This is a genomic window from Mycobacterium sp. 3-98, from assembly GCF_035918355.1.
Taxonomy (GTDB): domain Bacteria; phylum Actinomycetota; class Actinomycetes; order Mycobacteriales; family Mycobacteriaceae; genus Mycobacterium; species Mycobacterium intracellulare.
The window spans coordinates 1303538-1358292 of sequence record NZ_CP142360.1 but is presented as its reverse complement, the minus strand read 5'-3'; the positions used below and the strand labels follow the sequence as shown (position 1 = coordinate 1358292).

The 54755-nt window shown below is 69.2% G+C and carries 62 protein-coding genes and 1 pseudogene (2 of these 63 running past the window's edge); 14 read left to right on the top strand and 49 right to left on the bottom strand.

The features are described 5' to 3' along the window. The 3 genes in view from QGN30_RS06660 to mmsB are tightly spaced (at most 12 nt apart) and all read left to right on the top strand, a layout consistent with a single transcriptional unit that may run on beyond the window. Positions 1-469, top strand: the 3' end of a protein-coding gene (locus QGN30_RS06660) for a CoA-acylating methylmalonate-semialdehyde dehydrogenase (protein WP_095562914.1). Its footprint begins 1052 nt before the window's first position; only the last 469 of its 1521 coding nucleotides appear in the window; its start codon lies off the left edge, out of view; its stop codon occupies positions 467-469. 8 nt (positions 470-477) lie between these two features. After that, the gene (locus QGN30_RS06655) at positions 478-1647 is read left to right on the top strand and encodes an acyl-CoA dehydrogenase family protein (protein ID WP_014381094.1); all 1170 of its coding nucleotides are present in this window, start codon (positions 478-480) and stop codon (positions 1645-1647) included. 12 nt (positions 1648-1659) lie between these two features. Then, positions 1660-2538: a 3-hydroxyisobutyrate dehydrogenase gene (gene mmsB / locus QGN30_RS06650; RefSeq protein ID WP_009956591.1), complete on the top strand. Its 879-nt coding sequence runs from the start codon at positions 1660-1662 to the stop codon at positions 2536-2538. A gap of 83 nt (positions 2539-2621) precedes the next feature. Here the strand turns inward: mmsB and QGN30_RS06645 are convergent, their stop codons facing one another. The 5 genes from QGN30_RS06645 to QGN30_RS06625 are packed head-to-tail and all read right to left on the bottom strand — an operon-like array spanning position 2622 to position 7622. Continuing rightward, positions 2622-3128, bottom strand: coding sequence for a MarR family transcriptional regulator (locus QGN30_RS06645; protein WP_008260522.1), 507 nt, complete (start codon positions 3126-3128; stop codon positions 2622-2624). An 8-nt stretch (positions 3129-3136) separates the two neighbouring features. Continuing rightward, positions 3137-4192 (bottom strand): pyridoxal phosphate-dependent aminotransferase, encoded by a 1056-nt coding sequence (locus QGN30_RS06640; RefSeq protein WP_009956590.1) that lies wholly within the window; start codon positions 4190-4192, stop codon positions 3137-3139. After that, the gene (locus QGN30_RS06635; RefSeq protein ID WP_201368172.1) at positions 4192-5211 is read right to left on the bottom strand and encodes a 3-oxoacyl-ACP synthase III family protein; all 1020 of its coding nucleotides are present in this window, start codon (positions 5209-5211) and stop codon (positions 4192-4194) included. Before QGN30_RS06635 ends, QGN30_RS06640 begins: the two co-directional genes overlap by 1 nt. Positions 5212-5218: 7 nt before the next feature. Continuing rightward, positions 5219-5866 carry a hypothetical protein gene (locus QGN30_RS06630; protein WP_008260527.1) on the bottom strand — a complete coding sequence of 216 codons (648 nt, stop codon included), beginning with the start codon at positions 5864-5866 and terminating at the stop codon, positions 5219-5221. Then, the gene (locus QGN30_RS06625) at positions 5847-7622 is read right to left on the bottom strand and encodes a thiamine pyrophosphate-binding protein (protein ID WP_201368181.1); all 1776 of its coding nucleotides are present in this window, start codon (positions 7620-7622) and stop codon (positions 5847-5849) included. The genes QGN30_RS06630 and QGN30_RS06625 overlap by 20 nt, the downstream gene beginning before the upstream one ends. A gap of 54 nt (positions 7623-7676) precedes the next feature. Between QGN30_RS06625 and QGN30_RS06620 the strand changes: the two genes are divergently transcribed. Both QGN30_RS06620 and QGN30_RS06615 read left to right on the top strand, forming a co-directional pair. Then, the gene (locus QGN30_RS06620; protein WP_201368173.1) at positions 7677-8372 is read left to right on the top strand and encodes an ABC transporter ATP-binding protein; all 696 of its coding nucleotides are present in this window, start codon (positions 7677-7679) and stop codon (positions 8370-8372) included. Then, a complete protein-coding gene (locus QGN30_RS06615) occupies positions 8369-10885 on the top strand; it encodes an ABC transporter permease (protein ID WP_248923236.1) in 2517 nt (838 codons plus the stop codon). The genes QGN30_RS06620 and QGN30_RS06615 overlap by 4 nt, the downstream gene beginning before the upstream one ends. Here QGN30_RS06615 and QGN30_RS06610 read toward each other — a convergent pair. The 8 genes from QGN30_RS06610 to secY all read right to left on the bottom strand — a co-directional run bounded on the left by QGN30_RS06610 (position 10872) and on the right by secY (position 17428). Continuing rightward, on the bottom strand, positions 10872-11495 hold the full coding sequence (locus QGN30_RS06610; RefSeq protein ID WP_036459670.1) for a class I SAM-dependent methyltransferase: 624 nt from the start codon (positions 11493-11495) through the stop codon (positions 10872-10874). The two genes, QGN30_RS06615 and QGN30_RS06610, sit on opposite strands and share 14 nt — an antisense overlap. Further along, positions 11492-12058 carry a DUF4389 domain-containing protein gene (locus QGN30_RS06605; protein ID WP_036459674.1) on the bottom strand — a complete coding sequence of 189 codons (567 nt, stop codon included), beginning with the start codon at positions 12056-12058 and terminating at the stop codon, positions 11492-11494. The genes QGN30_RS06610 and QGN30_RS06605 overlap by 4 nt, the downstream gene beginning before the upstream one ends. Positions 12059-12081: 23 nt before the next feature. Further along, the gene (locus QGN30_RS06600; RefSeq protein WP_248923237.1) at positions 12082-13290 is read right to left on the bottom strand and encodes an FAD-dependent oxidoreductase; all 1209 of its coding nucleotides are present in this window, start codon (positions 13288-13290) and stop codon (positions 12082-12084) included. A gap of 14 nt (positions 13291-13304) precedes the next feature. Further along, entirely contained in the window at positions 13305-14024 is a 720-nt protein-coding gene (locus QGN30_RS06595; RefSeq protein ID WP_036429494.1) for an anti-sigma factor family protein, read from the bottom strand. A gap of 30 nt (positions 14025-14054) precedes the next feature. Continuing rightward, complete coding sequence (locus QGN30_RS06590; RefSeq protein WP_009956581.1) at positions 14055-14546, bottom strand: sigma-70 family RNA polymerase sigma factor; 492 nt, start codon at positions 14544-14546, stop codon at positions 14055-14057. A 208-nt stretch (positions 14547-14754) separates the two neighbouring features. After that, positions 14755-15558 carry a type I methionyl aminopeptidase gene (gene map / locus QGN30_RS06585; RefSeq protein ID WP_009956580.1) on the bottom strand — a complete coding sequence of 268 codons (804 nt, stop codon included), beginning with the start codon at positions 15556-15558 and terminating at the stop codon, positions 14755-14757. Between the two features lie 2 nt (positions 15559-15560). After that, positions 15561-16106 (bottom strand): adenylate kinase, encoded by a 546-nt coding sequence (locus tag QGN30_RS06580; RefSeq protein ID WP_009956578.1) that lies wholly within the window; start codon positions 16104-16106, stop codon positions 15561-15563. After that, positions 16103-17428, bottom strand: coding sequence for a preprotein translocase subunit SecY (secY, locus tag QGN30_RS06575; RefSeq protein WP_008260543.1), 1326 nt, complete (start codon positions 17426-17428; stop codon positions 16103-16105). Before secY ends, QGN30_RS06580 begins: the two co-directional genes overlap by 4 nt. A gap of 246 nt (positions 17429-17674) precedes the next feature. Here secY and QGN30_RS06570 point away from each other — a divergent pair, with 246 nt between their 5' ends. Then, positions 17675-18598 (top strand): class I SAM-dependent methyltransferase, encoded by a 924-nt coding sequence (locus tag QGN30_RS06570; protein ID WP_248923238.1) that lies wholly within the window; start codon positions 17675-17677, stop codon positions 18596-18598. Between the two features lie 19 nt (positions 18599-18617). Here the strand turns inward: QGN30_RS06570 and QGN30_RS06565 are convergent, their stop codons facing one another. Beyond that, positions 18618-19286, bottom strand: coding sequence for a GNAT family N-acetyltransferase (locus QGN30_RS06565; protein ID WP_008260545.1), 669 nt, complete (start codon positions 19284-19286; stop codon positions 18618-18620). Positions 19287-19295: 9 nt separating this feature from the next. Further along, positions 19296-20657 carry a xylulokinase gene (locus tag QGN30_RS06560; protein WP_014381102.1) on the bottom strand — a complete coding sequence of 454 codons (1362 nt, stop codon included), beginning with the start codon at positions 20655-20657 and terminating at the stop codon, positions 19296-19298. A 30-nt stretch (positions 20658-20687) separates the two neighbouring features. On the opposite strand from QGN30_RS06560, the gene QGN30_RS06555 reads away from it, so the two are divergent. Genes QGN30_RS06555 through QGN30_RS06545 form a run of 3 tightly spaced genes read left to right on the top strand, consistent with a single transcriptional unit; the run spans position 20688 to position 23235 of the window. Beyond that, positions 20688-21668 (top strand): NAD(P)-dependent oxidoreductase, encoded by a 981-nt coding sequence (locus QGN30_RS06555; RefSeq protein ID WP_041785209.1) that lies wholly within the window; start codon positions 20688-20690, stop codon positions 21666-21668. Beyond that, on the top strand, positions 21665-22318 hold the full coding sequence (locus tag QGN30_RS06550) for an L-fuculose-phosphate aldolase (RefSeq protein ID WP_064893707.1): 654 nt from the start codon (positions 21665-21667) through the stop codon (positions 22316-22318). Before QGN30_RS06555 ends, QGN30_RS06550 begins: the two co-directional genes overlap by 4 nt. Next, positions 22318-23235: an MBL fold metallo-hydrolase gene (locus QGN30_RS06545; protein ID WP_014381105.1), complete on the top strand. Its 918-nt coding sequence runs from the start codon at positions 22318-22320 to the stop codon at positions 23233-23235. The genes QGN30_RS06550 and QGN30_RS06545 overlap by 1 nt, the downstream gene beginning before the upstream one ends. 9 nt (positions 23236-23244) lie before the next feature. Here the strand turns inward: QGN30_RS06545 and QGN30_RS06540 are convergent, their stop codons facing one another. Then, positions 23245-24477, bottom strand: coding sequence for a zinc-dependent alcohol dehydrogenase (locus tag QGN30_RS06540; protein ID WP_014381106.1), 1233 nt, complete (start codon positions 24475-24477; stop codon positions 23245-23247). Then, a complete protein-coding gene (locus QGN30_RS06535; RefSeq protein ID WP_042913368.1) occupies positions 24474-25238 on the bottom strand; it encodes an SDR family NAD(P)-dependent oxidoreductase in 765 nt (254 codons plus the stop codon). The genes QGN30_RS06540 and QGN30_RS06535 overlap by 4 nt, the downstream gene beginning before the upstream one ends. A gap of 97 nt (positions 25239-25335) precedes the next feature. Between QGN30_RS06535 and QGN30_RS06530 the strand changes: the two genes are divergently transcribed. From QGN30_RS06530 to QGN30_RS06520, 3 genes are read left to right on the top strand one after another with little or no spacing between them, the layout of a single operon-like run. Further along, complete coding sequence (locus QGN30_RS06530) at positions 25336-26280, top strand: class I SAM-dependent methyltransferase (RefSeq protein ID WP_014385798.1); 945 nt, start codon at positions 25336-25338, stop codon at positions 26278-26280. Then, positions 26273-27181, top strand: coding sequence for a class I SAM-dependent methyltransferase (locus QGN30_RS06525; protein WP_029383862.1), 909 nt, complete (start codon positions 26273-26275; stop codon positions 27179-27181). Before QGN30_RS06530 ends, QGN30_RS06525 begins: the two co-directional genes overlap by 8 nt. A 10-nt stretch (positions 27182-27191) precedes the next feature. Beyond that, the gene (locus QGN30_RS06520; protein ID WP_009951877.1) at positions 27192-28106 is read left to right on the top strand and encodes a class I SAM-dependent methyltransferase; all 915 of its coding nucleotides are present in this window, start codon (positions 27192-27194) and stop codon (positions 28104-28106) included. Positions 28107-28113: 7 nt separating this feature from the next. Here QGN30_RS06520 and sppA read toward each other — a convergent pair whose 3' ends face one another. Beyond that, the gene (sppA, locus tag QGN30_RS06515) at positions 28114-29901 is read right to left on the bottom strand and encodes a signal peptide peptidase SppA (protein WP_009951876.1); all 1788 of its coding nucleotides are present in this window, start codon (positions 29899-29901) and stop codon (positions 28114-28116) included. Between the two features lie 38 nt (positions 29902-29939). On the opposite strand from sppA, the gene QGN30_RS06510 reads away from it, so the two are divergent. After that, complete coding sequence (locus QGN30_RS06510; protein WP_014383291.1) at positions 29940-30866, top strand: LLM class flavin-dependent oxidoreductase; 927 nt, start codon at positions 29940-29942, stop codon at positions 30864-30866. Here QGN30_RS06510 and rplO read toward each other — a convergent pair. The 24 genes and pseudogenes from rplO to rpsJ all read right to left on the bottom strand — a co-directional run bounded on the left by rplO (position 30863) and on the right by rpsJ (position 45911). Beyond that, positions 30863-31306 (bottom strand): 50S ribosomal protein L15, encoded by a 444-nt coding sequence (rplO, locus tag QGN30_RS06505; protein WP_008260595.1) that lies wholly within the window; start codon positions 31304-31306, stop codon positions 30863-30865. The two genes, QGN30_RS06510 and rplO, sit on opposite strands and share 4 nt — an antisense overlap. Next, positions 31303-31488 carry a 50S ribosomal protein L30 gene (gene rpmD, locus QGN30_RS06500; RefSeq protein ID WP_009951873.1) on the bottom strand — a complete coding sequence of 62 codons (186 nt, stop codon included), beginning with the start codon at positions 31486-31488 and terminating at the stop codon, positions 31303-31305. Before rpmD ends, rplO begins: the two co-directional genes overlap by 4 nt. Then, positions 31485-32165, bottom strand: a complete 681-nt coding sequence (gene rpsE / locus QGN30_RS06495) for a 30S ribosomal protein S5 (protein WP_008260606.1) — start codon at positions 32163-32165, stop codon at positions 31485-31487. The genes rpmD and rpsE overlap by 4 nt, the downstream gene beginning before the upstream one ends. 37 nt (positions 32166-32202) lie before the next feature. After that, entirely contained in the window at positions 32203-32571 is a 369-nt protein-coding gene (rplR, locus tag QGN30_RS06490; RefSeq protein ID WP_008260609.1) for a 50S ribosomal protein L18, read from the bottom strand. 41 nt (positions 32572-32612) lie between these two features. After that, a complete protein-coding gene (gene rplF, locus QGN30_RS06485; protein WP_008260611.1) occupies positions 32613-33152 on the bottom strand; it encodes a 50S ribosomal protein L6 in 540 nt (179 codons plus the stop codon). 11 nt (positions 33153-33163) lie between these two features. Further along, positions 33164-33562 (bottom strand): 30S ribosomal protein S8, encoded by a 399-nt coding sequence (gene rpsH / locus QGN30_RS06480; protein WP_008260619.1) that lies wholly within the window; start codon positions 33560-33562, stop codon positions 33164-33166. A 191-nt stretch (positions 33563-33753) separates the two neighbouring features. Then, positions 33754-33939, bottom strand: a complete 186-nt coding sequence (locus QGN30_RS06475; protein ID WP_003873499.1) for a type Z 30S ribosomal protein S14 — start codon at positions 33937-33939, stop codon at positions 33754-33756. Positions 33940-33943: 4 nt separating this feature from the next. Further along, entirely contained in the window at positions 33944-34507 is a 564-nt protein-coding gene (gene rplE, locus QGN30_RS06470) for a 50S ribosomal protein L5 (protein WP_008260625.1), read from the bottom strand. A 1-nt stretch (position 34508) separates the two neighbouring features. Then, complete coding sequence (gene rplX, locus QGN30_RS06465) at positions 34509-34826, bottom strand: 50S ribosomal protein L24 (RefSeq protein WP_008260626.1); 318 nt, start codon at positions 34824-34826, stop codon at positions 34509-34511. Then, a complete protein-coding gene (rplN, locus tag QGN30_RS06460) occupies positions 34827-35195 on the bottom strand; it encodes a 50S ribosomal protein L14 (RefSeq protein ID WP_003403649.1) in 369 nt (122 codons plus the stop codon). Positions 35196-35423: 228 nt separating this feature from the next. Further along, positions 35424-36931 (bottom strand): annotated as a pseudogene (locus QGN30_RS06455) (HNH endonuclease signature motif containing protein). A gap of 39 nt (positions 36932-36970) precedes the next feature. Beyond that, positions 36971-37861 (bottom strand): formylglycine-generating enzyme family protein, encoded by an 891-nt coding sequence (locus tag QGN30_RS06450; protein ID WP_009954380.1) that lies wholly within the window; start codon positions 37859-37861, stop codon positions 36971-36973. 68 nt (positions 37862-37929) lie between these two features. Then, positions 37930-40290 carry an arylsulfatase gene (locus tag QGN30_RS06445; protein WP_009954379.1) on the bottom strand — a complete coding sequence of 787 codons (2361 nt, stop codon included), beginning with the start codon at positions 40288-40290 and terminating at the stop codon, positions 37930-37932. Positions 40291-40404: 114 nt separating this feature from the next. Then, positions 40405-40752, bottom strand: coding sequence for a 30S ribosomal protein S17 (gene rpsQ, locus QGN30_RS06440; RefSeq protein WP_008260801.1), 348 nt, complete (start codon positions 40750-40752; stop codon positions 40405-40407). Continuing rightward, entirely contained in the window at positions 40752-40985 is a 234-nt protein-coding gene (gene rpmC / locus QGN30_RS06435) for a 50S ribosomal protein L29 (RefSeq protein ID WP_008260802.1), read from the bottom strand. Before rpmC ends, rpsQ begins: the two co-directional genes overlap by 1 nt. Continuing rightward, a complete protein-coding gene (rplP, locus tag QGN30_RS06430) occupies positions 40985-41401 on the bottom strand; it encodes a 50S ribosomal protein L16 (RefSeq protein ID WP_008260803.1) in 417 nt (138 codons plus the stop codon). Before rplP ends, rpmC begins: the two co-directional genes overlap by 1 nt. A 3-nt stretch (positions 41402-41404) precedes the next feature. Continuing rightward, positions 41405-42229, bottom strand: a complete 825-nt coding sequence (rpsC, locus tag QGN30_RS06425) for a 30S ribosomal protein S3 (RefSeq protein WP_008260804.1) — start codon at positions 42227-42229, stop codon at positions 41405-41407. Beyond that, positions 42229-42786: a 50S ribosomal protein L22 gene (rplV, locus tag QGN30_RS06420; protein WP_009957089.1), complete on the bottom strand. Its 558-nt coding sequence runs from the start codon at positions 42784-42786 to the stop codon at positions 42229-42231. The genes rpsC and rplV overlap by 1 nt, the downstream gene beginning before the upstream one ends. Next, entirely contained in the window at positions 42783-43064 is a 282-nt protein-coding gene (gene rpsS, locus QGN30_RS06415; RefSeq protein WP_009957090.1) for a 30S ribosomal protein S19, read from the bottom strand. The genes rplV and rpsS overlap by 4 nt, the downstream gene beginning before the upstream one ends. 29 nt (positions 43065-43093) lie before the next feature. After that, positions 43094-43936 (bottom strand): 50S ribosomal protein L2, encoded by an 843-nt coding sequence (gene rplB / locus QGN30_RS06410; protein WP_008260807.1) that lies wholly within the window; start codon positions 43934-43936, stop codon positions 43094-43096. Positions 43937-43964: 28 nt separating this feature from the next. Then, positions 43965-44267 carry a 50S ribosomal protein L23 gene (gene rplW / locus QGN30_RS06405; RefSeq protein ID WP_003873516.1) on the bottom strand — a complete coding sequence of 101 codons (303 nt, stop codon included), beginning with the start codon at positions 44265-44267 and terminating at the stop codon, positions 43965-43967. After that, the gene (gene rplD, locus QGN30_RS06400; protein ID WP_036459698.1) at positions 44267-44938 is read right to left on the bottom strand and encodes a 50S ribosomal protein L4; all 672 of its coding nucleotides are present in this window, start codon (positions 44936-44938) and stop codon (positions 44267-44269) included. The genes rplW and rplD overlap by 1 nt, the downstream gene beginning before the upstream one ends. Beyond that, positions 44938-45591, bottom strand: a complete 654-nt coding sequence (rplC, locus tag QGN30_RS06395; RefSeq protein ID WP_008260820.1) for a 50S ribosomal protein L3 — start codon at positions 45589-45591, stop codon at positions 44938-44940. The genes rplD and rplC overlap by 1 nt, the downstream gene beginning before the upstream one ends. A 14-nt stretch (positions 45592-45605) precedes the next feature. Beyond that, positions 45606-45911: a 30S ribosomal protein S10 gene (gene rpsJ, locus QGN30_RS06390; protein ID WP_003873519.1), complete on the bottom strand. Its 306-nt coding sequence runs from the start codon at positions 45909-45911 to the stop codon at positions 45606-45608. Between the two features lie 454 nt (positions 45912-46365). Here rpsJ and QGN30_RS06385 point away from each other — a divergent pair, with 454 nt between their 5' ends. After that, a complete protein-coding gene (locus QGN30_RS06385) occupies positions 46366-47628 on the top strand; it encodes a cytochrome P450 (protein ID WP_009957094.1) in 1263 nt (420 codons plus the stop codon). Here QGN30_RS06385 and QGN30_RS06380 read toward each other — a convergent pair. The 7 genes from QGN30_RS06380 to mftB form a co-directional block, all read right to left on the bottom strand. Next, positions 47594-48148, bottom strand: a complete 555-nt coding sequence (locus tag QGN30_RS06380) for a TetR/AcrR family transcriptional regulator (protein WP_026071194.1) — start codon at positions 48146-48148, stop codon at positions 47594-47596. The genes QGN30_RS06385 and QGN30_RS06380 overlap by 35 nt on opposite strands. 123 nt (positions 48149-48271) lie before the next feature. After that, positions 48272-49717 carry a mycofactocin dehydrogenase MftG gene (gene mftG, locus QGN30_RS06375; protein WP_038537567.1) on the bottom strand — a complete coding sequence of 482 codons (1446 nt, stop codon included), beginning with the start codon at positions 49715-49717 and terminating at the stop codon, positions 48272-48274. Positions 49718-49725: 8 nt separating this feature from the next. Next, on the bottom strand, positions 49726-51144 hold the full coding sequence (mftF, locus tag QGN30_RS06370) for a mycofactocin biosynthesis glycosyltransferase MftF (protein ID WP_248923239.1): 1419 nt from the start codon (positions 51142-51144) through the stop codon (positions 49726-49728). Continuing rightward, positions 51141-51872, bottom strand: coding sequence for a mycofactocin biosynthesis peptidyl-dipeptidase MftE (mftE, locus tag QGN30_RS06365; RefSeq protein WP_036459701.1), 732 nt, complete (start codon positions 51870-51872; stop codon positions 51141-51143). The genes mftF and mftE overlap by 4 nt, the downstream gene beginning before the upstream one ends. Before the next feature lie 163 nt (positions 51873-52035). After that, positions 52036-53223 carry a pre-mycofactocin synthase MftD gene (mftD, locus tag QGN30_RS06360; protein WP_009957097.1) on the bottom strand — a complete coding sequence of 396 codons (1188 nt, stop codon included), beginning with the start codon at positions 53221-53223 and terminating at the stop codon, positions 52036-52038. Between the two features lie 2 nt (positions 53224-53225). Continuing rightward, positions 53226-54437 carry a mycofactocin radical SAM maturase gene (mftC, locus tag QGN30_RS06355; protein ID WP_009957098.1) on the bottom strand — a complete coding sequence of 404 codons (1212 nt, stop codon included), beginning with the start codon at positions 54435-54437 and terminating at the stop codon, positions 53226-53228. After that, positions 54434-54755: the 3' portion of a mycofactocin biosynthesis chaperone MftB gene (gene mftB, locus QGN30_RS06350; RefSeq protein ID WP_009957100.1), read on the bottom strand. 20 nt of this gene lie beyond the right edge of the window; 322 of the gene's 342 nt are visible here — the last part of the coding sequence; the start codon falls outside the window, past its right edge — the gene reads right to left on this strand; its stop codon occupies positions 54434-54436. The genes mftC and mftB overlap by 4 nt, the downstream gene beginning before the upstream one ends.

The window sequence follows — 54755 nt, the reverse complement described above, 5'->3', positions numbered from 1 at the left end:
CGGCCGCGAACGCGCCAGCGACGACCTGACTTTCGGTGACGCCAACCTCGAAGGCGGCTTCTTCATCGGGCCGACCCTGTTCGACCACGTCACCCCGGACATGTCGATCTACACCGACGAGATCTTCGGGCCCGTCCTGTGCATCGTGCGCGCCCACGACTACGAGGAGGCCCTGCGTCTGCCGTCCGAGCACGAGTACGGCAACGGCGTGGCCATCTTCACCCGCGACGGCGACGCCGCCCGCGACTTCGTCTCCCGCGTGCAGGTCGGGATGGTCGGTGTCAACGTGCCGATCCCGGTGCCGGTGGCCTACCACACCTTCGGCGGCTGGAAGCGCTCCGGCTTCGGCGACCTCAACCAGCACGGTCCGTCGTCAATCCTCTTCTACACCAAGACCAAGACGGTGACGTCTCGGTGGCCGTCCGGCATCAAGGACGGCGCCGAATTCGTCATTCCCACAATGGATTAGGGCCGCGCATGTTTACCCTTGACGACGACGAACGGGTGATCACTGAGACGGCCGCCGCGTTCGCCGCCAAGCGCCTGGCCCCGCACGCCCTGGAATGGGATGCGGCCAAGCACTTTCCGACCGACGTGCTGCGTGAGTCGGCGGAGCTCGGCATGGCGGCGATCTACTGCCGCGAGGACGTCGGCGGCAGCGGGCTGCGCCGGCTCGACGGGGTCCGCATCTTCGAGCAGCTGGCGATCGCCGACCCCACCACCGCCGCGTTCCTGTCGATCCACAACATGTGCGCGTGGATGATCGACACCTTCGGCACCGCCGAACAGCGCAAGGACTGGGTCCCGCGCCTGGCGTCGATGGACGTCATCGCCAGCTACTGCCTGACCGAGCCGGGCGCCGGCTCCGACGCCAGCGCGTTGAGCACCCGCGCGGTCAAAGAGGGCGGCGACTATGTGCTCGACGGGGTCAAGCAGTTCATCTCGGGCGCGGGCGCGTCGGACGTCTACGTGGTGATGGCCAGGACCGGCGGCGAGGGCCCGCGCGGCATCTCGGCGTTCATCGTCGAAAAGGACAGTGCGGGGCTGAGTTTCGGCGCGCTGGAGGAGAAGATGGGCTGGCACGCCCAGCCCACCGCCCAGGTGATCCTGGAGGGCGTGCGGGTGCCGGCCGACGCGATGCTGGGTGGCGCGGACGGCGAGGGCGCCGGATTCGGCATCGCGATGAACGGCCTCAACGGCGGCCGGCTCAACATCGCCGCGTGCTCGCTCGGTGGCGCCCAGGCCGCCGCCGACAAGGCGGGAGCCTACGTTCGCGATCGGCAGGCGTTCGGCAAGTCCCTGCTCGACGAACCGACCATCCGGTTCGCCCTGGCCGACATGGCGACCGGCCTCGAGACGTCGCGCATGATGTTGTGGCGCGCGGCCAATGCGTTGGACACCGACGACCCCGACAAGGTCGAGTTGTGCGCGATGGCCAAGCGTTACGTCACCGACACCTGCTTCGAGGTCGCCGACAAGGCCCTGCAGCTGCACGGCGGCTACGGCTACCTGCGCGAGTATGGTCTGGAAAAGATCGTGCGCGACCTGCGGGTGCACCGGATCCTGGAAGGCACCAACGAAATCATGCGAGTGGTCATCGGTCGGGCAGAAGCCGCACGGTTCAGAGCTTCTCCGGCAACCGCATAGAAGGGTCTTCAGATGACCGAGCACGTGACCGTGGCTTTCCTGGGGTTGGGCCACATGGGCGGGCCCATGGCGACGAACCTCGTTGCGGCCAACCATGCGGTGCGCGGATTCGACCCGGTGCCCGCGGCGCTGTCCGCGGCCGCGGCGGCCGGCGTCGCCGCCTTCGACACCGCCGTCGACGCGGTGGCCGGTGCGGACGTGGTCATGACCATGCTGCCCAACGGCGAGTTGGTGAAGCGCTGCTACGCGGAGATTCTGCCCGCGGCGCGGCCCGGTGCTCTGTTCATCGACAGCTCCACGATCTCGGTCGATGACGCCCGCGAGGTGCATGCGCTGGCGGAGTCGCGCGGCATCGCCCAGCTGGACGCGCCCGTCTCGGGCGGGGTGAACGGCGCGGTCGCCGGGACGCTGGCATTCATGGTGGGTGGCGACGACGCCGCCCTGCAACGCGCGCGGCCGGTGCTGGAACCCATGGCGGGCAAGATCATTCACTGCGGCGCGGCAGGGGCGGGCCAGGCCGCCAAGGTGTGCAACAACATGGTGCTGGCGGTGCAGCAGATCGCGATCGGCGAGGCGTTCGTCCTGGCCGAAAAGCTCGGCCTGTCGGCGCAGTCGCTGTTCGACGTGATCACCGGGGCGACCGGAAACTGCTGGGCCGTGCACACCAATTGCCCTGTGCCGGGCCCGGTCCCGACGTCGCCGGCCAACAACGACTTCAAGCCGGGGTTTGCGACCGCGCTGATGAACAAGGACCTTGGACTGGCGATGGATGCGGTGTCCTCCAGCGGTTCGACGGCCCCCCTGGGCCGCCACGCCGCCGAGATCTACGCTGAGTTCGCCGCCGATCACGGTGACAAGGACTTCAGCGCGATCATCGAGACGCTGCGTTGACCGCGCGCCGAACGTCGACTTGTGGCGGGAAATAAGCCGATTCGGCGCAACAACTCCACGTTGGGCGCGCGGGACGAAGAGCTTCAGAAGTCGCCGGCGTTGCGGCGCAACGTCTCGATGGACGACGCGAGGTCCTGCGATTCGGCGTCGGACATCCCGAGATCGGCGAACACCTGCTTGTTGAGCGTGATCGTCGCGTCCTCGACCGTGGAGCGGCCCAGGTCGGTGATCTGGACCAGCGTGGTGCGCCCGTCGGTGGGGTGCGGAACACGCTGCACCAGCCCGTCGGCCTCCAGCCGGCGGATCGCGTGGGTGACGCTGGTGACGTGAACCTGCAGCCGGTCGGAGGCCTTGGTGATGGGTAGCGCGCCGGAGCGGCTGAACGCCAGCAGCCGCAGCAATTCGTACCGGGAGAAGCTGAGGTCGTAGGGCCGCAACGCCGTCTCCACGCGGGCCAGCAGGATCTGGTGCGCACGCATCACCGACGTCACCGCGACCATGCCCGGCGCCACGTCACCCCACCCGGCGCGCTCCCAGTTGGCCCGCGCCGCGGCGATCGGATCACGCTTGTCCGGTCGTGAGTCGGCCACGCCCCTTCTTACCGCACTTGGAGCCCGAGCGTGGCCTTTCCCAACGCCGACAGCACCGCCGTCGTCGATGCGCGGCCGCCCACGGTGATCCGCGCGGCACCGTCCGCGTAATACCGCACGCGTGGAGCGTCGTCGCCGAAAGCCTCACGCCACGACAAGCCCTGTTGAGACGGCAGATACATGAAGTTCGCGTGCGCGTCGGTCGTGTAGATCCCCAGCGCGCTCAGGCGCATCCGGAGATAGCGGCGTTCGGCGGTGATCAGCCGGATCCGGCGCAGCAGTTCACCTTCCGCGGCATACGACGCCGCGACCGCGAGCAGGCCCGTGATCGCGATGCCGAACGGCAGCTGCTGGGTCCACAGCGTCGGCGCCAGCTGGTGGGACGCCACCGCGTAACCGATTCGCAGCCCGGCCAGGCCGTAGGCTTTGGAGAAGGTCCGCACCACCACGACGTTGGGAAAACGGGTGACCAGTGCCGCCACGTCGAAACGGTGCTCGGGAGCGGTGAACTCGATATAGGCCTCGTCGAGCAGCACGACGGTGTCGCGCGGCACCCGGCGCAGGAACCGGAGAACGGCGGCCGCGGGCTCCAGCGTGCCGGTCGGATTGTGCGGCCGGCACACCACCACCACGCGGGCGGCGCCGGCCGCGTCGGCCAGCGCGTCGAGGTCGTGCTGGCCGTGCGCGTCCAGCGGAACGAACGACGAGTTCAATCGTGCCAGTTGCGCGACGATCGGATAGCCATCGAACGTCGGCGACGCCATGGCGATCGTGTCGCCCGGCGCGGTCAGCGCCTGCAGCGCCTGCAACACGACGCCCGTCGCCCCGGCGCCCAGCACCACCCGCTCGGTGGGCACACCGATGTGGCCGGCGACCAAGCCGCGCAACCGCTCCGGCAAGAACTCCGGATACCGGTTCGCCGCGGAAACGGACCGAATCAACGCCGAACGCACCGACGGTAGCGGCGGAAACGGATTCTCGTTGAGCGACAAGGCGAACGGATCCACCGCGTCGGGCAGCGCATCGCAGATCTGGCCGGCAACCGGGGCCGGAACCGCGTGCATCAGTCTCGTCCGCCCCAGCGCACCGCGGCGGCGCCGGCGAAGTCGCCGGCATGCGCGAAGGCCGCCATCATGACCACTTCCCCGGCACCCAGCTGGCCGTCGGCGATCGCGCGGTCCAGATTGATCGGGATCCCGGCACCGAACAGGTTGCCGCACTCGTCAAAGGTGTCCCGATGACGTTGCGGGGGCAACTCGAGCGCGTCACGCCAATTGCGCAGAAACGCCCTGTTGGGCTGGTTGGTGACCAGCAGGTCGATGTCCTTGGCGGCCAACCCGATTCGGTCGCAGACCGCCAGCGCCACTTCCGGAACCTGCCGGTTGCCGCGGGCCAGCACCTTGGTGATCTTGCTCTCCGTGAAACCGATGCTGCCCTCGCCGGGGCCGGCCTGCCACCACTTGCGGGGCGGGTCGTAGGACAGCGTCATTTCGCCCGCATACTCGCCGTAGGTGCGGCACTCGACATCCAGGATGGGCGAGTGTTCGCTCAGCGCGACCAGTCCCACGGCGGCGCCGTCACCGGGCACCGCCGACTGCGCCTTGCGGCGGATGGTCGGCTGATCGAAGAATTGTCCGGCCGCGTTCTGTGCGATCGCGATGAGCGCGGTGCGGCCCTGGCCCGCGGACAACAATGTGCGGGCCACGTTGAGCGCCAACACGAATGCGACGCAGCCGCCGTTGTTCAGGTCGAGCACCCAGGACGGCCGCATGCCCAGCCGATGCGCGATGCCGCCACCCTGGCCGTAGAACGCCATGTCGGGTACCTGGGTGTGGGTGATCAGCACGTCCGCACCTGCGACGACGTCGTGGCCGTGCCGTTCGATCAGGCCCCGGGCCGCACGCTCGATCATGTCGACCGAGCTCTCGTCCGCGCCGACGTGATGGCGAAACTTCGGAGCGCGGAACATCACGTTGTCGCGCAGGTCGTCGGATTCGGCGAATCGGGCGTAGTAGCCGGCGGGAATCGGATCCCCCGGCAGATAGGTGGAAACGTCGATCAGGCTGACGGTCGGCTTAGCCATGGTCTGCTCATCTCATCCACACCGGCGTCACGGGCAGGCCGTTGCGGTGGCGGTACTCGGCGATCGCCTTGAGGTTGCGCAACTCCAGCAGGTGGCCGGCGGCGAACATGTCCCAGAAGTCGCCGACCCACACGGGCCGCTGCGCCGGAGCGGTCTCCGGGTACGGGTTGTGGTCGTAGAAGGGGTGGTGGCAATTCGTCCACAGCACAACCGATCCCGGCTTGTCGAGGACGGTCTGGGCGTCGACGACACGCATCAGGTAGATCATCCACAGATGTTTGCCTTGATCCCAGGCGCAGTGGTAATCCACGGTCCGCGCCTGGGCGTTGGCGACGGTGCGCGTGTAGATCTCGGTTTCCGAGCCGAGCCGGTCGTGCGCCAGCCATAATCCGGGCTCGTCGGTGGGGGTGAACCCGCGCAGGCTGTACGTCCACTCCTCCAGGCTGCGGGTGTCGGCCATGTACTCGTAGAGCTCGTCGGGCGGGCAGTCGACGTAGTCGTTGACGGTGCAGTACTGCCCGAAGACCTGGTCGTGCGGGTACACCGACCGCATCATGTCCATGATGATCGGCGTGGCCTTCTCCCTGGGGCTGGTTTCGATTCGGGTGACCCCGTCGATGAGGTCCGGGATATCCTCAAGCGCTGGCAGCGACATTGGTCAAGTTCTCCTCAGCAAGTGAAATCTGGTCCACCCCGCGGCCTTTAGCGGGCGCGGCGGTGAGAAATGGTGCGAACGGCGGGATCTCGTCGGCGGCGCACTCGACACTGACCACCGCCGGGCCGTCGATGTCGAGCGCCGCGCCCATGGCCGCGGCGAATCCATCGGCGTCGCTGACGTCCACCGCCGCCAGGCCGGGGAACATCGCCGCCAGGCCGGCGCCGAGCCGGCTGGGACGAAACCGGTTGTAGCTGTACAGGTCGTCGTAGAACAGCTGCTCGCGGGTCACGCACATGGCGTGCGCGTTGTTGTTGAACAACACGAACGTCATCGGTAGCCGGTACTGCACGGCCGTGTGCACCTCCATGCCGTGCATGAAGAACGCGCCATCACCGGCGATCACCACGGTGCGGCCGGCCGGGCGGCCAGTGTTGGCTCGCCCCAACGTCATTCCGATCCCGGCGCCGAAGCTGTAGCCCATGCCGCCCATGCCGAGCGCGACGGCGAACCTGCCGCCGCGTCGCACCGGGAGGTAGTGGATGGCCGCGGCGCCGGTGTTGCCGGCGTCGACCACGATGTCGGACCCGTCGGGCACGACATCGTCCAGCACCGCCATGGCCTCGCGGTACCGCACGCCCGGCCCGGTGAAGGGCGGGGGCGTCATTTCGGCGGGCCGGCCCGCGCCGGGGATGCGCGGACCGGCCGGCCGCCCGCGGTGGCGAACCGCATGGGTCAGCGCGCGCAGCGAGCCGCGCAGATCATCGGTATGCACGTGGGTGCAGGGCAGATACGGCGGCGCCGAACCGATCGAGACCGTCCGCACCGCCGCCAGCGCCTCGTCCAGGCCGCCGCGCGCGGTGACCGCCAGCCGGGTGCCGACGATGAGGCACACCGCGCTGGTGGCCACCGCCTCGGCCACGTTGCGGTGACCCATGACGCCGGTCACCCCCAACGCGGCCGGCCCCCCGTCTGCAGCCGCGACATCCTTCGCGTCCGGCACGGTCGCCACCCGCGCGTGCAGCAGCGCGCGTAGCTCTTCGAGTTCGGCGCGGGCGTCATCGCGCGCCACCTGCTCGCCGGCCAGGATGGTGACCCGTCCCTGCACCCGCCGCAGCTCGGCGACGATCGGATGCGGGTTGCCGATCGCGGCCCGCATGCCATCCGCGTCATTGTCGTCACGCCCGGCGTCAAGATGGGCCTGCTGAATGTCCTTGGGCAGCAACAACACCGCCGGTCCGCCGGTGCGCGCCGCGGCGATGGCCCGGGGCAGCAGCGGGACGATGTCGGCCGGCGTCAGCAGCCGCTCGCAGAACACCGATACCGCCGAGAACAATGCCTCGGCGTTCAACGATCCGTTTGCGCCGCTGGTGTCCTGAAAGCTGCCGCGGCCGTCCATCGTGCGGGCGGGCTGGCCGACCAACGCCAGCACCGGAACCCGGCTCGCCAGCGACTCGCCCAGACCCGCAACGAGGTTCAGCGCGCCCCCGCCCGAGGTCGCGGCCACCACGCCCACCCCGGCCCCGCTTCGGCTGTACCCGTCGGCCATGGTGGCCGCGGAGAACTCGTGCTTGGCCAGCACCGCGTCGATGTCGGGGCAAAAGTGCGCGGCGTCGTACACGTCCTCGATGTTGGCGCCGTCCACACCGAAGATGTGATCGACTCCGATCGCCGCGAGGTGCCCGACGATATGGTCGACCACCCGGTGCCTGCCAAGCATGCCTGATGAAACGAGGTAGCGGCCCGGTCGGTTCATCGTCGTCCAGATCCAGTACATGAACCGTTCACCGGCGGCCATCGTGATGTTTGAATGACCGTCGAACTTTGCAACGTCGTGCGCGAATACCGGGTCGGCGGTCAAACGGTGCGGGCGCTCGACGGCGTCAGCCTGCGGCTGGCGGACGAGCAGTTCGTGTCGGTCGTCGGACCGTCCGGGGCGGGCAAGAGCACGCTGTTGCACCTGCTCGGCGCCTTGGATCCCCCCGATTCCGGGTCGATCGCCTTCGATGGCGAGGAAATCGCCCGCCTTAGCGATGAACAGCAGTCGCGGTTCCGCCATCGGCGGGTGGGTTTCATCTTTCAGTTCTTCAACCTGCTGCCGACGCTGTCGGCCTGGGAGAACGTGGCGATTCCCAAGCTGCTCGACGGAGTCCGGTTGGGCAGCGCCAAGCCGGACGCGATCCGCCTGCTGGACCGGGTCGGGCTCGGCAACCGGGCGCAGCACCGGCCGGCGGAACTGTCCGGCGGCCAAATGCAGCGGGTCGCGGTCGCGCGTGCCTTGATGATGAACCCGCCGCTGATCCTCGCCGACGAGCCGACCGGAAACCTGGACTCCGCGACGGGCGCGTCCATTTTGGCGCTGTTGGCGGAGGTGGCGCACGAGGAGGGTGGGGGTCGGCTGGTGGTGATGGTGACCCACAACGCCGACGCGGCCGCGGCCACCGACCGGGTGATCACGCTGCAGGACGGTCGCGTCGGTTCGGACGTGATGGCGGTCGCGGGGTGAGGCCCGGGGCGCGGCGCGGCCTCAAGCTCACGGCCGCGGCGAGCAGGCTGCGCGTGTTCAGCCTGCGCGAGCTGGCCGTGCATCGACGCCGCACGTTTGCGTCGATCGCCGTAATGGCGGTCTCGGCAACGTATTTGGTGGCGATCTTCGGCATCTTCGGGTCGATCACCGGGTCGGTGGGCCGGCTGGCCGACGGGATCGCCGGGGTCGCCGCGCTCGAGGTGTCCGGCATCACCGACGGCGGATTCCCCGACTCGATACTGGCCGACGTGGCCGGCGTTCCCGGCGTAGCCACCGCCGCACCGATGATCCGGGCGTCGGCGTCCACACCGTCGGGGCCGGTGCTGCTGCTGGGCGCCGACGCGAGCACCGCCGCCCTGGGCGGCGCCCTCAAGGACGTGGTGACCCGGCCGGTGCAGGCGCTGTCCTCGACGCCGTCCGGCGTTCAGGCCGGACCCCGCGTCGGCTATGCGAAAGGCCAGGCGTTTCAACTGGGTTCGGCGTCGGTCACGGTGACCGATGTGCTCGCGGGCAAGCGATACGAGGACCTCAACGGCGGGCACTACGTGCTTGCGCCACTTGCCTTGGCGCAGAACGCCACCGGCCGCACCGGTCAACTCGACTCGATACTCATCACCACGAAGCGGGGCGCCGACCCCGGCGCCGTCCGCGCCGCGGTCACCGCCGCCGTGCACGGCCGTGCGATCGTCGCGGCCCCGAGCTTTCGGGCGGCCCGCGCCGGCGACGGCGTCAAGCTGATGAACTACATGGCCCTGCTGGGCGCCGCGGTCGCGTTGGTGGTCGGCGCGTTTTTGATCTACACCACGATGACGATGGCGATCACCGCGCGCCGGCCGGTCATCTCGATGCTGCGGGCTATCGGCGGCCTGCGCGCCAGCATCGTCGGCGACATGCTGGCGGAGGCGGCGGTGCTCGGCCTGATCGGCGGGGCAATCGGGTCCGGCATGGGAATTGTGGCGGGCCACATCGCGATTGGGCGCTTGCCCCCGGCGATGACGCAACGGCTCGAAGCCCGCGTGCAGTATTGGCTGCCCGGTTATGCGATACCGCTGGCGCTCGCGGCGACGGCGCTGACCAGCGTGGCGGCCTCGGCGATGGCGGCGCGGCAGGTGTACAAGGTCTCGCCGATCGAGGCGCTCGCGCCGGTCGGGGCCTCGGCGGCCGACACGGTGCCGCGGTGGCTGCGCATCGCCGGCGGGGTTGGTGCGGTGGCGGTGTTCGCGGTGTCGACGCCGGTCGTCACCGGCCAGCGCGGCAGCTACGCCGTCGTGGCGATGGCCGCGGTGCTGGGCGCCGAGATCGCCCTGGGCTTCGCGCTCACCGCGCCCATCGTCCACGCCACGGCGGCGATGGCGCGCACGTTCGGGTCGTTCGGGGCGTTGGCCGCGGCGACGATCCAGCGTGCGCCGCGCCGGGTGTGGGCGACCGTGATGACCGTGCTCATCGGGGTACTCACCACCGTCGTGATCACCGGCACGAACGCCGACATGATTCGGTCCGCGCGGGACATCTTCGCACCGGTCACCGATACCGACGTGTGGGTGAGCGCGGACCCGCCCGACAGCTACCCCACCGACGTTCTGCCACAGGGGCTTTCCGCGAAGGTCGCCGCGCTTCCCGGCGTGGCGCGCGTGACCGAGGGAGCGTTCGGTTTCGCCGTGGTCGGCGGTACCCGCGTCCTGCTCGACGGGTTTTCCGCCGGCAGCAACGATGCGCTCTTCCGGGCGCTGGACGAACGGGTGCGCACCGAGGTGCTCACCGGCCGCGGTGTGGTGCTCACGCGGAATCTCGGCACCACTCTGCGCGTCCGGGCCGGCGACCAACTGCGGCTCCAAACGCCGCACGGCCCGCGGTCGGTGACCGTGCTGGCCCTGGTGCCGTTCTTCTCGACCGTGATCGGTACCGTCGGAATCGACGTCGACCAGATGCGGGCCTGGTTCGATCGCCCGGCGGCGACGACACTGCAAATCGCCGCGGCCCCGGGGGTGAATCGGCAGCGGCTGCTGGCCGGCGTCCGCGAGGCGGCGCCGGCCCCGAACCACGTGTACGACGGCCCCACCGCGCTGGCGGGGCTGCAGGCCCCGCTGCGTCAGAGCATGTTCATCGCCAACGCGGTGTGGGTCATCGTCGTGGCGGTGGCCGCGGTCGCACTACTGAACACGCTGACGCTCTCGGTGAACGAACGCCGCCGCGAAATCGGCGTGCTGCGCGCCATGGGATCCAGCCGGCGGTTCACCTTGCGGATGGTGCTGGCGGAGGCGGCCGGAATCGGTGTCGTCGGCGGCGTTTTGGGGCTGGCGCTCGGTCTGACCGACCAGTGGTTGTTCAGCCGCATCAGCGACGACATCATGAATTTCGAAGTCGGCTTCCACCCGAACCCCCTGGCGCTTGCCTTCACGCTCGGGGCGGTGGCGATCAGCCTGCTCGGCTCGGTGCCACCGGCACGGCGCGCGGCGCGCCTGTCCATCATCGAGGCGGTCAGCGTCGAGTGACGGTGGCGAATCCCTGCAGATGGGGTTTGCACGGGAAGGGCACCGGCGTTCGGATGCTGCGCACCGCGGCGGTGTCGAATCCGGCGGCGGCGATGGCCTCGAGGGTGCGCCGGTTCGGCTCGCAGCCACCGGCCAGCCACGACCACGGCTTGGCGATCAGATCCTGGAACCGGCCGGTCGCGCCGTCACCGCGCACGTGCTCGAGGACCACGAGCCTACCGCCGGGCACCAGCACCCGCCGGATCTCGCCGAGGGTTGCGGCCACGTCGCCAACCGAGCACAACACCAGCCCGGCGTGGACGGATTCGAAAGAGTTGTCCGGGAAGGGAATCGACTCGCCCGTTCCCTCGACGAGGTCGACCGCGATGCCGCGGCGCCGGGCGAGCCTCGCGGCCATCCGCCGGAACGGCGCCGCGGGCTCCACGGCGGCGACCGACGTCACCGTGTCGGGCAGAAACATCAAGTCGGTTCCCGGCCCCAGCCCGAGCATCAGCAGCCGGCCGGTCGCGTTACTCAGCGCCGCCCGTCGGTAGCGGTGGTAAAAGAGCCGGTCGAAAAGCGGCTGGCCGAATCGGTACACGTAGGGGAACGCCAGGCTTCGCAGGGTCATCGTGCGCCCAAATCCATTCGGAACGGCGGGTATTCGTCGCGCATCAACGACACGTACACCGCCACCCGGTATCGCCAGCGGACCATGCCCATAAGCAGATCGAACGCGCCCGGTGGGATCGTCCCGGTGAACAACAGCGCCAGCGCGGCGATGACACACAGCACCTGCAGCGGCGCCTCCATCGACCAGCACAGCAGAACCTGGGGGATGGCCAGCAGCCACTTCACCAGCACCGCCCAGTTTTTCAGCCGCTCGGGATAGTCGACCGCGAGATCGCCGGGGTAGTCGGGCCGAGACGCCAGCGTGAAAGGCGGGTACCTGTCGGTGCTGTTCATCGGGAAGCGGTAGTTCATCAGCCGCCACGACCAGCGCAGCACGCCGACGTTGAATACGAACAGCGGCCGCGGATATCGCCCGGTGCACAGGATGGCCACTCCGGCCGCCACGGTCGAGAACGGATAGATCAGGTAGAGCAGTATCAGTATCGGGTAGTGCGGCACGGCCAGCACGCACCACTTCACCAGCCAGAGCCAGCGCGAGGGCGAGTCGAAATCGCCTCGCACTCTTACGGAATCGGCCGGGCTGTTCACGGGCTTGACGGGACCGTCGCCGCTACCCCCAAGTTTCGGCTGATTTCGGCGGACATCCGGCGGTGACTCGTAAGGCGCAGAAACGTCGTCAGCGCGCCGGCCTGCAGCCGGTCGGAGATCAGCGCGGCCGGTCGCAGCACGAACTCACCGTGCGACACCGGAAGTGACGCCACCCAGGACACGGCCATGACTTTGCGTCGACGGGTCCTCTCATACCACCGCAGGGCGGCCGAGACATCGGCGCCGCCGTTGGTCCCACCGCGAAAATCCCTCAGCGCCTTGCACAAAACCATCGTGTCGAGCAGCGCCTGGTTGGTCCCCTGCGCCAGGGTGGGCGGCATCGCGTGCGCGGCATCGCCGAGCAACGTGACGGGGCCGTGCCCCGGGCCCGGAATCGGATGGCGAAAATGCGGGAATGGCGAGCCGGCCAGGTCGTCGTCGCTCAGCGTCGCGAGCACCCGGTCGACAGAGTCGGACCATCCGGCGAAGTGGGACCGGATCATCTCGATCGGGTGCTGCGGTCGGACGAAGCCATGCGACCACGGCAGGTCGAACCACCACTGCACCTCCGACCCGCCGGCGGGCCACAGGCCGAGGTTTCCGCGCGCACCGATGATCATCAGCGCGGCATCGGAATCGGCGATCTCCGGGACAGTCGCAAGCCCTTGCCAACTGCACCAGCCGGTCGGCTTGGCGGCTTGCGCGCCAACGCAATTGCGCACCATCGAGTGCAGACCGTCGGCACCGATCACCACGTCCGCATCAGCCACGGTGCCGTCGCCGAACTCCACGCAGACACCGACGTCCGTACGGTTCACCGCGATCACCGGGGAGCCGCACCGGATGCGCTCGGCGTCGAACCCGTCGAGAAGGCGTTCCAGCAATACTCGGCGCGGAACCATCCGCACGGGTGCGCCCAGCCGCCGCACCATCGCGGTGACGTCCAGCGTGGCCAGCGGCCGGCCGCGGGACGTCACGGCCCGCACGGTGGCCAGCAGGCGGCCGGCGCCGCCCATGTCGACACCCAGCTGGTTCAGCACCGTCTCACCGTTGGACCAGATCGTCACCGCACCGCCGGGCGCCTGTACGTCGGGCCGGCGCTCGAAGACGGTGACGTCATGTCCGTCCCTCACCAAGCCGCGGGCGACGGAGATGCCGGCCACGCCGGCGCCCACCACCAGCACCCGAAGCGGACGCCCGAACACGCTGGCTCCGATCTCTACAGCGAACGCTGCAACAACACCTTGCCGCTGTCGGCGGCGACCACTTGCACGGCGGCGATCTGGTCGACCGGGGTCGAGATCGCGCCCACGGGTGTCGCGGTGTGACCGGGCACGGCCACCCAGGTCGCCAGCCGGGTTTGGCTGCCGTCGCGACCCACCACGACCATCGCCAGCGTGTCATGGTGCGCGTTCAGCGGGGCCAGGCACACGCACCGAAGCGCGATGGATGTGCCCCAGTGCTGGCCGGTGACCTGGACGCTGGAGGTCAGCAGCGAGGTGCCCACCTGCGCCATCGGCTCGGCCGACGCGGTCACCTGCTGGGCGGGAGTCGACGACCACGCCTGCAGGCCGACGAACACCCCGATCGCCAGCACCGCGGCCGCCGCGGCGGAGGCCACCCAGGTCACCACCCGGGTGCGCCGCCGGCGCCACCGCACCGCCGCCAGCAACGACGGCAGCATCTCCTCGGACATCTCCGGCGCCGGGCCGGACTCGTCGATCGCGGCCACCTCGTCGCGGTCCAGCTGCGAAAGCAGGGCCGGCACGCCGCTGAGGTCGGCGACCGCCTCACGGCAGGCCGGGCAGCGCGCCATGTGCGTCTCGAATTCGCGGCGTTGCGCGGCCGACAGCGACCCCAGCACGTATGCGGCATCCCACATCGCGTAGCGGTCTTCGGGAGGGCCGATATCGGCCACCGGCGTGTTCATTTCATCCATGTCCTTCACCCCTCAAGCCTTCGGAGCCCCTCATCGGGTAACCCCAAGTTCCTGCAGAGTGAGTCGCAACGCCCGTACGGCATAGTGTAGTCGCGACTTCACCGTTCCCTCGGCGATGCCGAGGTCTGCAGCGATCTGCGTGGTGGTCCAACCGCGGTAGTAGGACCGTTCGATCACCGCTCGGTGATCGGCGGACAGCTGGGCCATCGCGTCCGCTATCAGCAACCGGTCCAGGGCCGCGTTGACCTCGTCCGGCGTGGACTGTTCGGGCGCCCCCGAGACGTCGGTCGAACCGACGACGTTGCGGTATCGCGCGCTGCGCCGATCGTCGATGATCATGTTGCGGGCGACGGTGAACAACCACGCCCGCGCCGAGCGCTCGGTGTCCCCGACGACTTCGGGATGCTGCCACGCCCGCAGCAGCGTTTCCTGGACCACATCCTCGGACTGGCTCGTGTCCCCCGTCAGGCGCAACGCGTAGCGCCACAGAACCGCGGCGTGTTCGTCGAAAAGCGCCTTCATCAGAGCGGCTTCGGCAGCCGCTGACGCGTTCCGAGTGCCAGCCACACGAGCCACTCGATCACCTCCTGCCGGGAGAACGAGCCGAGCAGGCGCCCGGTTCAACGGCCCCGACCCGCCGCGCCCGGCTTCGCCGCGCTTGCGATCGTGGCTCGTTCAACGGCCCCGACCCGCCGCGCCCGGCTTCGCCGCGCCTGCGATCGCGGCTCGTTCAGGCCCCCAGGGTCAGGATGCGCGGTCCGGACTCGGTGACCGCGACGGTGTGCTCCCAGTGTGCCGCCCGCGAGCCGTCGGTGGTGACGACCGTCCACTGGTCGTCGAGCACCACGGTCTTGCCGGTTCCCAGCGTCAGCATCGGCTCGATGGCCAGCACCGACCCGGGGGCCAGCTGCGGCCCGCGCCCTGGCGAGCCCTCGTTGGGCAGGAACGGGTCCATGTGCATCTGCCGGCCGATGCCGTGGCCGCCGTATCCCTCGACGATTCCGAAGGACCGCGAGTGGCGGGCCGCGGCCGCGTGCGTACCCATCTCGATGGCGTGCGATACGTCGGTCAACCGGTTGCCGGGCACCATCGCGGCGATCCCGGCCTCCAGCGATTCCCTGGTGGCCTGGGACAGCGCTTCGTCGGCCGCATCCAGGGTCCCGATCCCGAAGGTGATCGCGGCGTCGCCGTGCCAGCCGTCCAGCACGGCGCCGCAGTCGATCGATACCAGGTCACCGGAGCCCAAAACCTCTGCGGCCGAAGGGATTCCGTGGACCACCCGCTCGTTGACCGACGCACAGATCGATGCCGGGTAGCCGTGATAGCCCAGGAACGACGGCACCGCCCCGGCGTCGCGGATCACCGATTCGGCGATCTCGTCGAGGCTCAGCGTCGATACGCCGGACACCGCGGCGGCCCGGACGGCCTGCAGCGCGGCCGCCACGACCGCGCCCGCCGCGGCCATCGCGTCGAGTTCGCCGGCGCTGCGCTGCGGCACCACCTTGCGACTCCGCAGCCGCGCCAGCGGGGTCATTTCTACTTGCCCAGCGCCTGCAGCGCGCGGGCGAACACTTCATCCAAGGTGCCGATGGCGTCGACGGTCTTGAGTTCGTCGCGGTAGTAGTCCAGCAACGGGGCGGTCTCGTCCCGGTAGACCTTCATCCGGTTCAGGATGACGTCGTCGGTGTCGTCGGCGCGGCCGCGCGACTTGAGCCGTTGCAGCAGCTCGTCCTGGGAGACCCGGAACTCCAGCACCGCGTCGATGTCGGTGCCGCGGCGTTCGAGCATCTCGTGCAGCGCCTTGGCCTGCTGCAGCGACCGCGGGAACCCGTCCAGGATGAAGCCGTTGGCCGCGTCCGGGTCGCTCAACCGGTCGTCGACGAGCTGGTTGGTCAGCTCCGAGGGCACCAGGTCACCGGCGTCCAGGTAGCGCTTGGCCTCCAGGCCCAGTTTGGTGCCGTTCTCGATGTTGCTGCGGAACAGCTCACCGGTGGAGATTTGCGGGATCCCCAGCTTTTCGGAGAGCTTCTGCGCCTGCGTCCCCTTGCCCGCCCCCGGCGGACCCAGCAAAACGACTCTCACTTGAGGAACCCTTCATAGTTGCGCTGCATGAGCTGACTCTCGATCTGCTTGACCGTATCCAAGCCCACGCCAATCATGATCAACACCGCGGTGCCGCCGAACGGCAGGTTCTGTACCGCCCCGCCGTTGCCGATCTGCAAGAACAGGTTGGGCAGCACCGAGATCGCACCGAGGTAGATCGAACCCGGCAACGTGATCCGGCTCAGCACGAACCGCAGGTAATCGGCGGTTGGCTTGCCCGGCCGGATCCCGGGGATGAACCCGCCGAACTTCTTCATCTCGTCGGCGCGCTCGTCGGGGTTGAAGGTGATCGACACGTAGAAGTACGTGAAGAAGATGATCAGCCCGAAATAGATGCCGATGTAGACGGGGTCGCTGGGGTCGGACAGGTAGCTGCCGACGAACTTGTCCCACCAGCTGTTGCCCACGCCGCCGCTGCCGCTGCGGATCAGCTGGGTGATCAGGTGCGGGATATAGATGAGCGAGGACGCGAAGATCACCGGGATGACACCGGCCTGGTTGACCTTGAGCGGCAGATACGTCGAGGTGCCGCCGTACATCCGGCGGCCGACCATGCGCTTGGCGTATTGCACCGGGATGCGCCGCTGGCCCTGCTCGACGAACACCACGCCGACGATGATGATCAGCGCGGCGATGAGCACGGCGGTGAAGATCATGCCGCCTCGGCTGTCCAGGATGGTCTTGCCCTCGGCGGGGATGCGGGCCGCGATGCCGACGAAGATCAGCAGCGACATGCCGTTGCCGATGCCGCGTTCGGTGATCAGCTCACCCATCCACATCACCAGGGCCGCGCCGCCGGTCATCACCAACACGATGACGATCAGCGTCAAGATGCTCTGGTCGGCGATGATGTCCAGCGAGCAGCCCTGCAGCAGCCCCCCGTTGGCGGCCAGCGCCACGATGCTCGTGGCCTGCAGGATCGCCAGCGCGATCGCCAGATAGCGGGTGTACTGCGTCATCTTGGCCTGGCCGGACTGGCCCTCCTTGCGCAGTTCCTCGAACCGCGGGATGACCACCGTGAGCAGCTGGACGATGATGCTGGCGGTGATGTAGGGCATCACGCCCACCGCGAACACCGTGAGTTTGAGCAGCGCCCCGCCGGAGAACAGGTTGATCAGCGAATAGATCTGTCCGGCCGCGCCGCCGCTGGCCTCTTTGATGCACTGCTGGACGTTCGGATAGTTGACGCCCGGGGACGGCAGCGCGGCGCCGACCCGGTACAAGACGACGATGCCAAGCGTGAAGAGGATCTTCCGTCTCAGGTCGACTGTCCGCAGCGATGAGATGAAAGCGGAAAGCAACTCTTCCTCCTGCGCAGCCGGGGGTTTCCTGCATCACGCGCCCAACTCCCGCAGGCCAGGACGTACGGCGTCGCGCGTCGAACCGTGTACGAGACTAACAGCTGGTCCGGTCAGGTCCGGTCAGGGCCTTTCCCGCGGCCACCGGAAATGCTCGGACGGGGCCCCGGAAAAAGCACAGGAAGCCGTCAGGCCGGCGGCGTAGAGTGCGGCTGTCTCGTTGCATTTGCTAAGTAACTTGGGAGCAGTATGACACGCACCGACCAAGACAGCTGGGACTTGGCCTCGAGCGTCGGCGCCACCGCCACGATGGTCGCCGCGGCCCGCGCGCTGGCCAGCGGGGGAACCAATCCGATCATCAACGACCCGTTCGCCGCGCCGTTGGTGCGGGCGGTCGGCCTGGATTTCTTCCGCCGCCTGGTCGACGGCGAGGTCACCGAGCCCGAGGGCGACGGGGCGGCCGGAGGCGGCGCGAAGGAGCTGGCGCTGGAGACCGATTCGATGGCGGTGCGCACCCGCTTCTTCGACGACTTCTTCCTCAATGCCGCCCGCGACGGGATTCGCCAATCGGTGATCCTGGCCGCCGGCCTCGACGCCCGCGCCTACCGGCTGGGCTGGCCGCCCGGCAGCGTGGTGTACGAGGTCGACCAGCCCAAGGTCGTCGAGTTCAAGAGCGCCACCCTGGCCAGCCTGGGCGCCTCCCCGGCCGCGGACCGGCGGACCGTCGGCATCGACCTGCGGGAGGACTGGCCGGCGGCGTTGCGCGGCAGCGGCTTTGACGTGACGCGGCCGACGGCGTGGAGTGCCGAGGGCCTGCTGATGTACCTGCCGCCCGACGCGCAGGACCGGCTCTTCGACAACATCACCGCGCTCAGCGCGCCCGGCAGCAAGCTGGCCACCGAATATCACCCCGACAACGGGACGACGATGTCGCAACGCGCGCGGGAGTTCAACGACAGGTGGGCCAAAGTCGGCTGCGACATCGACCTTTCGGGGCTGTTCTTCGACGGCGAGCGCAGCAACGTCGTCGACTACCTCACCGGCCGGGGATGGCGGGTGAGCACCCGGCCACGGCGCGATCTGTTCGGCGACTACGGCCTGGAATTCCCCGACGATGACGAGGCGGCCCAGCACCCCAACATCGTTGCGGTCACCGCGACATTGGGCTCATAACCGCAGCCACGCCCAGCGCTCAGCCGGGGGGTTTGGCCGCCGGTGCGCGCACGACCATCGGGACCGCGGGGAAACACCACGCCATCTCCGAGCGCGACTTGCGCAGCGCGGCGGTGCCGTAGCCCCGCTTGCGGTAATCGGGGTGAATCCAGATCCGCACGTTGACCTCGCCGCGGACCAGCTCGCCGAACACCATGCCGACCTTCTGGCCGGAGTCGACGGCCACGAACCACGCGGCCTCCTCGTCGTCGACGCGTCCGAGGGCCGCGCTGATCTCGTCGTCCAGGCTGCCGGCCGGCCCGCCCGAGCCGTCGCCGGCCGCGCCGATCTCCTCGGTGCGCACGGCGAAGATGTCGCGGTCGGTGGCGGCGGAGAAGGGCCGCAACTCCAGGGTCTCCCCCGAGCTCGCCGGGCGCTCGCCCAGGGTGAAGCTCAGCTGCTTGTTGAGGTCTTCGAGTTCGGCGAGGATCTTGCGGCGCGAGTCGATGGTGAGCTGATCGAACGACATGCCCATCACCGCCTCGGCGGCCAGGTGGGAGGTGTCGAGCAGCCGGACGATCGCCTCCACCGCGGCCGCCCTGTTCTCTGATTCCACGATGGCGTCGGCGATTTCGTGCCGCCGCTCCACGGCTTTCGACAGGGCGTCGGCGATTTCCCGGCGGGTGGCTTTGCGGTCGTGGTCGGTCATTGCACCAGCCTAGAACGGCGGTGGTGCCACCGCGCCACATCGGCGCTCTGCCATCTGTAGGAAGCGGTGGTAGCGGTCCTCGACCGCCGCCGCCCATACGGGATCGGGCTCGACGACGCGCTCGGTGCGCACCCACCGGGCGGCGTCGGCGATCGTCGTCTCCAGGCCGGCGGCCATGCGGGCGAGGAAGGCGGCCCCCAGCGCGGCCCCCTCCGCCACCGCGGACACCTCGACGGGGCGCCCGGTGGCGTCGGCGATGGCCTGCAGCCACGGCCCGACCCGGGTGCCGCCGCCGGTGGCCACGATGCGCGACACCGGCGCGGCGGACAGTTCGATGAGCTGGCGCACCACGAAGCCCGACGCCTCGTAGGCGGCCCGCCGCAGCGCGGCGGCGTCGTGGGTCAGATCCAGCGCCTCGAGCAGGCCGCGGCGGTCCGGGTCGTGGAACGGGCTGCGCTCGCCGCGCAGGTAGGGCGACCACACCGGTACGCGGCCGGGTTCGACGGCCGTCGGATCCGCTTGCGCCACAACGCGATCCACCCAGCCGAGGAACAGCCCGCCGGCGTTGCTCGCCCCGCCGATCTGACTCTTGCCGGGCGTGGTGTGGGGAATGGTCCACAGCCCTGGCATCTGCCGGGGCTCGGAAATGGTCGTCCACACGATCAGCGTGGTGCCGCACATCACCAGCACGTCGCCGTCGCGGTCGGCGCCGGCCACGATCTGTTCGCACAGCGCGTCGATCGCGCCGGTGGCCAGCGCGGCGCCGCTGCCCCGCACCTCCCCGACGACGGCCCCCATGCTTTCCACCCGCGGCATCTGCTCGATGCGGGCGCCGCGCTCGGCACACGCGGCGGGGTCCCAGCCGGTCCCGTCGAACAGGGGGAACGCCGTGGCGGCGGTGGCGATGTCGATCACGGCGTCGCCGGCCAGCGCGTGGTTGGCCACCGCCGGCGCGGGCCAGTAGCCGGCGGCGTCGGGCTCCTGCGCGGCCGTCCACCGCAGGAACTCCGCCGCCTCGCCGAGCGCGGGCAGGGGCTGCGCGTCCCCGCCGGGGGTGCGGCCCCGGCCGTCGCCGTACAGCAGCCCCGGCGTGATCGGCGTGCCCGTCGCGTCGACGGCGGTCATCGACGGCACCATCGCCGAGACGGCCACCGCCGCGACATCGGTCCGGTCGGCCAGTTCGGCCAGGGCCGCCGACGGCCCCCGCCGCCACGCCTCGTCGGCGTCGTGCTCGAGGCGGTCGGCCGCCGGGACCCGCAGCGCGTGGGGGATGCGCACCCGCGCCGCCACGTTGCCGTCGGCGTCGGCGGCTATCGCCTTGACCGCGGTGCTGCCGACGTCGATGCCGATTGTGACGTCTATGCGTGACACGGGCGTCACCGTACGCCAGCATTGGCATTCGTGACGTCCAAACCGCGCGCCTTGGTCACGGCCCCGATGCGGGGCCCGGGCTTCGCCAAGCTGCGGGAACTGGCCGACGTGATCTATGACCCCTGGATCGAGCAGACCCCGCTGCGCATCTACAGCGCCGAGCAGCTGGCCGAACGGATCGCGAGCGAGGGCGCCGAAATCGTGGTGGTGGAAAGCGATTCGGTGCGCGGCCCGGTGTTCGCCCAGGGGTTGCGCGCGATCGCCTCCACCCGCGGCGACCCCAACAACGTCGACATCGCCGGGGCCACCGCGGCCGGCATCCCGGTGCTGAACACCCCGGCCCGCAACGCCGACGCCGTCGCCGAGATGACGGTGGCGCTGCTGCTGGCCGCCACCCGCCACGTGCTGCCCGCGGACGCGGATGTGCGCAGCGGCAACATCTTTCGCGACGGCAGCATCCCCTATCAGCGTTTCCGCGGCGGCGAGATCGCGGGGCGCACCGCCGGGCTGGTGGGCCTGGGCGCCGTCGGCCGCGCCACCCAGTGGCGGCTGTCCGGGTTGGGCCTGCGGGTCATCGCGCACGACCCGTACAACCCCGACGCGCGCCACAGCCTCGACGAGCTGCTGGCCGAGGCCGACATCGTGTCGCTGCACGCGCCGGTCACCGATGACACGGCCGGCATGATCGGCGCCGGGCAGTTCGCGGCCATGCGCGACGGCGTGGTCTTCCTCAATACCGCCCGCGCCCAGCTGCACGACACCGACGCGCTCGTCGACGCCCTGGTCGCGGGCAAGGTGGCCGCCGCCGGCCTGGATCACTTCGCCGGCGAATGGCTGCCGGCCGACCATCCGCTCGTGGGGATGGCAAACGTCGTGCTGACCCCGCACATCGGCGGCGCGACCTGGAACACCGAGGCCCGGCAGGCGCAGATGGTGGCCGACGACCTCGAGGCGCTGCTGAAGGGTGACGCGCCCGCCCATCTCGTCAACCCGGAGGTACTAGGCCCATGAAATTCGTCGAGAACGCGGAGACCGCGGTGCTGGACGCGGCCAAGGACATGCTGCGCCGGGGCCTGGTGGAGGGCACCGCCGGCAACATCTCGGCGCGCCGCGCCGACGGCAACATCGTCATCACCCCGTCTTCCGTCGACTACCGCGACATGCAGCTCGACGACCTCGTGCTGGTCGATCCGGGCGGCTCGGTGCTGCAGGCGGCCGATGGCCGGTCGCCGTCCTCGGAGATGCAGTTGCACCTGGCCTGCTTTGCCGCGTTCGACGACATCGGCAGCGTCATTCACAGTCATCCGGTGTGGGCGACCATGTTCGCCATCGCCCACCAACCGATCCCGGCGTGCATCGACGAGTTCGCGGTGTATTGCGGCGGGGACGTCCGGTGCACCGATTACGCCGCGTCCGGGGCCGCCGACGTGGGTACCAACGCGGTCGCCGCGCTCGAGGGCCGCGCCGCCGCCCTGATCGCCAACCACGGCCTGGTGGCGGTGGGACCGCGGCCCGACAAGGTTTTACATGTCACCGCGCTGGTGGAGCGCACCGCCCAAATCGTTTGGGGCGCACGCGCTCTCGGGGGGCCGGTGCCGATCCCCGAGGACGTCAACAAAAACTTCGCCGCGGTCTACGGTTATCTGCGGGCCAACGCCTGATGCGGCGGTTCCGGCTCGGCCGCGCCACCCTGGCGCGGGTAGTCGAACTGCGATTCTCGTTGGGCGCCAAGTCTTTTCCCCATACCCCGCCGTCGGGGTGGCACGACAATGCCGACCTGCTGGTGCCCGACTTCTTCGATCCCGACACCGATCAGTGGCACATCGCGATCCAGAGCTGGGTCATTCAGGTCGACGGCCTGACGGTCATCGTCGACACCGGCGTCGGCAACGATCGGCTGCGCCCGCACATGCCGCCCTTGGACCACCTGAACACGGCGTTCTTGGCCGCGCTGCGTTCGGCGGGCGTCGAGCGCGACGCCGTCGACGTGGTGGTCAACACCCACATGCACTCCGACCACGTCGGCTGGAACACCATGCTGGACAACGGCACCTGGGTGCCGACGTTCCCCAACGCCCGGTACCTGCTGCCCGCCGCCGACTATCGCCACTTCGAACCCGACGGGCCCGCCGCGCGGCGGTCGCCGCGCACCGAAGCCGAAGCTGCCCAGCAGCGCGGCGACCAGCTGGTGTTCGCGGACAGCGTGTTACCCATCGACGCTGCGGGGCAACTGATCCGGTGGTCGGACGACTACGCGGTCAGCGATTCGCTGCGGCTGCGGCCCGCCCCCGGGCACACGCCTGGCTCCTCGGTGCTCTGGCTGGACGCGGGCCAACCCGCGGTCTTCGTCGGTGATCTCACCCACAGCCCGTTGCAGGTGCGTCGCCCCGGCGACGCGTGCGCCTTCGACATCGACGCCGCCGCGGCCGCAGTGACCCGCCGCCGCATCTTCACCGAGGCCGCGCAGGCGACAGCGACGGTGATACCCGCGCACTACCCCGGCCGCGGCGGCGCGACGATCCGCGCGCTCGGCGACGAATTCGAAGTCGGTGAGTGGCTGGACATTCCAGCCCTGTGACGTGCGAGGTCACCGCTGATCGATCGCCACCTTGACCGCGCCGCTCTCGCCCTGATCGGCGAGCGCCCAGAAAGCGTCGCGCCACCGCGCCAACCCGAAGGTATGGGTGAGCATGGGACGCAGGTCGACGCGTCCGGCGCCGGCCAGGTCGAGGTAGTGGGCGATGGCGTGCTTGCGCTGCCCGTCGACCTCCTCGACGCCGAAGGCGTTGGAGCCCACCAGGGAAACCTCTTTGAAGTAGAGCGGGCTGTCCTCCCAGCGGCCGGGCGCGTGCACGCCGGCCTTCACCAGGGTGCCCCGCGAGCGCAGGACCCGGACGCCCACCTCGAAGGTCTCGGGCTTTCCGATCGTGTCGTAGACGACGTCGACCGCGCCGGGGTGGGCCATCGGCAGGCCCAGCAGCGGCCGGCGCAGCCGGCCACCGCCCCACGCCACGAGCTCCTCGATGAGGTCCGAACGCGGCTCGTGGGCAAGGACTTTCGCGGCGCCGAACCGGCGGGCCAGCTCGGCCTGGGCACCGAAACGGGCTATCACGGCCACGGCCACGTCGGGATACAGCGCCCGCAGGATCGCGACCGCGCACAAACCCAGCGAGCCGGCCCCGTACACCAGCACCGGGCCCGTATCGGGCGGAGGGTGGCGGGTGACCGCGTGCAGGGACACCGAGAACGGGTCGGCGAACACGGCCGCCTCGTCGGGGATCGAGTCCGGAACCGCGAACAGCATGCTGTCGTGGGCGGGCATCAATTCGGCGTAGCCGCCCGTCACGTCGGCCGAGACGCCGGTGTGGATGCCGGGGCTCAGGGCGCCGTCGGTGAAGCTCCAGCACAGGCTGTAGTCGCCGGCCTGACACGCCGGGCAGGGCGGCGCGATGCCCCGCGGCCCGCAGGACAGCCACGGGTTGAGCACCACCCGCTGCCCCACCTGCAGGCCGCGCGCCCTGGGGCCCAGCGCCACCACGTCGGCCACCACCTCGTGGCCCAGGACTTGCGGGAACGAACAGAACGCGGACATGGCGTTGTCGGCGTCGCCTTCGCCGAAGTCCATCAGGATCTGCTTGGAATCCGACCCGCAGATGCCGGTCAGCCGCGGCCGGGTGAGCACCCAGTCCTCCTGCGGCAGTTGCGGATCCGGCACCTCGCGCAGCGCGGTCGGGGTGCGGGCCAGGTTCTGGGTGAGCGCGTTGGCGCGCTCGGGCACCTCGAAGGGCTCCGGTGGCACGCCGTAGACCAGCGCCCTCATGGCGCCGCCAGCCCCGCCGCCCCGGCGATGAACGCGTCGAGGTCGGCGTTCTTGGCGTCGACGACCGGTTTCATGTCCGGCACGTAATGCTCGAAGCCCTCGGTGCCCAGGGCGGCGAGGATGCCGTCGGCCACCTCGTCGGCGGAAACCTTGGGACCCCGGTAGAGGGGTTCCTCGCTGCCCGGGTGATCCCAGATCTCCGTGTCCACCGGGCCGGGCTCGATCAGCTTCACCGCGATCGGTGTGCCGTGCAGGTCCACGGCCATCGCCTCGCTCCAGCCACACAGCGCGAATTTGCTTGCACAGTAGGCGCTTTCGTGGATTATCCCGAGCCGGCCGCCGACACTGGACACGTTGACGATCATGCCCGATCCCCGCTCGCGCATCCGCGGCAACAGGGCCAGCGTCAGCCGCATCGGGGCGAAGAAGTTGACCCGCATGACCTCTTCGACCTCGTCGGGATCCAGCGCGGTGACCGGGCGCCGCTTCGGGGTGGCCGCGTTGTTGATCAGCACGTCGATGCCCCCGAGCGTGTCCCAGGCGGTCGCCGCCAGGTCACGCAGCGCGGAGGTGTCGGCCAGGTCGGCGACCCACATCGCCGATCCCGGGGCGGTACGCCGGCAGTCGGCCAGGACCTCGGCCAGCCGATCCCGGCGGCGCGCGACCAGCCCGACCACTGCGCCACCGCCGGCCAGACGCCGGGCCAGGGCCGCGCCCAGACCCGACGAAGCGCCCGTGATCAGCACCCGCTCGTACGCCATCAGTAAAGGTTGCCGCGAATCGCGGGAAGCGTACAGTGGGGGAAGCTTGTTATATCGGCTAAATATTAGATTGACTACCTCCGATAGGGGCACCACCATGACTTCCACCAGGTACGAGGGCGACACCTGGGACCTCGCCTCCAGCGTCGGCGTGACCGCCACCATGGTCGCGGCGGCCCGGGCGATGGCCACCCGCGCCGAGAGCCCGCTGATCAACGACCCGTTCGCCGAGCCGCTGGTCAAGGCGGTCGGAGTCGACCTGCTCTCCCGGCTGGCCAGCGGCGAGCTCGACCCGGCCGAGCTGAACGACGTCCACGACGGCGCCGCCAGCTCCGCCGGGGCAATGTCGCGGATGGCCGACAACATGGCCGTGCGCACCAAGTTCTTCGACGAATTCTTCATGGACGCCACGAACGCGGGCATCAAGCAGGCGGTGATCCTGGCCTCCGGGCTGGACGCGCGGGCCTACCGGTTGGCGTGGCCGGCCGGGACGGTGGTCTACGAGGTGGACCAGCCGCAGGTCATCGAATTCAAGACCCGCTCGCTGGCCGAGCTGGGCGCCGCCCCCACCGCCGAGCGGCGCGTGGTGGCCGTCGACCTGCGCGACGACTGGCCCACAGCGCTCAAGGACGCCGGATTCGATCCCGCCCAGCCGACGGCGTGGAGCGCCGAGGGCCTGCTCGGCTACCTGCCGCCGGAGGCACAGGATCGCCTGCTGGACACCATCACCGAGCTCAGCGCGCCGGGCAGCCGGCTGGCCACCGAGAGCGCGCCCAACCCCGCACCCGGCGACGACGAGAAGCTCAAGGAGCGCATGCAGGCGATCTCCGAGCGCTGGCGCGCGCACGGCTTCGATCTCGACATGGCGGGGCTGGTCTACTTCGGCGACCGCAACGAGGCCGCCCCCTACCTGGCCGCTCACGGGTGGCGCCTGAACAGCGCCAGCATCCGGGATCTGTTCGCCGCCAACGGGCTTGACCCGCTCGGCGACGACGACATGCGGATGGGCGAGATGCTCTACACGAGCGGCACCTATGAGTGAGGGGCGCGCCGAGGGCGACAGCTGGGGGCCGGCACACAGCGTGGGGGCGACGGCGACCATGGTCGCCGCGTCCCGCGCGGTCGCGTCGAAGGGTCCCGACGCGCTGCTCGACGATCCGCTGGCCGACCCGCTGGTCCGCGCCGTCGGCCTGGATCCCTTCATCCGGATCATCGACGGCGAGATCGACTTCGAGGACGACCCGCTGTTCAACCGCCGGGCGCGGGCCGAGCAGATCACGGTGCGCACCAGGTTTTTCGACGACTTCTTCCTGGACGCGACGAACGCGGGCATCAAGCAGGCGGTCATCCTGGCCTCCGGCCTGGACACCCGGGCCTACCGCCTGCGGTGGCCGGCGGGAACCGTGGTCTACGAGATCGACCAGCCCGACGTCATCGCCTTCAAGACCGACACGCTGGCCGGCCTCGGCGCCGCCCCCACCGCGCAGCGCCGCACGATCAGCATCGACCTGCGCGACGACTGGCCGGCGGCCTTGCGCGACGGTGGTTTTGACGTCACCCAGCCGACCGCCTGGAGCGCCGAGGGGCTGCTGCCCTACCTGCCGCCCGAGGCGCAGGACCGGCTGTTCGACAACATCACCGCGCTGTCCGCGCCGGGCAGCCGGGTGGCGACCGAACACGTGCCCGACCCCGACGCGTTCTCCGACGAGCGCCTGCGCCGCATCTCCGAGCGGTGGCAGCGCTTCGGCTTCGACCTGAATGCGGCCGACCTGTTCTACCGGGGCGAGCGCAACGTCGTCGTCGACTACCTGAACGGCCATGGCTGGCAGGTGAGCGCGCATCCCGCCCGGGAACTATACGCCCGCAACGGGTTTGAGTTTCCCGAGGACGAGATGGCGGCCACCTTCGGTGAGCTGAGCTACGTCGCCGCGACGCTCGAGTAAGGTTTTTCCCATGCCACGCACTCACGACGACAACTGGGATCTGGCGTCCAGCGTCGGCGCCACCGCGACGATGGTCGCGGCGGGGCGGGCGATGGCGACGAAGGATCCGCGGGGTCTGATCAACGATCCGTTCGCCGAGCCGCTGGTGCGGGCGGTCGGGGTGGAATTCTTCACCAAGATGATGGACGGCGAGCTCGACATCGATGCGATCGAGAACGCCTCGTCGGTGCGCGTTCAGGCGATGATCGACGGAATGACGGTGCGCACCAGGTACTTCGACGACTATTTCATGGACGCCGTCGGCGCCGGCGTGCGTCAGGTGGTGATCCTGGCCTCCGGGCTGGACGCGCGCGCCTACCGGTTGCCGTGGCCGGACGGCACGGTCGTCTACGAGATCGACCAGCCCCAGGTGATCGAGTTCAAAACCAGCACGCTGGCCGGCATCGGCGCCGAGCCGACCGCCGATCGGCGCACCGTCGGCATCGACCTGCGGGCGGACTGGCCGACCGCGCTGAAGGACGCCGGGTTCGATACGACCGCACCGACGGCGTGGCTGGCCGAGGGCCTGCTGATCTACCTGCCGCCGGACGCCCAGGACCGGCTGTTCGACAACATCACCGCGCTCAGCGCGCCCGGCAGCACCATCGCCACCGAATTCGTGCCCGGCATCGTGGATTTCGACGCCGAGAAGGTGCGGGAGATGTCCGGTTCGTTCCGGGACCACGGCGTGGACATCGACATGGCGTCGCTGGTCTACACCGGCGACCGCAACCATGTCGTGGACTACCTGTCGAGCACCGGGTGGCACGCCGAGGGCGTGACCCGCACCGAGCTTTTCGAGCGCGGCGGGTTCGACGTGCGCGCCCCGGAGGACGACGACCCGCTCGGTGAGATCGTCTTCATCAGCGGCAGGCTCGGCGGCTAGCTAAACCCTAGAGCCGCCAGGGCCCCGCCCACAGCGCGCTGGCGCCGCTGACGGACCGTTCGACGTTGTCCACGATGCCGCCGATGGTGCGGCCCAGCAGCGCCCCCAGCGCGTCGGGCAGCGACGCGGCTGCCGGCTGCGAGGACGCCCGGGGCCGAAGCATGTCCAGCAGCGAACCGCCCGGGTAGGTGACGATGCGCACGTCGGCGTCCTCGTCCAGTCCGGCAAGGATTTTCGCGCGCCGCAGAGCGGTTCGGAACCCGCCCAGCTCGTCGACCAGGCCCCGCTCCAGCGCGTCGGCGCCGGTCCAGACCCGGCCCCGCGCGACCCGGTCGACGGCGTCTTTGGTCAGGTTGCGCCCGTCGGCCACCCGCGCCACGAAGTCGGCGTACAGCAGGTCGGCCTCGGCCTCCCGGTGGGCGCGCTGCTCCGGCGTGAACGGCGTGTCGATCGCCCAGGCGTCGGCGTTGGCGTTGGTGCGCACGGTGTCCGAGCCGACGCCCAGCCGCCCGAGCAGATCACGGATCACCAGCTTGCCGGTGAGCACGCCGATCGAACCGGTGATCGTCGCGGGGCTGGCGACGACCGCGTCGGCCGCCACGGCGATGTAGTAACCGCCGGAGGCGGCGACCGACCCCATCGACGCCACCACCGGCTTGCCCCGTTTGCGGGCCTTTTTCACCTCGCGCCACAGGGTTTCCGACGCGGTGACCGAGCCGCCGGGGCTGTTGACGCGCACCACGATCGCCGACACCGAATCGTCGGCGGCGGCCTCCCGCAGCGCCGGCGCTATGGTGTCGCTGCCGACCGTGGAGGTGCCGAACGGCAGAAACTGGGGTCCACCGCGCCCGTCGACGATCGTGCCGTCGACGTTGATGACGGCCACCGTCGGCTTGGGCCGGCGACCGGGCACCGACGGCGCCGGCGGAATCAGCCGCGACCGTGCCGCGCCGGCATAGCGCGACAGATACAGCCGTGGCGGCGCATTCTCCTCCGAAACATCTTTCACGCCAACCAGTTCCGCGATGCGGTCATAGGCTTCGTCCCGGAATCCGATACGGTCGACCAGGCCCGAGGACACGGCCTCCTCGCGCAACAGCGGGGCGCGATCGGCCAGGGCGTCCAGGGCGGCGGCGTCGAGCTTGCGTGATGTCCCCACCGCTTCCCACACCTGCTCCCGGATGCTCTCGAGCATCCGGGTGACGGCCTCGCGGTGGGCCTCGGTGAAGCCGTGCTCGGTGAAACGGTTTGCCGCCGACTTGTATTCGCCGCGCGCGACGACTTCGGCTTCGATGCCGGCCTTGTCGAACGCGTCGCGTAAAAAGGTGGCGTTGCTGGCGAAGCCGATCAGCCCGACGCTTCCCGCCGGCTGCATCCAGACCTCGCCGAAGGCCGAGGCCAGGTAGTACGACAACGTGCCCGGGTAGGTCTCGGCCCAGGCCAGTGACGGCTTGGCGGCGGTGAACGCGACGATGGCCTCGCGCAGCTCCTGCACCGCGGCCGACGGCGACGCCGTCAGTTGCACGCGGGCGATCAGCCCGGCGACCCGCGGATCCTCGGCCGCCCGGTAGATGGCGGACACCGTGTCGCGCAGCGACACCGGACGGCTCCCACCGGTGATCATCGCCAGCGGGTCGAACCCCGACGTCTCCGGCGGCATGGACCGCAGATCCAATTCGAGCACGCAGCCGTTGGGCACGCCGTGATGACGTGCGGTGTCGACGCGGTCGGCCAGCGCGCGCACCTCGTCCGCGCCTTTTGACAAACCGGGTATCGAGGGCAGGAAAGCGAACATGCCTGCAGACTACCGACCGGCCACCGTACGGTGGTCCGGTGAGGTTTTCCATCGCCATCCCGCAGTTCGACTACGAGACGTTCGACGCGGCGGGGCTGCGATCCTTTCTCACCCGCGCCGAGGAGCTCGGGTTCGAGGGTGGCTGGGTGCTCGAACAGATCGTCGGACCCGCGCCGCTGCTGGCCCCGATGGAGCTGCTGGCCTATTGCGCCGCCTGCACCGAGCGGCTGCGCCTGGGCGTCGGCGTGCTGGTGACGTCGCTGCACGAACCGCTGCAGCTGGCCTCGGCGATCACCGCCGTCGACCGGCTCAGCCACGGCCGCCTCGACGTGGGTGTCGCCCCCGGTGGCGGGCGGCGGAAATTCGCCGCCTTCGGCGTGGACAAGGACGCCTTCATCTCGTATTTCACCGAGGGCCTGGAGCTGATGAAGGCCGCCTGGTCCGACGACCCCCGGGTGACGTTCCACGGCCGCTTCCGCGAGGTCGACGACCTGCCCGTCGCGCCCAAGCCGGTGCAGCGACCGCACCCGCCGATCTGGTTCGGGGGCCTCGCCCCGAAGGCCCTGGCCCGCGCCGTGCGGCACGGCGATTCGTTCCTGGGCGCCGGCTCGTCGACCACCGAGTCGTTCGCCGGGGCCGTCGCCGTCGTGCGCCGCGAGCTCGACGCGCAACACAAGGACCCCGCCGGGTTCACCATCGCCAAGCGGGTCTACCTGACGGTCGACGACGACGCCGCCAGGGCGCGGGAACGCGTGCTCGCCGGGCTGGATCGCATCTACGGGCGGATGCCCGGCGTGCAGGACGTGCCGGTCTCCGGCACCCCCGACGACGTGGCCCGCGGGCTGCGCGAGGTCATCGACGCCGGGGCGCAGATGCTGTTACTGAATCCCGTCGGCATCGACGCGAGCGAGAACCGCGAGCAGATGGAACGCCTTGCCGCGGAAGTGATTCCGCAGCTGAGTTAGGACAGCTCGGTGGCCGAGCCGCCGGCGGCGGTGATCTTCTCGCGTGCGCTGCCGCTGAACTTGTGCGCGGTCACCTCGACCTTGACGGTCAACTTGCCGTCGCCGAGGACCTTGATCAGCGAGTTCTTGCGAACGGCGCCCTTGGCCACCAGCTCGTCCACGCCGATCGAACCGCCTTGCGGGAAAAGCCGATTGAGGTCGCCGACGTTGACGATCTCGTACTCGGTGCGGAACCGGTTGCGGAACCCCTTGAGCTTGGGCAGCCGCATGTGGATCGGCATCTGACCACCCTCGAAGGTGGCCGGCACGTTCTTGCGCGCCTTGGTGCCCTTGGTACCGCGGCCGGCGGTCTTGCCCTTGGAGCCTTCACCGCGACCGACGCGGGTGCGGGCGGTCTTCGAGCCGCGGGCGGGTTTCAGGTCGTGCAGCTTGATAGTCACTTGGCCTCCTCTACCTCGACCAGGTGGCTGACCACCGCGATCAGGCCGCGGGTCTGCGGGTTGTCCTCGCGGATCACCGAGTGGCGGATCCGTCGCAGGCCGAGGGTGCGCAGGGACTCACGCTGCTTCCAGCGGGCCCCGATGGTGCTGCGCACCTGGGTGATCTTCAGTTGACTGCTCATGGTTGGGTCCCCGAAATCTGCGCCTCACGTGCCGCCGCACTGGCCAGCGCGTCGCTTTCCCGTCGCGCCTTGAGCATTCCGGCCGGCGCAACGTCCTCGATGGGCAGTCCGCGGCGGGCGGCAACCTCCTCGGGGCGCTGCAGCAGCTTGAGCGCGGCGACGGTCGCGTGCACAACGTTGATGGCGTTGTCACTGCCCAGCGACTTGGCCAGGATGTCGTGCACGCCAGCGCATTCCAGCACCGCCCGGGCGGCGCCGCCGGCGATCACACCGGTACCCGGGCTGGCCGGGCGCAGCAGCACCACGCCGGCGGCCGCCTCACCCTGCACCGGGTGCGTAATGGTCCCGCGGATCAGCGGCACCCGGAAGAAGCCCTTGCGGGCCTCCTCGACGCCCTTGGCGATGGCGGCGGGAACTTCCTTGGCCTTGCCGTAGCCGACGCCGACCATGCCGTTGCCGTCACCGACGATCACCAGCGCGGTGAAGCTGAATCGCCGACCACCCTTGACCACCTTGGAGACGCGGTTGATGGCGACGACCCGCTCCAGGTAGTTGCTCTTGTCGCCGTCGCGGTCGCGGCCACGACCGCCGTCGCCGCGCCGACCGCGGCTGTCGCGGTCACCGCGCGAGTCACGGCTGTCGCCGGCGCCTTGTCCGCCGGCGGGCTGCTCCGCCATTATGCGGTCCTTCCAGTCGTGTACACGTTCTCAGTCATCAGAATTGCAATCCGTTCTCGCGTGCGGCATCGGCCAGCGCCGCGATCCGTCCGCCGTAGGTGTATCCGCCGCGGTCGAAGACCACGCTGTCGATGCCGGCGGCCTTGGCGCGCTCCGCGATCAGCTGGCCCACCCGCACGCTGCGGGCTTTCTTGTCCCCCTGCAGGCTGCGCACGTCGTCCTCGATCGACGACGCGGCGGCCACCGTGGTCCCGTTCTCGTCGTTGACCAGTTGCACATGAATGTGTCGCGCGGACCGGTTGACCACCAGCCGCGGACGCTGCGGCGTGCCCTCGATCTTCTTGCGCAGCCGGGCGTGCCGGCGCAGCCGAGAGACGCGCCGAGTCGCGGATACGCTCTGCCCCACCGGCTTTCGCGCGGCGGCGCCAGCTTGTGATTGCGCCATGATTACTTACCTGTCTTTCCGACCTTGCGGCGGATCTGCTCGCCCTCGTAGCGCACGCCCTTGCCCTTGTACGGGTCGGGGCGACGCAGACGACGGATGTTCGCCGAGATCTGGCCGACCTTCTGCTTGTCGATCCCGGTGATGGTGAACTTCGTCGGCGACTGCACGGCGAACGTGATGCCGTCGGGCGCCTCGATCACCACGGGATGGCTGTAGCCCAGCGCGAACTCGAGGTTGGAGCCCTTGAGCTGCACGCGGTAACCGACACCGAAGATCTCCATCTTGGTGGTGTAGCCCTGCGTCACGCCGGTGACCAGGTTGGACACCAGGGTGCGCGACAGCCCGTGCAGCGAGCGGTTGCGCCGCTCGTCGTTGGGGCGGGTGACCACGATCGCGCCATCGTCGTTGCGCGCCACGGTGATCGGCTCGGCCACGGTCAGATCCAGCGTGCCCTTGGGGCCTTTCACCGAGACCTTCTGACCGTCGATCGTTACGTCGACTCCGGCGGGAACCGGAACCGGCTGCTTACCAATACGCGACATCTTTTACCCCCTCACCACACGTACGCGAGGACTTCGCCGCCCACGCCCTGTCGGGCTGCCTGGCGGTCGGTCAGCAGGCCCGAGGAGGTGGAGATGATCGCCACTCCCAGGCCGCCGAGCACGCGCGGCAGATTGGTGGATTTCGCGTACACCCGCAGGCCGGGCTTGGACACGCGGCGCAAGCCGGCGATGCTGCGCTCCCGGCTCGGCCCGTACTTGAGCTGAACGATCAGCGACTTGCCGACCCGAGCATCCTCGGTGCGGTAATCGCTGATGTAGCCCTCGCTCTTGAGGATCTGGGCGATGTTCGCCTTGAGCTTCGAGTGCGGCAACGTCACCTCGTCGTGATACGCCGAATTGGCGTTGCGCAGACGTGTCAAGAAGTCTGCGATCGGGTCCGTCATAGTCATCGAGCGCCACTCCTCTTCATCGCTGCGCTCTGCTTCGTCGCTGTCGCAGTCATCGAGCGCCACTCCTCTTCATCGCTGCGCTCTGCTTCGTCGCTGTCGCAGTCATGACAGTGTCTGTCACCTTCCTCGCGGTGGTTCCCGGTCCGGGCCTGTCGCGCACTTTTCTGGGTTGGTCTGGGGGTTTGCGCTGTTTACCAGCTGCTCTTTTGCACGCCGGGCAGCTCGCCCGCATGCGCCATCTCGCGCAGGCAGATCCTGCACAGGCCGAATTTGCGGAAGACCGCGCGCGGCCGGCCGCACTTGTTGCAGCGCGTGTAGCCGCGCACCGCGAACTTCGGCTTGCGTGCGGCCTTGTTGACCAGTGCCTTCTTTGCCATTTACTCAGTTCTCCTTGAAGGGAAAGCCGAGGGCCCGCAGCAGCGCTCGTCCTTCTTCGTCAGTCGTCGCCGAGGTGACGACGTTGATGTCCATGCCGCGGACCCGGTCGATCTTGTCCACGTCGATCTCGTGGAACACCGACTGCTCGGCCAGCCCGAAGGTGTAGTTGCCGACACCGTCGAACTGCTTGGGCGAAAGGCCGCGGAAGTCGCGGATACGGGGCAGCGCGATCGAGGTGAGACGGTCGAGGAACTCCCACATCCGGTCCCCGCGCAGGGTGACCCGCGCGCCGATCGGCATGCCCTCACGCAGTTTGAACTGCGCGATGGATTTGCGGGCGCGACGGATCTCGGGCCGCTGCCCGGTGATCAGCGCCAGATCGCTGACGGCGCCGTTGATCAACTTCGCGTCCCGGGCGGCGTCGCCGACACCCATGTTGACGACGACCTTGGTCACCGTCGGGATCTGCATCACGTTGCCGTAGCCGAATTCCTTATGCAACGCATCGCGAATCTCGTTGCGGTAGCGCTCTTTCAGGCGCGGCTGCACCTTTTCTGCAGTGGTCATGTCAGATGTCCTTGCCGTTGCGCTTGGAGATGCGGACGCGCTTGCCGGTCTCCTCGTCGACCCGGTAGCCGACGCGGGTCGGCTTGCCGTCCGAGTCGACCACCATCACGTTGGACGCGTCGATCGGCGCTTCCTGGGTGACGATTCCGCCCGACTGGGCTCCGCGCTGGTTGGTCGAAATCGCGGTGTGCTTCTTGATGGCGTTGACGCCCTCGACCAGCACCCGGTTGCGCTCGGGGTAGACCTTGAGCACCTTGCCTTTGGCGCCCTTGTCCTTACCCGCGATCACCAGGACGGTGTCGTCCTTTTTGACCTTCATCTACAAAACCTCCGGAGCCAGCGAGATGATCTTCATGAACCGCTTCTCGCGCAGTTCGCGGCCGACGGGCCCGAAGATGCGCGTCCCGCGTGGGTCGTTGTCGGGCTTGATGATCACCGCGGCGTTCTCGTCGAATTTGATGTAGCTGCCGTCGGGACGCCTGCGCTCCTTGACCGTGCGCACCACGACGGCCTTGACGACGTCCCCACGCTTGACGTTGCCGCCGGGGATGGCGTCCTTGACGGTGGCGACGATGACATCGCCGATGCCGGCGTAGCGTCGCGACGAACCGCCGAGCACACGGATGCACAAGATCTCCTTGGCGCCGGTGTTGTCGGCGACCTTCAGCCGCGATTCCTGCTGAATCACTCGATCTCCTGACCTGGTTGCGTGTGCACGGCAGGAGAACCCACCTGGGTGAGCATTCGGCGGGCATGACCCACCAAAACCTGACGTGCGCGGTCTTTGTCACCGAAGGGCACGCGGGGCCGATTCGCACCGGCCGAGGTCTGCCCAAGGCAACCCCTAGAGTCTAGGGGACGACCAGCTCAGAGCCAAATTCCGCTCCGACGGCATCGAGATCAGGAAATTCCGCACCTAGAACGGCGGCGGATCGTCGTCGGGACCGTAGGCGGTGGGCCAGGAGCAGGTCGCCGCCGGGGCCCGCCGGGCCAGCCGGGCGTCGCGGTTGTGTTTGCGTTCTGCTGCGATGCGGGTGGCGCGGTCTTGGGTGCGGGTGCGGCGGCGTTGGGGCATCATCGCGGTGCGCTGGCCGCAGTGGTTCGGGGGCGGGTCGGCTTCGGGGGCCGCGATCGCGCCGGTGGCCGCGCACAAGCTGGGAAACAGCAGCGCGCTGCCCGGGGTGGTCACATAGGTGTGCCCGGCCGGGGAGGTGAAGATCAGCGTGCCATCGGGCAGCTGCTTTTCCTGCCAGCCCCAAAACGTTTTCACCAAATGATGCGTACGGCACAGCGCCTTGAGATTCGACGCGTGCGTCGGGCCGCCGGCGGCGTAGGGGATGGTGTGGTCCACATCGCAGGAGGTGGCCGGGCGATCACAGCCAGGCCAGCGACACGTCAGATCCCGACACCGCACGAAATCGGCCAACGCCCGCGAGGGCACATACCCCGCCTCGGGTGGCGCATCGGCGGGATGGGCCAACGGCACCAGTGTCGCCGAGGCCGCCAGCTCGGCGAGCACCTCCGGCGGGATCAATCCCTCGGCGCCGACCTCGACACCCGGAGTGGATGCGCGACCCTCCAGCACCGCGTGTTCGCCGATCACATGGACAGTCACCGGGCCCGCGGCCCGCCCCCCAGCCGCACAATCCGCACGCCCGCAGCGACACCCCAGCCGATCGGCGTCGGCGGCCAACGCCCCCAACGCATCAGCGCGGCGCTGCTCCCGAGTCCGTGGGTCATGCGCACACACCGTGGCCGCCAACCCATCCAGGCGCCGATCCAGCGCGTGGCATCCGGGGCATACAGGGTGGCCTCCAGATGCGCCAGCCCATCACCCATGTCGGCCATCCACACCTGCCGGCCGGCCGCGCGCTCCTGGCGCCGCCGCACCGCATCCACATCAGCCTTGGCCACGACCTTGTCGACCTGGGCCGCCAACCGGCCCTGACTCAACGACGGCCACCGGCCCACATTGGCCGCCAACACCGCATCCACCGCCCCCAGCACCTCGGGATCGACGATCAGATCGGTGCGGAACACGATCGTCTGAAACATCCGATAATCGATATCCCCGGCGCCAAACACCGCCCCCACTTTCGGCAACCGCTCCCGCATCGCCCGGGCATAGCGCACCCGACTCGCCGCCAGGCCCTGGCCGATGCGCAACTGCGCGCCCACCTCGGCGGCCACCGCCGCCTCGGTGTCCACCGCCCACTCCTCGGTCTCCGCACAGCGCGAGAGCCGATAGGCAAACAACTCCCCGATCGCCACCAACTGCGCCGCCGCCGCCCGATTCTCCACCCGCGCCACAACCCCGAGGTGCTCCAACAACGCCGCCGACTCCCGCGTCGACGACGGATGACAACGCTCAACGAGCTCATCAAGCTCCGCGATCACCGCACGCCGCCGCACCTCATCGAACATACGTTCGACTATGCCACAGGGGTCCGACAAACCCCCCGCCTAGCCTGACCGCGAATCCGCCACGCAGCGAAACCCGATGTGGGTGGTCGCGGAGTCCTGCGATTGCGGGGACCGCGCCGCCGGCCGGTATCGGTGGCAGTACTCCGGCGCGCACAGGTGGCTGCCGCCCTTCAACGTCTGGCTGACGGACGGGTCGGCGGGGCCCGGCGGGGTGCAGCAGGCCTTGGGCGCCGAATCGAGCCGGTGGTGCGGCGAGAATTCGGTGGCGGTCCATTCCCAGACGTTGCCGATCATGTCGATAAGGCCGAACGCGTTGGGCGCAAACGTGCCGACCGGCGAGGTCCCCACCCAGCCGAGCGCCCCGTCATTGCGGTAGGGGAAGCTGCCCTGCCAGGTGTTGGCCATCAGCCGGCCAGCGCTGGTGGCCTCGTCACCCCACGAGTACGTCGTGGTGCTTCCGGCGCGCGCCGCGTACTCCCACTCGGCCTCGGTCGGCAGCCGCCGCCCCGCCCAGCGCGCGTAGGCGGCCGCGTCGGGGTAGGCGACCTGCACCACCGGGTGATCGCCGCGGTCGGCCACGTCGCTGTCGGGCCCGAACGGATGACGCCAGCTCGCGCCCGGCACCCACCGCCACCACTGTCGCCAGTCACGCAGGTCCACCGGCCCCGGCGTCGGCCGGAAAACCATTGCGCCCGGGCACAGATCGTCGGGATCCGCACCGGGGTACAGCGCCGGGTCGATCGGTTGCTCGGCCACCGTGAGATACCCGGTGGCGTCGACGAATTCGGCGAACTGCGCATTGGTCACCGGGTGCCGTTCCACCGCAAAAGGACCCACGGCGACCGTATGGATCGGCGCCTCTTCCGGGTAGAAGCTGGTCGAGCCCATGCGGAATGACCCGCCGGGGAGGTCGACCAGTTCGCTCAGCACCAGTCCAGGGTATGACGAACCCTGCTCGATCGATCCAGGCGTCGCCGGCGCTCGCTCGCGCGGCCGCGTCAGTCGCGCGAAAAGGCCAGCGCGATCTCGGTTTCCACGTCCCGATAGGGCCGGCCGGACAGGTCGACGGTGACCTGGGCGATGGTCCCGCCGGTGAACGCGAACGGCGCCTTGAAGCGACTGGACACACCCGACCCGCCGTTGCGACCGACGGTGATGCCGGCGCCCGCCAACCCGAAGGTGCCGGGGTGGGTGCTCACCCCGGCGAGCGTGCCGACGACCTCGTCATCGATGAACAGCGTCAGGTCACCCAGCGGCGTATGACTGTTCTCGACCGTGCCGGTCCGCGAATAGCTGGCGCCGAACAGATGCCTGCCCAACGGCACGGCCTGCGCCGAGGAGACCTCCTGCTGGCGCTCGCCGAGGAAGTTGTACACGTAATGCAGCCGCCCGTCCTGGATGAACAACACGTGCCCGCCGTGCGCGCCGCCCTGCTTGAACAGCACACCCTCGGCGCCGGTGGTATCGATGGTCACCTCGGCCAGCACCGAGAACGAGCGGCCGCGGATCTCGGCGGCCGCGCCGATGCTCACGTCCGCGCAATCGGGATAGTAGACGTAGCTGGACCGTTCGCCGACCAGATACGGCCGCGAGCGCCCCAGGGTCTCCAGGATGTTGAAATCCGAGAGGGGCAGCCCGTTGTATTTTGCGGCCTCTGAGAACCACAACGCCTTGAGTTCCTCGAGTTTCTCCGGCTTTTGGGCCGCGAGGTCGTGGCACTGGCTGCGGTCGGCCTCGATGTGGAACAGCTCCCAGCGATCGGCGTCGAAATGCGACCAGCCGGCCGGTGTGGCCGCGTGCACGGTGTTGGCGAACCAGCCCTCGTGCCAGATCCCGCGGGTACCCAGCATGGTGTAGAACTGGGTGCTTTTGCCGGTGGTGGCCTTCGGATCGTCAAGTGCCGCTTTGAAACTCACGCCGTCCAGTGGTTTCTGTGCGATGCCCTTGACGGTTTGCGGCGGCGTCAGGCCGAGCAGGTCGTAGACGGTCGGCGTGATGTCGCAGACGTTGACGTAGTTGTCGCGGACCTCGCCGTGCGCGGCAATCCCGTTGGGCCAGGAGATGATTGCGGTGTCGGCGATCCCGCCCTCGTGGGAGGCGTAGCGCTTGTAGAGCTTGTAGGGCGTGTTGAATGCCATCGCCCACCCGATCGGGTAGTGGTTGTAGGTCTGCGGCCCGCCGAGATACTCGAACAGCTTCATGCTTTCTTCGACCGTGTCGATGTAGCCGTTGAAGAACTTGCCCTCGTTGACCGATCCGTTGGGCCCGCCCTCGCCGCTGGCGCCGTTGTCGGAGATCACCACGATGATGGTGTTGTCGAGCTGGCCCGATTCCTCGAGATAGTCCAGGATCCGGCCGATCTGGGCGTCGGTGTAGCTCAGGAACCCGGCGAACACCTCGGCCATCCGGGAAAACAGCCTCTTCTCGTCGTCATTCAGGGAATCCCAGGGTCGCACCGTGTCCTGCAGGGGCCACTCCTGGCCGTCGGGACCCTTCACGTCGAGGTACGGGTTGACCGGCGACAGTTCGGTGTCGCCCGGCACGATGCCCATCGACTTCTGCCGCTCCAGCACGATCTCGCGGTAGCGCTCGTAGCCCATGTCGAAGCGGCCGGCGTAGTGGTCGGCCCATTGCTTGAAGACGTGATGCGGCGCGTGCCCGGCGCCGGGGCACACGTAGGAGAACCACGGCTTTTCCGGCGCAATCACTTTGGCGTCGCGGATGAATTCGATCGTCTTGTCGGCGAGGTCCTTTGACAGGTGGTAGCCGTCCTCCGGGGTGGCCGGCGGGCTGACCGGATGGTTGTCGTACACCAGGTCGGGATACCACTGGTCGGTCTCCCCGCCCAGGAACCCGTAGAACCGTTCGAAGCCGCGCGAGAGCGGCCAGTGCCGCTTCGTCGACGCCAGGTTCGATTCCTCCAGCGGCGTCAGGTGCCACTTGCCCACGCAGTAGGTGTTGTATCCCGCCTCGGCGAGGGCCTCGGACAGCAGGGCGGTCTCGAACGGGATGCGACCGTTGGCGTTGGGGAAGCCCTCGGTGAACTCCTCGATGGTGGCCATGCCGACGGTCGTGGCGTTGCGCCCGGTAAGCAGCGACGCCCGGGTGGGCGAACACAGCGCGGTGGTGTGAAACTGCGAAAGCCGGACGCCGCGTTCGGCGATGCGCGACATGGCCGGCATCTCGACCAGGCCGCCGAAGCAGTCCCAGGTCGCGATGCCGGTGTCATCCCAGACCAGATAGAGGACGTTCGGTGCATCCTGCGGCGCGGTCGGCGCGGCGTAGGGACCCCAATCCGGTTCGGAATCCCGGATATCGAGCTCGATCTTGCCGTTGAAGGCTCGCGAGTCAGTGGACATGCGCCGAGCGTAACGTGGCCGCGAACTTTCCGCGTTTTTTCGCAGCGGCGTTACGTGCGGCAAGCAAAACGCCCGAGACCATCAGGTCTCGGGCGTTTCGATGCCGCGCGGGGCTTACTTCGCCTTTTCCAGAATCTCGACGAGCCGCCAGCGCTTGGTCGCCGACGTCGGGCGCGTCTCCATCAGCGAGACGCGGTCGCCGATCCCGGCGGCGCTGTTCTCGTCGTGCGCCTTGACCTTCTTGGTGGTCCGGATGATCTTGCCGTACAGCGGGTGACGGACGCGGTCTTCCAGTTCGACCACGATGGTCTTCTGCATCTTGTCGCTCACCACGTAACCGATGCGCATCTTGCGGCGGCCACGCACCTTCGGGTTCGCGGGAGTGTGCTTGGGGCCCTTGTCCTTCGACGCGGCTTGGGCTGCGGCGGCCTTCTTGGGGGCGGCCTTCTTGGCTTCTGCCATCACGATTCCTTACCATCCGGCCCGGAAGCCAGGCCCAGTTCTCGTTCGCGCAGCACGGTATAGACGCGCGCGATCTCCTGACGCACGGTGCGAAGCCGGCGGTTGTTGGTGAGCTGGCCGGTCGCCATCTGGAAGCGCAGGTTGAACAGCTCTTCCTTGGACTCGCGCAACCGCTCGGTCAGCTCCTCGTCGGTGAGCTCGCGCAGTTCGCCCGGCGAAATTCCCACTGCCATCAGAACTGATCCTCTCGAGTCACGATGCGCGCCTTGATCGGCAACTTGTGGATTGCGCGGGTGAGCGCCGCACGGGCGATCTGCTCGTTGGGGTAGCTGAGCTCGAACAGCACCCGGCCCGGCTTGACGTTGACGACCCACCACTCCGGCGAACCCTTACCCGAACCCATCCGGGTTTCCGCGGGCTTCTTGGTCAGCGGGCGGTCGGGGAACACGTTGATCCACACCTTGCCGCCACGCTTGATGTGCCGGTTGATGGCGATACGAGCGGACTCGATCTGCCGGTTGGTGACGTACGCGTGCTCCAGGGCCTGGATGCCGTAGTCGCCGAAGTTCACCGCCGTGCCGCCGCTGGCGATGCCGCGCTGGCGGGGGTGGTGCTGCTTGCGGTGTTTAACTCTGCGTGGAATCAACATGATTCAGCTCTCCGTGCTTTGCGGTTCTGCAGCGGGTGCGGCGGCCGCGGCGCCCTCTTCGGCGCTGGCGGCCCGGCCGGCCTCGGTGCTGGTGGCCGTGGTGCCTGAGGCGCCACTGCGGCGCGGGCGGGTGCCCGACGGGCGCTCGCGGCGGGAACGCTCGGCGCCCGCGGGAGCGGCGGCGGCCAGTTCGCGCTTGCCACCGACGATGTCGCCCTTGTAGATCCACACCTTCACGCCGATCCGGCCGAAGGTGGTCTTGGCCTCGTACAGGCCGTAGTCGATGTCGGCGCGCAGCGTGTGCAGCGGCACCCGGCCCTCGCGGTAGAACTCCGAGCGGCTCATCTCGGCGCCGCCGAGACGGCCGGAGCACTGCACGCGGATGCCCTTGACGTTGGGCTGGCGCATCGCCGACTGGATGGCCTTGCGCATCGCCCGGCGGAACGCCACGCGGTTGCTCAGCTGCTCGGCGACGCCCTGGGCCACCAATTGCGCTTGGGACTCAGGGTTTCTGACCTCGAGGATGTTGAGCTGCACCTGCTTGCCGGTCAGCTTCTCCAGGTCGGCGCGGATCCGGTCGGCCTCGGTGCCGCGGCGGCCGATGACGATGCCCGGACGCGCGGTGTGGATGTCCACCCGGACGCGGTCGCGGGTGCGCTCGATCTCCACGTCGGCGATCCCGGCCCGCTCCAGGCCGGTCGACAGCAGCCGCCGGATCGCGACGTCTTCCTTGACGTAGTCCGAGTACTGCTTGTCGGCGTACCAGCGGGACTTCCAGTCGGTCGTGATGCCCAGCCGGAAGCCGTGCGGATTGATCTTCTGGCCCACTAGTCTGAGCCTCCCTTCGCGTCAGAAGTCTCAGACGTCTTGGCTTCGGCTTTCGGTGCGGCCTTCTTCGCGGGCGCTTTTGCCGCGGCCTTCTTGGCGGGTGCCTTGCTGGCCGGTGCCTTGGTGGCCGGGGCCTTCTTGGCGGCGGCCTTGCTCGCCTCGGCGCGGCGGGCCCGGGTCGACTTCGCCGACCGCTGGTCCTTGGCCGGGCGGCTCTCCACCACGACCGTGATGTGGCTGGTGCGCTTGCGAATCCGGAACGCGCGGCCCTGGGCGCGCGGGCGGATGCGCTTGGCGGTCGGGCCCTCGTCGGCGTAGACGGTGGCGACCACCAGGGTCGACGGGTCCAGCCCGTTGTTGTTCTGCGCGTTGGCCGCGGCGCTGGCGATCACCTTGGCCACCGGCTCGCTGGCGGCCTGCGGCGCCCAGCGCAGGATGTCGAGCGCGTCGGCCACCGAGCGGCCGCGCACCAGGTCGATCACCCGTCGCGCCTTTCTCGGCGACACCCGCACGAAGCGCGCTTTGGCCACCGCCGAGGGAAATTCAGTCGTGGTCATCGCCGTTTGGCCTTCCGGTCGTCCTTGATGTGTCCCTTGAAGGTGCGGGTGGGGGCGAATTCACCAAGCTTGTGGCCGACCATCGACTCGGTGACGAACACCGGGACGTGCTTGCGTCCGTCGTGGACCGCGAACGTGTGGCCGATGAAGTCAGGAATGATCGTCGAACGGCGCGACCATGTCTTGATCACCTGTTTGGTGTTCTTCTCGTTCTGCGCGTCCACCTTTTTGAGCAGGTGGCCGTCGACGAACGGGCCCTTCTTCAGGCTGCGTGGCATGTGCTGACTACTCCTGGTCCTGGGGTTCCTCAGCGACCGTGCTTCTTGCCGGTACGCCGGCGTCGCACGATGAGCTTGTTGCTGGCCTTGTTCGGATGGCGGGTGCGGCCCTCGGGCTTGCCCCACGGGCTCACCGGGTGGCGACCACCGGAGGTCTTGCCCTCACCACCACCGTGCGGGTGATCCACCGGGTTCATGACCACACCACGGACCGAAGGGCGCTTGCCCTTCCACCGCATGCGGCCGGCCTTCCCCCAGTTGATGTTCGCCTGCTCGGCGTTGCCCACCTCGCCGACGGTGGCGCGGCAACGCACGTCGACGCGACGGATCTCGCCGCTGGGCATACGCAGCGACGCGTAGGTGCCCTCCTTACCGAGCAACTGAATGCTCGCGCCGGCCGACCGCGCCAGCTTGGCGCCACCGCCCGGCCGCAGTTCCACGGCGTGGATCACGGTACCGGCCGGGATGTTGCGCAACGGCAGGTTGTTGCCCGGCTTGATGTCCGCGTTCGGACCCGTTTCCACCACGTCGCCCTGCGAAAGTCCCTGCGGCGCAATGATGTAGCGCTTCTCGCCGTCCAGGAAGTGCAGCAACGCGATGTTGGCGGTCCGGTTGGGGTCGTATTCGATGTGGGCGACCTTGGCGTTGACGCCGTCCTTGTCGTTGCGACGGAAGTCGATCACCCGGTAGGCGCGCTTGTGGCCACCACCCTTGTGGCGGGTGGTGATGCGGCCGTGCGCGTTACGCCCACCGTGGCCGTGCAGCGGCCGAACCAACGACTTCTCCGGGGTGGAACGGGTGACCTCGGAGAAATCGGACACGCTTGCGCCGCGACGGCCGGGGCTCGTCGGCTTGTACTTACGGATTGCCATGTCTAATCAGGTCTTCCTCTCGCGGCGGCTAGGCCGGTGCCCCGAACAGATCGATCGGCTTGCTACCCGGCGCCAGCGTGACGATGGCCCGCTTGGTGCTCTTGCGCTTGCCGAACCCGGTCCTGGTGCGCTTGCGCTTACCCTGCCGGTTCGCGGTGTTCACCGATGCGACCTTGACGGAGAAGATCTTCTCGATGGCGATCTTGATCTGCGTCTTGTTCGAATCGGGGTGCACCACGAACGTGTACACGTTGTCATCGAGGAGCGAATAGGACTTCTCCGAGATGACCGGGGCCAAGATGATGTCGCGGGGGTCAGTGACTGTCGCCATCAGGCCGAAACCTCCTCGGGAGTACCGGTGTTGGCGCTGATGTAGGCGTTGAGGGCCTCCACGCTGAACACCACGTCGTCGGAGCGGAGCACGTCATAGGTGTTGAGCTGGCCGGGCGTCAGGATGTGCACACCGGGCAGGTTGCGCACGCTCTTGGCGCCCGCCTCGTCGCTGCGTCCGATCACGACCAGCACCTGCTTGCGCTCGGTCAGCGTGCCCAGGAACGCCTTGGCGCTCTTGGTCGACGGGGTCTGGCCGGCGACGATTTCGGTGACCGCGTGGATGCGCCCGTTGCGCGCCCGGTCGGACAGCGCACCGCGCAACGCCGCGGCGATCATCTTCTTGGGCGTGCGCTGGCTGTAGTCACGCGGCTTGGGGCCGTGCACGACGCCACCGCCGGTGAACTGCGGGGCCCGCGTGGAACCCTGCCGGGCGCGGCCGGTTCCCTTCTGCCGGTAGGGCTTACGGCCACCGCCGCTGACGTCGCCGCGCGTCTTGGTCGAGTGCGTGCCCTGGCGCGCCGCCGCCCGCTGGGCGGTGACGACCTGGTGCATCAGCGCGATATTGGCCGGGGCGTCGAACAATTCGGCCGGCAACTCGATCGAGCCTTCGACCTTGCCGGCCGGTGTCTTGACGTCGATCTTGAGCGTCTTGGAACCTTGTGCTGCCATCACTTCTCACCTCGTTTGACCGCGCTGCGGACCACCACGAGTCCACCGGTGCGGCCGGGGACCGCACCCTTGATCAGCAGCACGCCGTTCTCGGTATCGACCTTGTGCACCAACAGGTTTTGGACGGTCACCCGGTCGTTACCCATCCGGCCCGCCATCCGCGTGCCCTTGAACACGCGGGCGGGGGTGGCGCAACCACCGATGGAACCCGGGCGACGGTGCACCGCCTGGGCACCGTGACTGGCGCCCTGACCACGGAAGCCGTGGCGCTTCATGGTGCCGGCGAAGCCCTTCCCCTTGGAGGTTCCGGTGACGTCGACGTAGCTGCCGTCGGTGAAGATCTCGGCCGTCAGCTCCTGGCCGACCTGGTATTCCGCCGCCGCGTCCGGGTTGTCCAGCCGCAGCTCGGCCAAGAACCGGCGCGGGTTGACGCCCGCGGCCGCGTACTGACCGGTCACCGGCTTGTTGACCTTGCGCGGACTGATCTCGCCGTACGCCAGCTGCACGGCGCTGTAGCCGTCCTGCTCCGGCGTGCGGATGCGGGTCACCACGTTCGGCCCGGCCTTGACGACCGTCACCGGCACAATCCTGTTGTTCTCGTCGAATACCTGCGTCATGCCCAGCTTGGTACCGAGAATGCCCTTACGCGCCATTGCTCTGTAACCCCCTACTGGATGTTGACGTCGACACTGGCCGGAAGGTCGATGCGCATCAGCGCGTCAACGGTCTTCGGCGTCGGGTCGAGGATGTCGATCAGCCGCTTGTGCGTGCGCATCTCGAAGTGCTCCCGCGAGTCCTTGTACTTGTGCGGAGAGCGGATGACGCAATACACATTCTTCTCGGTCGGCAGCGGCACCGGCCCTACGACGCTGGCACCCGTGCGGACGACGGTCTCGACGATCTTGCGCGCCGACGCGTCGATAGCCTCATGGTCGTAGGCCTTAAGCCTGATGCGGATCTTCTGTCCCGCCACGCTTCTCCTACCCTCGCTCCTGTTGAGGCCCGGTTTCCGGGCTCAAATAATCCATGTCCTCAGTGCCACCGGCGCGCCGATCGGGCCGGCCGATGTTGGCCGATCGAGCGTTGCGCCGGATAGTGCGCCGCTGTTTACCTGTCGTGGTCCACCGGCCCCCGCGGTCGGGTGTGTCACCCTCGCGCGGCCTCGGCGCGCCGATTCACGATCGAAATTCGTCGCACTCGAAGGATGGGACCGGACGCGCCCGTTTGGACGCTGGTCGTATGCCCGACCAGGCGCAAACCCGGCTCAAGGCAACCTGAACAGTATGCCCTAGATCGGGGCCCGAACAAAATTCGGGCGAGATCCCGGGCCCAATCCGTCACGCCCGGCCCGGACGCCGTCGCTACGCGACGCTAACGCCCAGGTCAGAGGCCTTGAGATGGCCGGTGCCGAGGCCAAGACTAGTGCCATGAGCACACCGACCGTCGATCCGGAAACCGCGCAGGCCGTCAAGGTGTTCGCCGACCCCACCGCGTACGCCGACGAGCCGCGGCTGCATGCGGCGCTGGCGCACCTGCGCGCGCACGCACCGGTGTCGTTGGTCGACTGTCCGCCGTACCGGCCGTTCTGGGCGATCACCAAGCACGCCGACGTCATGGAGATCGAGCGGGCCAACGACCTGTTCCTCAACGAGCCGCGGCCGTTGCTGGCCCCCGCCGAGGCCGACGACTTCGCGCGCGCCCAGCTGGACGCCGGGATGGGTCTGCGCACCCTGATCCACATGGACGACCCCCGGCACCGGGTGGTGCGCGCGATCGGTGCCGACTGGTTTCGCCCCAAGGCCATGCGCGCGCTGAAGGTCAGGGTCGACGAGCTGGCCAAGAGCTACGTCGACAAGATGATGGCCGCGGGCGGCGAATGCGATTTTGTGCAGGAGGTCGCCGTGAACTACCCGCTGTACGTGATCTTGTCGCTGCTGGGCCTGCCGGAATCGGATTTCCCGCGCATGCTCAGACTCACCCAGGAACTGTTCGGCGGCGACGACGAGGAGTTCAAGCGGGGCACCACGCCCGAGGAGCAGATGCAGATCCTGCTCGACTTCTTCGGCTACTTCAGCGATCTCACCGCGGCTCGGCGGGCCCACCCCACCGACGACCTGGCGTCGGCGATCGCCAACGCGCGCGTCGACGGCGAGCCGCTGTCGGACGTCGACACGGCCTCCTACTACGTCATCATCGCGACCGCCGGGCACGACACCACGAGCGCCACCATCGCCGGCGGGCTGCAGGCGCTGATCGAAAACCCCGACCAGCGCGCCCGGTTGACCGCCGACCCCGCACTGATGCCGCTGGCGACCGAGGAGATGATCCGCTGGGTGACGCCGGTCAAAGAGTTCATGCGCACCGCGGTCGCCGACACCGCCGTTCGCGGGGTGCCGATCGCCGCGGGCGAATCGGTGTATCTGTCCTACGTGTCGGCGAACCGCGACGAGGACGTGTTCGACGACCCGTTCCGGTTCGATGTCGGCCGAGACCCCAACAAGCACTTGGCCTTTGGCTACGGCGTGCACTTCTGCCTGGGGGCCGCGCTGGCCCGCATGGAGGTGAACAGCTTTTTCACCGAACTGTTGCCACGGCTGGAGTCCGTCGAGTGCGCCGGGGAACCCGAACTCGTCGCCACCACGTTCGTGGGTGGTCTCAAGCACCTGCCGATTCGGTATTCGCTGCGTTAGCCCGATTGGTCTGGACGTGGAGGAAGCCGTCGACCGCAGCCAGCGCGCATTCGCGGTAGTCGAAATCGGGCAGGGTGGACAGGCGGCCCAGCACCAGGGGTCCGATGAGCATGGCGATCGCCCGGGATCGGTCCACCTCGCCCAGCTCGGCGGCCTCCGGGCTGTCGAAGATGACGTCGAACGGCTCCGCGTACTGCTGAGCGATCCGCTCGCGCAGGGTGGTGATCGCCGCGCTGTCGGCATTGGCGCTGTGCCGGGGTTCGGGCAGCCCCTCCAGGTCACGCCCCAGCGCCAGCCAGGACATCGCCGTCATGAGGGTGGGCGCGTGGGCCACGGATTCGGCCTGGGCCAACACCACCGCGACCAGCCGGTCCCGCAGCGATCCCTCGGCCGGCGGGGTCGGTGACGCCGGTATCAGGCTGTTGAAAGCCGCTGCCAGCAAGTCGTTTCCGCTCGGAAAGTGGCGATACAGGGTCGCCCTGGCCACGTTGGCGGTGCGGGTGACCGCGTCGACCGTCACCGCGCTGGGACCCCCGGCCCGCAGCAGCGTGACGGCGGCGTCCAGCAGCCTGGCCCGCGACCTCGCGGGGCGCGGGTCGGTCGTCCCGGCGGTAATGGCGACCACCTCCTGTCTGCGACGAGACTATCGGGTCGAAACGAATTCTGACGCCCGGTGCCCGATCATCACGATGGTGGCGTGCGGACCGCGGCTGGTGATCGTGGGCAGGACCGAGCCGTCGATCACCCACAGGTTGTCGATGCCGTAGACCCGGCACCGGGGGTCGACGACGGCCCGCGGGTCGCCGTCGACACCCATCGGCGCCGTGCCGCACAGATGCTGCGAGGTGGACCAGACCGCCGTCGCGGAACCGATTGTGCTGCCGGCCAATTCGTGGGCCAAGTCGATGCCCCGGCGTAGGTCCGCGACGTCGTCGGGCTCGCTGTCGTAGCGGTGCTCGATGCGCGGCGCCACGTCGGGATCCGGCGAGACCAGCGTGATGCGGCCCCGCGCGCGCGGTTGCATGAGGGCCACCCCGATGTGTGGCCAATCGGCGTGCCCGGCGGTGCCGTCGCCGGTCATCGCCACGAATCCACCGGTGTACGGCCTGATCTCGAGGCCGTCGGCCGTGCTCAGCACCACCTCGAGCACCGGGCGCCCGGGGGCCACCGTCCAGTCGGTGGGCAGCACCCACTCGGCGTGATCGCTGAACGACGCCCCCACCGGCAGCGCCGCGGCCACCGGCACCCCGGCGGCCGCCAGCGCGTCGGGGTCGCCGATGCCCGAGAGCATGAGGAGGTGCGCCGTTTCAATGGCGCCGCCGCACAACACGATTCGGTCGGCGGTGAACGCGGTGTGGCCGTCCGGCCCGATCGCGTCCACGCCCACCGCGACGCTCCCGGCGAAGCGCAGCCGCACCGCCCGGGTCCGCGCGTGCAGGCGCAGGTTCGGCCGGCTCAGCGCCGGGATGAGATACGCGGTGCCGGACCCCCTGCGCACGCCGTCGACGATGTTGAGCGGGACGGCGCCTATCCCCGAAATCTGTTCAGCCGCAACGTCGTTGAGGTCGGCGATCCAGCCGAATCCGGCGCGCTGGGCGGCGGTGATGAAACGCTCCGTGGTTCCCGTCATCTCGTGGGTGCGGCGCACCAGGATGGGGCCGCTGTCGCCGTGGGCGGGACCGTCGAAGTCCAGGTCGGTCTCGATGGCCCGGAAGCTGTCCAGCACGTCGGACCATCCCCAGCCCGGTAGGCCGATGCGGTCGAAGTCGCGGGGCAATCCGCGGCAGAAGTAGCCGCCGTTGATGGCTCCCGATCCGCCCACCGTGGCCCCCCGCACCAGGGGGTGCTGGCGGACGGGTTCGTCGGTGAGGTGGGTCTGATAGCGCCGGACCAGGGGGCTGCCGACGCCGATCGGCAGCTGCAGACCGTTGGCGGTCTGGGCGAGCAGGCCCGGATCGTCGAGGGCGGGGCCCGTCTCGAGGACGGTGACCGTGCGGTCCGCGTCGGCGGAAAGGCGTTCGGCGACAACCGATCCAGCACTGCCGGCGCCGACGATCAGCACATCGCTGTGCGAGACGGCTGCGGTCAAGGCGGCGGCTAACTGCGGATCTGGGGTTTCAGGGCGCGCACGTTGCGCTCCCGTAGCACACCCCACCACAACCCGAGGCCGTACGCCAGGTCGTCGACGCGCTTGAGCACCAGATAGGTCGGCAGCCCGATCGGTTCGACGTCGTCGCCGACGGCGTCCCGGCGGCGCAGCCAGTCGACCACCCCGTCCATGACGGCCGCGACCAGTACCACCCGCCGGAAGTGCCGCGACATGGTCGCGGCCATCAGCGCCAGCGGCCAGTAGTGCCGGCACAGCGCCGACGCCAGCTGCAGCGCCGCCGACCACAGGCCGCGGCCCGCGATCATGGCGACATCGGTCATCGACGTCTCCGCGCTGCGCATCGCCCGCGCGATGCGCCGCCCCGTCAGGACGGCCAGCACGATGGACGCCAGCCGCGACAGCGTGGACCCGAAGGCCATCAGCGTCCAGGTCATCAGCGCCCAGCCGGAGATCACCACCGGCGCCGTCTTGTCCGGGTGGCGCACCGACAGCGGGGCGGCCGAGCCGCCATAAAATGCTTTGCGCGCGAGCCAATCCCGCAATTCGGTGCGGTGGTCGTGGGCCACCAGCGCGATCGGCTCGTAACGCAGCCGGACGCCCGACTCGATCAGCCGCCAGCACAGGTCGACGTCCTCGCCGGACTGCAACGTCTCGTCGAACCCGCCGACCTCCCGGATGGCCGAGCACCGACAGATGATGGCCGCGCTGGGGACATACGACACCGTGCTGTGGGGCAACACCGGGGCCTCGCGCTCACCGAGGTCGAGCGAGGAGTGCACGGCCTCGTAGCGCGCCACCACGTTCTCGTTGTGCGACAGGCCGACGATGCGCGGCGCGACCAGGCCGACGGTGGGGTCGCAGAAGTGACCGAGCAGGGCCTCCAGCCAGCCCCGGCGCGGCGCGACGTCGGAATCCAGGAACGCCACGAAGTCCGTCCGGCAGGCCGCCAGCCCGGTGTTGCGGGCCGCCGCCGGGCCCTTGCTGCGGTGGTGGCGCAACACCTCGATGTCGCAGTGCGCGCCGACGAAGTCTTCGGGCTCGACGGCGTTGAACGAGCCGTCGTCGACCACGACGACGCGCAGCCCGCGCAGCGAGCTCACCAGCCGGCGCACGCCAGAAAGGTTGTTGCGCACCGGGATTACCACGGCCACGTCGTGGTGCGACGGCCCGCCGGCGGGCCTGGGATGCGCGACCGTGGCGTCCAGCAGGGTGCGGGCGAGCTGGGCGCTGAGGTCGTCGCGCACCTTCAGCCGGCCGTCGCAGAGCATGTCCTGTGCCGCCGGGGCCAGCTTCAGCAGCCGGGTCGGCGAACCGCCGAGCAGCGCCGAGCCGTCGCCGAGCACCCGCACGCGGCGGTCGACCTGGACCGCGAAGCCGTCGGGCAGCCGGGGCGCCGAGGAGGTCATGTCAGCATCCCGTCGGGGCCGGGTCCCCAGCGGGCGACGCGGCGGACACACTCGTCGACCATCTCGGCGACGATGCGCTCGCCCTCGGCGGCGGTGGCGGTGGTCGGGTCGCCCAAAACGCCGACCGGGCTGACCGCCGCGACTCCCCCGCGGCGCATCGACCCGAGCAACTCCGGCAACGGTGCGGTGTTGCCGGCGCGCCACTGGTCGGTCCGGACATCGGCCGGCGAGATATGCAGCAACACCGATGTTTCGGTATGCCCGGCGTGGGCGTCACCGCCGGGGGCCACACAGGGGCACCACCCGGCGTCGCGGCCCTCGGCGCGCAGCCTGGCCACCGCGGCGCCCAGCGCGGCGACGTTGCCGCCGTGGCCGTTGACGAAGACCAGGCGCCGGGCCCACGTGCCCGCCGACCTGCCGTACTCGACCAGCAGCAGCGTCAGCGCCTCGGTGCCGAGCGAGATCGTCCCGGCAAAGCTCTGGTGCTCGCCGCTCGCGCCGTAGGCGATGGCCGGCGCCACCAGCCACCCGTCGCCGAGGCGCGCGCGAGCGCGCCGGGCGACCGCCGTCGCGATCCGGGTGTCGGTGTCCAGCGGCAGGTGCGGCCCGTGTTGCTCGGTCGAACCCAGCGGAATCATGACCGATGCCGCCGTGCCGGACAGCTGGCTCGACGTCGCTGTTCCTAGTTCGCCGAGTACGGGCACTCGGTGATGGTAGGACGAATTCACCTGGCGTGCACCAATTGTTGAAGCTTGAAAATAACTTTTTTTCCGCGCCGTTCATCGGTCATTCGAATTGTCGGCTCGTTCGTCACGGTTACCCCGCCCGTACCACGATTTCCGTGGCCGTCAAATAATTCCGACAAAGCCGCCCTGGATAGCCCGGCTTTCGTTATCCGCCGGCCGGCGGCACACCCAGCGCCCGGGTGAAACCGGGCGGCACCAGGATGTCGCCGGGCCCGAGGTCGTGGATCGAGGAATGTCCCAGACCCATCAGGGCCGAGTCGATGCCGCCACGCAAAATGTCGAGGACGTTCTCCACGCCCGGTTGGCCCGCCGCGGCCAGGCCCCACAGGTACGCCCGGCCGATCATCACCGCGCGCGCCCCCAGCGCCACGGCCTTCACGACGTCGCTGCCGCGCCGGATGCCGCCGTCGAGCAGCACCTCGACCTGATCGCCGACGGCCGCGGCGATCGCCGGCAGGGCGCGGATCGAGGCCGGGGTGCCGTCCAGGTTATTGCCACCGTGATTCGACACCGAGATCGCCGAAACCCCCGCGTCCACAGCCCTTTTGGCGTCATCGACGCGGATCACGCCCTTGAGCATGAACGGCCCGCCCCACAGTTCGCGAAGCCAGGCGATGTCTTCCCAGGTCGGCGGCGGGGTGCCCATCCACTCGCCGTAGGCCGCGAAGAACGGGGGCCCGGGCTCGCCGCGGCGGCCCTGGTTGGGCACCCGCAGCTCCGGCGGCCGCATGGTCTTCGCCCACTGCAGAAACCACCGCGGCTTGGTGATCACCTCCGGGCTCATCTTCAGGATGGTTTTGAGGTCCATCTTCTCCGGGATCGAGGGGCTGCCCCAGTCCCGGCCGTGCGAGAAGCTCCAGTCGGTGGTGACGATCAGGCCCGCCGCGCCGGCCGCCCGGGCGCGCTCGACCCGCGCCGCGATCGCGTCGCGGTCACCCAGCCAGTACAGCTGGAAGAACAGCTTGGGGTTCGCCGCGATGACCTCTTCGATCGGCTTGCTGGCGAACGAGGACAGGCCCATGGCGGTGCCGCGGGCGGCGGCGGCCCGCGCGACGGCCACCTCGCCGTCGGGGTGCACGGCCTGCACGCCGGTCGGTGAGATCAGGACGGGCATCGAAATGTCCTGCCCCATAACGCTGGTCGACATGTCGCGCTTGGCCGGCGCGCCGACGACGTGGGGGGCGAAACCGAGCTCACCGAAGGCTTCGACGTTGTCGGAAACGGTGATTCCCTTTTCGCTGGCCGAAATCAACGACGAATAGGCCGATTTCGGCAGCCGGCGCTTGGCGCGTTGCTGCGCGATGGCAACGGTTTCAAACCATTTCTCGGCCATTGTCACACCGGGCTTTCATTACACAGGCGCGCCGGCGGCGCCGCGGGCGTGACCGTCGGTGGCCGCAGCGACAGCGTGAGCGGCACCGGTTGGCGGATGCGCTTGCCGCGGGAGTGGTCGGCCCGGGGGCGCGGCGTCTCGCGGTCGTGCGCCAGCGCCGACGCGCTGTGGCCCTGGACGCATTCGGGGTCCGGCCCGTCCAGCGGCAGGCCGGTGAAGAACTTGGCCGCCATGCAGCCGCCCCGGCAGCTGTCGTAATGCCCGCAACTGCCGCAGGCGCCCGCCGACTGCGGTTCGCGCAGCTCGCGGAACAACGGGGCGTTCTTCCACACGTTGTCAAAGCCGCCGTCCGACAGCACGTTTCCGGCCAGGAAGCGGTCATGGATGGCGAACGGGCACGCGTACACGTCGCCGACGGGGTCGATCAGGCACACGACGCGGCCCGCGCCGCACATGTTCAGGCCGGCCAGCGCGCCGGACTGACCGAGCGGGGCCAGGTGGAAGAAGGAGTCGCCGGTGAGCACCCGCTCGCCCTTGGCGACCAGCCAGTCGTACAGCTGGACCTGCTGGTCGGCGGTGGGGTGCAGCTCCTCCCAGACATCGGCGCCGCGCCCGGACGGGCGCAGCCGGGTGATCCGCAGCGTGGCGCCGTAACGGCTTGCCAGCGCGGCGAATTCGTCGAGCTGGTCGACGTTGTGCCGCGTGACGACCACCGAGATCTTGGCGTCTTTGAAGCCGGCGTCGGCCAGGTTTTCCAGCGCCCGCACCGCCATGTCGAACGACCCGGGTCCACGCACCGCGTCATTGACCTCGGCGGTGGCGCCGTCCAGCGAGATCTGGACGTCGACGTAGTCGCTGGCCGCCAACCGCGCGGCGACCTCGGGCGTGATCCGGACGCCGTTGGTGGAGAACTTGACGCCGACGTGATGGGCGGTCGCGTAGTCGACGAGCTCCCAAAAGTCCGGGCGCACAGTGGGTTCCCCACCACCGATGTTGACGTAGAACACCTGCATGCGTTCCAGCTCGTCGATGATGTCCATGCACTGACGGGTGGACAGCTCGCGCGGATCCCGCTTGCCCGACGACGACAGGCAGTGCACGCAGGCCAGGTTGCAGGCGTAGGTGAGCTCCCAGGTGAGGCAGATGGGGGCGTCGAGCCCGTGCTCGAACTGCTCGATCAGCCGCGGTACGGCCGCTTGGGTCGGTGCGGTCATTGATGGTCCTCCCGGGGCACCAGCATCTTGGAGTCGACGAGCACACCCAGCGCGTGCAGGTAGGGACCCTGCCCCGCGTCGTCGATGCCCGCCGCGCGACAAGCGGAGCGGACGTCGGGGTGCTCGGCCAGCGACTGCACCACCGTGAGGATGGTGCGGTTCTTCAAAAACGACAGCTTGCGGGTGCCGAAGTGATAGAGCAGCGCGCCGAACGGTTCCGGCCGCACCGCCACCTGCGGGTGCAGTCGCCAGCCGCGATCAGGATCGAACACGGTGTCGCCGGCGGGGCGAGCCGTTTCGGCCTGCGCGGGCGCAGGC

Excerpts from the sequence above, each read along its gene's own strand:
- QGN30_RS06635 (WP_201368172.1), bottom strand. The coding sequence starts at position 5,211 with ATGGCTAAGCCGACCGTCAGCCTGATCGACGTTTCCACCTATCTGCCG.
- QGN30_RS06475 (WP_003873499.1), bottom strand. The coding sequence starts at position 33,939 with ATGGCAAAGAAGGCACTGGTCAACAAGGCCGCACGCAAGCCGAAGTTC.
- QGN30_RS06520 (WP_009951877.1), top strand. The coding sequence starts at position 27,192 with ATGCCACGCACTCACGACGACAACTGGGATCTGGCGTCCAGCGTCGGC.
- mmsB (WP_009956591.1), top strand. The coding sequence starts at position 1,660 with ATGACCGAGCACGTGACCGTGGCTTTCCTGGGGTTGGGCCACATGGGC.
- QGN30_RS06545 (WP_014381105.1), top strand. The coding sequence starts at position 22,318 with ATGCGGCGGTTCCGGCTCGGCCGCGCCACCCTGGCGCGGGTAGTCGAA.
- sppA (WP_009951876.1), bottom strand. The coding sequence starts at position 29,901 with ATGTTCGCTTTCCTGCCCTCGATACCCGGTTTGTCAAAAGGCGCGGAC.
- rplE (WP_008260625.1), bottom strand. The coding sequence starts at position 34,507 with ATGACCACTGCAGAAAAGGTGCAGCCGCGCCTGAAAGAGCGCTACCGC.
- QGN30_RS06620 (WP_201368173.1), top strand. The coding sequence starts at position 7,677 with ATGACCGTCGAACTTTGCAACGTCGTGCGCGAATACCGGGTCGGCGGT.
- rplD (WP_036459698.1), bottom strand. The coding sequence starts at position 44,938 with ATGGCAGCACAAGGTTCCAAGACGCTCAAGATCGACGTCAAGACACCG.
- mftF (WP_248923239.1), bottom strand. The coding sequence starts at position 51,144 with ATGACCTCCTCGGCGCCCCGGCTGCCCGACGGCTTCGCGGTCCAGGTC.
- rplW (WP_003873516.1), bottom strand. The coding sequence starts at position 44,267 with ATGGCGACAGTCACTGACCCCCGCGACATCATCTTGGCCCCGGTCATC.
- rpmD (WP_009951873.1), bottom strand. The coding sequence starts at position 31,488 with ATGAGCAGTCAACTGAAGATCACCCAGGTGCGCAGCACCATCGGGGCC.
- QGN30_RS06445 (WP_009954379.1), bottom strand. The coding sequence starts at position 40,290 with ATGTCCACTGACTCGCGAGCCTTCAACGGCAAGATCGAGCTCGATATC.
- QGN30_RS06625 (WP_201368181.1), bottom strand. The coding sequence starts at position 7,622 with ATGAACCGACCGGGCCGCTACCTCGTTTCATCAGGCATGCTTGGCAGG.
- QGN30_RS06525 (WP_029383862.1), top strand. The coding sequence starts at position 26,273 with ATGAGTGAGGGGCGCGCCGAGGGCGACAGCTGGGGGCCGGCACACAGC.
- rplP (WP_008260803.1), bottom strand. The coding sequence starts at position 41,401 with ATGTTGATTCCACGCAGAGTTAAACACCGCAAGCAGCACCACCCCCGC.
- rplC (WP_008260820.1), bottom strand. The coding sequence starts at position 45,591 with ATGGCGCGTAAGGGCATTCTCGGTACCAAGCTGGGCATGACGCAGGTA.
- QGN30_RS06630 (WP_008260527.1), bottom strand. The coding sequence starts at position 5,866 with ATGTCGCTGCCAGCGCTTGAGGATATCCCGGACCTCATCGACGGGGTC.
- rpsQ (WP_008260801.1), bottom strand. The coding sequence starts at position 40,752 with ATGGCAGAAGCCAAGAAGGCCGCCCCCAAGAAGGCCGCCGCAGCCCAA.
- QGN30_RS06540 (WP_014381106.1), bottom strand. The coding sequence starts at position 24,477 with ATGAGGGCGCTGGTCTACGGCGTGCCACCGGAGCCCTTCGAGGTGCCC.
- QGN30_RS06655 (WP_014381094.1), top strand. The coding sequence starts at position 478 with ATGTTTACCCTTGACGACGACGAACGGGTGATCACTGAGACGGCCGCC.
- QGN30_RS06570 (WP_248923238.1), top strand. The coding sequence starts at position 17,675 with ATGACACGCACCGACCAAGACAGCTGGGACTTGGCCTCGAGCGTCGGC.
- QGN30_RS06565 (WP_008260545.1), bottom strand. The coding sequence starts at position 19,286 with ATGACCGACCACGACCGCAAAGCCACCCGCCGGGAAATCGCCGACGCC.
- QGN30_RS06550 (WP_064893707.1), top strand. The coding sequence starts at position 21,665 with ATGAAATTCGTCGAGAACGCGGAGACCGCGGTGCTGGACGCGGCCAAG.
- rpmC (WP_008260802.1), bottom strand. The coding sequence starts at position 40,985 with ATGGCAGTGGGAATTTCGCCGGGCGAACTGCGCGAGCTCACCGACGAG.
- QGN30_RS06640 (WP_009956590.1), bottom strand. The coding sequence starts at position 4,192 with ATGCACGCGGTTCCGGCCCCGGTTGCCGGCCAGATCTGCGATGCGCTG.
- QGN30_RS06535 (WP_042913368.1), bottom strand. The coding sequence starts at position 25,238 with ATGGCGTACGAGCGGGTGCTGATCACGGGCGCTTCGTCGGGTCTGGGC.
- QGN30_RS06530 (WP_014385798.1), top strand. The coding sequence starts at position 25,336 with ATGACTTCCACCAGGTACGAGGGCGACACCTGGGACCTCGCCTCCAGC.
- QGN30_RS06590 (WP_009956581.1), bottom strand. The coding sequence starts at position 14,546 with ATGAAGGCGCTTTTCGACGAACACGCCGCGGTTCTGTGGCGCTACGCG.
- rpsH (WP_008260619.1), bottom strand. The coding sequence starts at position 33,562 with ATGACTATGACGGACCCGATCGCAGACTTCTTGACACGTCTGCGCAAC.
- rplV (WP_009957089.1), bottom strand. The coding sequence starts at position 42,786 with ATGACCACGACTGAATTTCCCTCGGCGGTGGCCAAAGCGCGCTTCGTG.
- rpsE (WP_008260606.1), bottom strand. The coding sequence starts at position 32,165 with ATGGCGGAGCAGCCCGCCGGCGGACAAGGCGCCGGCGACAGCCGTGAC.
- mftD (WP_009957097.1), bottom strand. The coding sequence starts at position 53,223 with ATGGCCGAGAAATGGTTTGAAACCGTTGCCATCGCGCAGCAACGCGCC.
- rplF (WP_008260611.1), bottom strand. The coding sequence starts at position 33,152 with ATGTCGCGTATTGGTAAGCAGCCGGTTCCGGTTCCCGCCGGAGTCGAC.
- rplX (WP_008260626.1), bottom strand. The coding sequence starts at position 34,826 with ATGAAGGTCAAAAAGGACGACACCGTCCTGGTGATCGCGGGTAAGGAC.
- mftC (WP_009957098.1), bottom strand. The coding sequence starts at position 54,437 with ATGACCGCACCGACCCAAGCGGCCGTACCGCGGCTGATCGAGCAGTTC.
- QGN30_RS06610 (WP_036459670.1), bottom strand. The coding sequence starts at position 11,495 with ATGACCCTGCGAAGCCTGGCGTTCCCCTACGTGTACCGATTCGGCCAG.
- QGN30_RS06385 (WP_009957094.1), top strand. The coding sequence starts at position 46,366 with ATGAGCACACCGACCGTCGATCCGGAAACCGCGCAGGCCGTCAAGGTG.
- rplB (WP_008260807.1), bottom strand. The coding sequence starts at position 43,936 with ATGGCAATCCGTAAGTACAAGCCGACGAGCCCCGGCCGTCGCGGCGCA.
- rpsS (WP_009957090.1), bottom strand. The coding sequence starts at position 43,064 with ATGCCACGCAGCCTGAAGAAGGGCCCGTTCGTCGACGGCCACCTGCTC.
- map (WP_009956580.1), bottom strand. The coding sequence starts at position 15,558 with ATGACCCCGCTGGCGCGGCTGCGGAGTCGCAAGGTGGTGCCGCAGCGC.
- QGN30_RS06595 (WP_036429494.1), bottom strand. The coding sequence starts at position 14,024 with ATGGATGAAATGAACACGCCGGTGGCCGATATCGGCCCTCCCGAAGAC.